This is a genomic window from Nocardia heshunensis, from assembly GCF_054782115.1.
The window spans coordinates 340123-396312 of sequence record NZ_BAAGTC010000020.1 but is presented as its reverse complement, the minus strand read 5'-3'; the positions used below and the strand labels follow the sequence as shown (position 1 = coordinate 396312).

54 protein-coding genes and 3 pseudogenes (2 of these 57 cut by a window edge) are annotated in these 56190 nt (G+C 66.5%); 33 read left to right on the top strand and 24 right to left on the bottom strand.

The features are described from left to right. The 4 genes and pseudogenes from ACYVN4_RS38105 to ACYVN4_RS38090 all read right to left on the bottom strand — a co-directional run. Positions 1 to 489, bottom strand: the 5' portion of a protein-coding gene (locus tag ACYVN4_RS38105; protein WP_460727851.1) for a hypothetical protein. Its footprint begins 294 nt before the window's first position; the window shows 489 of its 783 coding nt (coding positions 1-489); its start codon is at positions 487 to 489; the stop codon falls past the left edge of the window. Between the two features lie 360 nt (positions 490 to 849). Further along, positions 850 to 1305: pseudogene (rnhA, locus tag ACYVN4_RS38100) on the bottom strand (ribonuclease HI); the annotation flags it as partial. 37 nt (positions 1306 to 1342) lie between these two features. Beyond that, positions 1343 to 2848, bottom strand: a complete 1506-nt coding sequence (locus tag ACYVN4_RS38095; protein WP_460727848.1) for a sodium:solute symporter family protein — start codon at positions 2846 to 2848, stop codon at positions 1343 to 1345. Then, positions 2845 to 3234: a hypothetical protein gene (locus ACYVN4_RS38090; RefSeq protein ID WP_460727846.1), complete on the bottom strand. Its 390-nt coding sequence runs from the start codon at positions 3232 to 3234 to the stop codon at positions 2845 to 2847. Before ACYVN4_RS38090 ends, ACYVN4_RS38095 begins: the two co-directional genes overlap by 4 nt. Positions 3235 to 3701: 467 nt before the next feature. Between ACYVN4_RS38090 and ACYVN4_RS38085 the strand changes: the two genes are divergently transcribed. The 4 genes from ACYVN4_RS38085 to gcvT all read left to right on the top strand — a co-directional run bounded on the left by ACYVN4_RS38085 (position 3702) and on the right by gcvT (position 7746). Continuing rightward, on the top strand, positions 3702 to 4283 hold the full coding sequence (locus tag ACYVN4_RS38085) for a hypothetical protein (RefSeq protein ID WP_460727844.1): 582 nt from the start codon (positions 3702 to 3704) through the stop codon (positions 4281 to 4283). A 2-nt stretch (positions 4284 to 4285) separates the two neighbouring features. Further along, complete coding sequence (locus tag ACYVN4_RS38080) at positions 4286 to 5416, top strand: 3'-5' exonuclease (protein ID WP_460727842.1); 1131 nt, start codon at positions 4286 to 4288, stop codon at positions 5414 to 5416. A gap of 221 nt (positions 5417 to 5637) precedes the next feature. Further along, positions 5638 to 6570: an alpha/beta hydrolase gene (locus ACYVN4_RS38075; RefSeq protein WP_460727840.1), complete on the top strand. Its 933-nt coding sequence runs from the start codon at positions 5638 to 5640 to the stop codon at positions 6568 to 6570. Positions 6571 to 6645: 75 nt separating this feature from the next. Beyond that, positions 6646 to 7746 (top strand): glycine cleavage system aminomethyltransferase GcvT, encoded by a 1101-nt coding sequence (gene gcvT, locus ACYVN4_RS38070; protein WP_460727838.1) that lies wholly within the window; start codon positions 6646 to 6648, stop codon positions 7744 to 7746. Positions 7747 to 7817: 71 nt separating this feature from the next. Here gcvT and ACYVN4_RS38065 read toward each other — a convergent pair whose 3' ends face one another. Beyond that, positions 7818 to 8666 (bottom strand): hypothetical protein, encoded by an 849-nt coding sequence (locus tag ACYVN4_RS38065; protein ID WP_460727836.1) that lies wholly within the window; start codon positions 8664 to 8666, stop codon positions 7818 to 7820. 103 nt (positions 8667 to 8769) lie between these two features. On the opposite strand from ACYVN4_RS38065, the gene ACYVN4_RS38060 reads away from it, so the two are divergent. Beyond that, complete coding sequence (locus ACYVN4_RS38060) at positions 8770 to 9870, top strand: branched-chain amino acid aminotransferase (protein ID WP_460727834.1); 1101 nt, start codon at positions 8770 to 8772, stop codon at positions 9868 to 9870. 124 nt (positions 9871 to 9994) lie between these two features. Here the strand turns inward: ACYVN4_RS38060 and ACYVN4_RS38055 are convergent, their stop codons facing one another. The 3 genes from ACYVN4_RS38055 to ACYVN4_RS38045 form a co-directional block, all read right to left on the bottom strand. After that, entirely contained in the window at positions 9995 to 10708 is a 714-nt protein-coding gene (locus tag ACYVN4_RS38055) for an MBL fold metallo-hydrolase (RefSeq protein WP_379364009.1), read from the bottom strand. 139 nt (positions 10709 to 10847) lie between these two features. Beyond that, positions 10848 to 11819, bottom strand: a complete 972-nt coding sequence (locus ACYVN4_RS38050; RefSeq protein ID WP_460727832.1) for a carbohydrate kinase family protein — start codon at positions 11817 to 11819, stop codon at positions 10848 to 10850. Positions 11820 to 12064: 245 nt separating this feature from the next. Next, the gene (locus ACYVN4_RS38045) at positions 12065 to 12415 is read right to left on the bottom strand and encodes a HesB/IscA family protein (RefSeq protein ID WP_379364013.1); all 351 of its coding nucleotides are present in this window, start codon (positions 12413 to 12415) and stop codon (positions 12065 to 12067) included. 218 nt (positions 12416 to 12633) lie between these two features. On the opposite strand from ACYVN4_RS38045, the gene ACYVN4_RS38040 reads away from it, so the two are divergent. Beyond that, complete coding sequence (locus ACYVN4_RS38040) at positions 12634 to 13278, top strand: DUF3043 domain-containing protein (RefSeq protein ID WP_460727950.1); 645 nt, start codon at positions 12634 to 12636, stop codon at positions 13276 to 13278. A 63-nt stretch (positions 13279 to 13341) separates the two neighbouring features. Here ACYVN4_RS38040 and ACYVN4_RS38035 read toward each other — a convergent pair whose 3' ends face one another. After that, positions 13342 to 13572, bottom strand: a complete 231-nt coding sequence (locus ACYVN4_RS38035) for a hypothetical protein (RefSeq protein ID WP_460727830.1) — start codon at positions 13570 to 13572, stop codon at positions 13342 to 13344. Beyond that, positions 13569 to 13691, bottom strand: a complete 123-nt coding sequence (locus tag ACYVN4_RS38030) for a hypothetical protein (RefSeq protein WP_460727828.1) — start codon at positions 13689 to 13691, stop codon at positions 13569 to 13571. Before ACYVN4_RS38030 ends, ACYVN4_RS38035 begins: the two co-directional genes overlap by 4 nt. Before the next feature lie 86 nt (positions 13692 to 13777). Here ACYVN4_RS38030 and ACYVN4_RS38025 point away from each other — a divergent pair, with 86 nt between their 5' ends. The 9 genes from ACYVN4_RS38025 (at position 13778) to ACYVN4_RS37985 (ending at position 22543) form a co-directional block, all read left to right on the top strand. Then, positions 13778 to 14743, top strand: a complete 966-nt coding sequence (locus tag ACYVN4_RS38025) for a helix-turn-helix domain-containing protein (protein WP_460727826.1) — start codon at positions 13778 to 13780, stop codon at positions 14741 to 14743. An 18-nt stretch (positions 14744 to 14761) separates the two neighbouring features. Next, positions 14762 to 15034, top strand: coding sequence for a hypothetical protein (locus ACYVN4_RS38020; RefSeq protein ID WP_460727824.1), 273 nt, complete (start codon positions 14762 to 14764; stop codon positions 15032 to 15034). Positions 15035 to 15108: 74 nt separating this feature from the next. Beyond that, on the top strand, positions 15109 to 17178 hold the full coding sequence (gene cobT, locus ACYVN4_RS38015) for a nicotinate-nucleotide--dimethylbenzimidazole phosphoribosyltransferase (protein WP_460727822.1): 2070 nt from the start codon (positions 15109 to 15111) through the stop codon (positions 17176 to 17178). Positions 17179 to 17262: 84 nt separating this feature from the next. Further along, a complete protein-coding gene (locus ACYVN4_RS38010; protein ID WP_460727820.1) occupies positions 17263 to 18009 on the top strand; it encodes an adenosylcobinamide-GDP ribazoletransferase in 747 nt (248 codons plus the stop codon). 77 nt (positions 18010 to 18086) lie between these two features. After that, complete coding sequence (locus ACYVN4_RS38005; protein ID WP_460727818.1) at positions 18087 to 18611, top strand: hypothetical protein; 525 nt, start codon at positions 18087 to 18089, stop codon at positions 18609 to 18611. A gap of 45 nt (positions 18612 to 18656) precedes the next feature. Beyond that, entirely contained in the window at positions 18657 to 19184 is a 528-nt protein-coding gene (locus ACYVN4_RS38000; RefSeq protein ID WP_460727816.1) for an RNA polymerase sigma factor, read from the top strand. Continuing rightward, a complete protein-coding gene (locus tag ACYVN4_RS37995) occupies positions 19181 to 20557 on the top strand; it encodes a hypothetical protein (protein WP_460727814.1) in 1377 nt (458 codons plus the stop codon). Before ACYVN4_RS38000 ends, ACYVN4_RS37995 begins: the two co-directional genes overlap by 4 nt. Positions 20558 to 20689: 132 nt before the next feature. Further along, positions 20690 to 21493 carry a bestrophin-like domain gene (locus ACYVN4_RS37990; protein WP_460727812.1) on the top strand — a complete coding sequence of 268 codons (804 nt, stop codon included), beginning with the start codon at positions 20690 to 20692 and terminating at the stop codon, positions 21491 to 21493. Positions 21494 to 21529: 36 nt separating this feature from the next. Next, positions 21530 to 22543 (top strand): hypothetical protein, encoded by a 1014-nt coding sequence (locus tag ACYVN4_RS37985; protein WP_460727810.1) that lies wholly within the window; start codon positions 21530 to 21532, stop codon positions 22541 to 22543. 130 nt (positions 22544 to 22673) lie between these two features. Here ACYVN4_RS37985 and ACYVN4_RS37980 read toward each other — a convergent pair whose 3' ends face one another. Next, complete coding sequence (locus ACYVN4_RS37980) at positions 22674 to 23537, bottom strand: MetQ/NlpA family ABC transporter substrate-binding protein (protein ID WP_460727808.1); 864 nt, start codon at positions 23535 to 23537, stop codon at positions 22674 to 22676. A 141-nt stretch (positions 23538 to 23678) separates the two neighbouring features. On the opposite strand from ACYVN4_RS37980, the gene ACYVN4_RS37975 reads away from it, so the two are divergent. The 3 genes from ACYVN4_RS37975 to ACYVN4_RS37965 are packed head-to-tail and all read left to right on the top strand — an operon-like array spanning position 23679 to position 26259. Continuing rightward, the gene (locus ACYVN4_RS37975; protein WP_460727806.1) at positions 23679 to 24554 is read left to right on the top strand and encodes a MetQ/NlpA family ABC transporter substrate-binding protein; all 876 of its coding nucleotides are present in this window, start codon (positions 23679 to 23681) and stop codon (positions 24552 to 24554) included. Continuing rightward, positions 24551 to 25570, top strand: a complete 1020-nt coding sequence (locus ACYVN4_RS37970; RefSeq protein ID WP_460727804.1) for a methionine ABC transporter ATP-binding protein — start codon at positions 24551 to 24553, stop codon at positions 25568 to 25570. The genes ACYVN4_RS37975 and ACYVN4_RS37970 overlap by 4 nt, the downstream gene beginning before the upstream one ends. A 26-nt stretch (positions 25571 to 25596) precedes the next feature. Continuing rightward, positions 25597 to 26259 carry a methionine ABC transporter permease gene (locus tag ACYVN4_RS37965; RefSeq protein WP_460727948.1) on the top strand — a complete coding sequence of 221 codons (663 nt, stop codon included), beginning with the start codon at positions 25597 to 25599 and terminating at the stop codon, positions 26257 to 26259. Positions 26260 to 26376: 117 nt separating this feature from the next. Here ACYVN4_RS37965 and ACYVN4_RS37960 read toward each other — a convergent pair whose 3' ends face one another. Next, complete coding sequence (locus ACYVN4_RS37960) at positions 26377 to 27795, bottom strand: DUF1254 domain-containing protein (RefSeq protein ID WP_460727802.1); 1419 nt, start codon at positions 27793 to 27795, stop codon at positions 26377 to 26379. 179 nt (positions 27796 to 27974) lie between these two features. On the opposite strand from ACYVN4_RS37960, the gene ACYVN4_RS37955 reads away from it, so the two are divergent. From ACYVN4_RS37955 to ACYVN4_RS37935, 5 genes are all read left to right on the top strand, one after another. After that, the gene (locus ACYVN4_RS37955) at positions 27975 to 28622 is read left to right on the top strand and encodes an ABC transporter permease (protein ID WP_460727800.1); all 648 of its coding nucleotides are present in this window, start codon (positions 27975 to 27977) and stop codon (positions 28620 to 28622) included. After that, positions 28619 to 29983: an ABC transporter ATP-binding protein gene (locus tag ACYVN4_RS37950; protein ID WP_460727798.1), complete on the top strand. Its 1365-nt coding sequence runs from the start codon at positions 28619 to 28621 to the stop codon at positions 29981 to 29983. Before ACYVN4_RS37955 ends, ACYVN4_RS37950 begins: the two co-directional genes overlap by 4 nt. Next, positions 29980 to 30756, top strand: a complete 777-nt coding sequence (locus ACYVN4_RS37945) for an ABC transporter permease (protein WP_460727796.1) — start codon at positions 29980 to 29982, stop codon at positions 30754 to 30756. Before ACYVN4_RS37950 ends, ACYVN4_RS37945 begins: the two co-directional genes overlap by 4 nt. 14 nt (positions 30757 to 30770) lie before the next feature. Next, positions 30771 to 31730, top strand: a complete 960-nt coding sequence (locus ACYVN4_RS37940) for a glycine betaine ABC transporter substrate-binding protein (RefSeq protein WP_460727946.1) — start codon at positions 30771 to 30773, stop codon at positions 31728 to 31730. A 68-nt stretch (positions 31731 to 31798) separates the two neighbouring features. After that, on the top strand, positions 31799 to 32383 hold the full coding sequence (locus ACYVN4_RS37935) for an SUKH-4 family immunity protein (RefSeq protein ID WP_460727794.1): 585 nt from the start codon (positions 31799 to 31801) through the stop codon (positions 32381 to 32383). Positions 32384 to 32408: 25 nt separating this feature from the next. Here ACYVN4_RS37935 and ACYVN4_RS37930 read toward each other — a convergent pair whose 3' ends face one another. After that, the gene (locus ACYVN4_RS37930; protein WP_460727792.1) at positions 32409 to 33299 is read right to left on the bottom strand and encodes a LysR family transcriptional regulator; all 891 of its coding nucleotides are present in this window, start codon (positions 33297 to 33299) and stop codon (positions 32409 to 32411) included. Positions 33300 to 33418: 119 nt separating this feature from the next. Between ACYVN4_RS37930 and ACYVN4_RS37925 the strand changes: the two genes are divergently transcribed. Then, positions 33419 to 33796 carry a DoxX family protein gene (locus ACYVN4_RS37925; RefSeq protein ID WP_460727790.1) on the top strand — a complete coding sequence of 126 codons (378 nt, stop codon included), beginning with the start codon at positions 33419 to 33421 and terminating at the stop codon, positions 33794 to 33796. 38 nt (positions 33797 to 33834) lie between these two features. Here ACYVN4_RS37925 and ACYVN4_RS37920 read toward each other — a convergent pair whose 3' ends face one another. Both ACYVN4_RS37920 and asnB read right to left on the bottom strand, forming a co-directional pair. Then, a complete protein-coding gene (locus ACYVN4_RS37920) occupies positions 33835 to 34260 on the bottom strand; it encodes a response regulator (protein ID WP_460727788.1) in 426 nt (141 codons plus the stop codon). Positions 34261 to 34582: 322 nt separating this feature from the next. Continuing rightward, the gene (asnB, locus tag ACYVN4_RS37915) at positions 34583 to 36550 is read right to left on the bottom strand and encodes an asparagine synthase (glutamine-hydrolyzing) (RefSeq protein ID WP_460727786.1); all 1968 of its coding nucleotides are present in this window, start codon (positions 36548 to 36550) and stop codon (positions 34583 to 34585) included. Positions 36551 to 36866: 316 nt separating this feature from the next. Between asnB and ctaC the strand changes: the two genes are divergently transcribed. After that, positions 36867 to 37997 carry an aa3-type cytochrome oxidase subunit II gene (ctaC, locus tag ACYVN4_RS37910; protein WP_460727784.1) on the top strand — a complete coding sequence of 377 codons (1131 nt, stop codon included), beginning with the start codon at positions 36867 to 36869 and terminating at the stop codon, positions 37995 to 37997. Between the two features lie 12 nt (positions 37998 to 38009). Further along, a complete protein-coding gene (locus ACYVN4_RS37905) occupies positions 38010 to 38426 on the top strand; it encodes a cytochrome c oxidase subunit 4 (RefSeq protein WP_379364062.1) in 417 nt (138 codons plus the stop codon). Between the two features lie 2396 nt (positions 38427 to 40822). Here the strand turns inward: ACYVN4_RS37905 and ACYVN4_RS37900 are convergent. The 5 genes and pseudogenes from ACYVN4_RS37900 to cas7g form a co-directional block, all read right to left on the bottom strand. Then, positions 40823 to 41860, bottom strand: coding sequence for a hypothetical protein (locus ACYVN4_RS37900; RefSeq protein ID WP_460727782.1), 1038 nt, complete (start codon positions 41858 to 41860; stop codon positions 40823 to 40825). Further along, positions 41857 to 44499: a type I-G CRISPR-associated helicase/endonuclease Cas3g gene (cas3g, locus tag ACYVN4_RS37895; RefSeq protein WP_460727780.1), complete on the bottom strand. Its 2643-nt coding sequence runs from the start codon at positions 44497 to 44499 to the stop codon at positions 41857 to 41859. Before cas3g ends, ACYVN4_RS37900 begins: the two co-directional genes overlap by 4 nt. Continuing rightward, positions 44496 to 45374: pseudogene (gene csb2, locus ACYVN4_RS37890) on the bottom strand (type I-G CRISPR-associated protein Csb2); the annotation flags it as partial. The gene cas3g and the pseudogene csb2 (ACYVN4_RS37890), both read right to left, overlap by 4 nt. Positions 45375 to 45541: 167 nt before the next feature. Further along, positions 45542 to 46024 (bottom strand): annotated as a pseudogene (gene csb2, locus ACYVN4_RS37885) (type I-G CRISPR-associated protein Csb2); the annotation flags it as partial. 38 nt (positions 46025 to 46062) lie between these two features. Next, positions 46063 to 47259, bottom strand: coding sequence for a type I-G CRISPR-associated RAMP protein Csb1/Cas7g (gene cas7g, locus ACYVN4_RS37880; protein ID WP_460727778.1), 1197 nt, complete (start codon positions 47257 to 47259; stop codon positions 46063 to 46065). 234 nt (positions 47260 to 47493) lie between these two features. Between cas7g and ACYVN4_RS37875 the strand changes: the two genes are divergently transcribed. Next, positions 47494 to 48027: a PadR family transcriptional regulator gene (locus ACYVN4_RS37875; RefSeq protein WP_460727776.1), complete on the top strand. Its 534-nt coding sequence runs from the start codon at positions 47494 to 47496 to the stop codon at positions 48025 to 48027. After that, the gene (locus ACYVN4_RS37870) at positions 48027 to 49460 is read left to right on the top strand and encodes a DHA2 family efflux MFS transporter permease subunit (RefSeq protein WP_460727774.1); all 1434 of its coding nucleotides are present in this window, start codon (positions 48027 to 48029) and stop codon (positions 49458 to 49460) included. The genes ACYVN4_RS37875 and ACYVN4_RS37870 overlap by 1 nt, the downstream gene beginning before the upstream one ends. 154 nt (positions 49461 to 49614) lie before the next feature. On the opposite strand, the gene ACYVN4_RS37865 is transcribed toward ACYVN4_RS37870, so the two are convergent. Together ACYVN4_RS37865 and ACYVN4_RS37860 are read right to left on the bottom strand one after the other, a co-directional pair. Continuing rightward, a complete protein-coding gene (locus ACYVN4_RS37865) occupies positions 49615 to 50421 on the bottom strand; it encodes an SDR family NAD(P)-dependent oxidoreductase (protein ID WP_460727772.1) in 807 nt (268 codons plus the stop codon). 149 nt (positions 50422 to 50570) lie between these two features. Then, a complete protein-coding gene (locus tag ACYVN4_RS37860) occupies positions 50571 to 51830 on the bottom strand; it encodes an FAD-binding oxidoreductase (protein WP_460727770.1) in 1260 nt (419 codons plus the stop codon). Positions 51831 to 51995: 165 nt separating this feature from the next. Between ACYVN4_RS37860 and ACYVN4_RS37855 the strand changes: the two genes are divergently transcribed. The 3 genes from ACYVN4_RS37855 to ACYVN4_RS37845 all read left to right on the top strand — a co-directional run bounded on the left by ACYVN4_RS37855 (position 51996) and on the right by ACYVN4_RS37845 (position 54426). Then, positions 51996 to 53180, top strand: a complete 1185-nt coding sequence (locus ACYVN4_RS37855; protein ID WP_460727768.1) for a DUF1444 domain-containing protein — start codon at positions 51996 to 51998, stop codon at positions 53178 to 53180. A 107-nt stretch (positions 53181 to 53287) separates the two neighbouring features. Continuing rightward, positions 53288 to 53842: an NADAR family protein gene (locus ACYVN4_RS37850; RefSeq protein ID WP_460727766.1), complete on the top strand. Its 555-nt coding sequence runs from the start codon at positions 53288 to 53290 to the stop codon at positions 53840 to 53842. Positions 53843 to 53940: 98 nt separating this feature from the next. Then, a complete protein-coding gene (locus tag ACYVN4_RS37845; RefSeq protein ID WP_460727765.1) occupies positions 53941 to 54426 on the top strand; it encodes a DUF2231 domain-containing protein in 486 nt (161 codons plus the stop codon). Positions 54427 to 54509: 83 nt separating this feature from the next. Here ACYVN4_RS37845 and ACYVN4_RS37840 read toward each other — a convergent pair whose 3' ends face one another. After that, positions 54510 to 54767 carry a hypothetical protein gene (locus tag ACYVN4_RS37840; RefSeq protein WP_460727763.1) on the bottom strand — a complete coding sequence of 86 codons (258 nt, stop codon included), beginning with the start codon at positions 54765 to 54767 and terminating at the stop codon, positions 54510 to 54512. Positions 54768 to 54843: 76 nt separating this feature from the next. Between ACYVN4_RS37840 and ACYVN4_RS37835 the strand changes: the two genes are divergently transcribed. Then, positions 54844 to 55389, top strand: coding sequence for an NUDIX domain-containing protein (locus ACYVN4_RS37835; RefSeq protein WP_460727762.1), 546 nt, complete (start codon positions 54844 to 54846; stop codon positions 55387 to 55389). Here ACYVN4_RS37835 and ACYVN4_RS37830 read toward each other — a convergent pair. Further along, on the bottom strand, positions 55380 to 55799 hold the full coding sequence (locus ACYVN4_RS37830; RefSeq protein WP_460727760.1) for an SRPBCC family protein: 420 nt from the start codon (positions 55797 to 55799) through the stop codon (positions 55380 to 55382). The genes ACYVN4_RS37835 and ACYVN4_RS37830 overlap by 10 nt on opposite strands. Before the next feature lie 226 nt (positions 55800 to 56025). Here ACYVN4_RS37830 and ACYVN4_RS37825 point away from each other — a divergent pair, with 226 nt between their 5' ends. Next, positions 56026 to 56190: the start of a hypothetical protein gene (locus ACYVN4_RS37825; RefSeq protein WP_460727758.1), read on the top strand. It continues 219 nt past the right edge of the window; the window shows 165 of its 384 coding nt (coding positions 1-165); the start codon lies at positions 56026 to 56028; its stop codon lies off the right edge, out of view.

The window sequence follows — 56190 nt, the reverse complement described above, 5'->3', positions numbered from 1 at the left end:
TCGGCTGAAGCCGACATCGACGCCTTTGATCTTCAAGGTCTCGACCCACTTCAGAAATCCGGGGTTGTCGGCCTGCCTGGCGGCTTCCTCCATGATTTGACGGGTGACTTCGGTCTTTCTGCCGATGATCGTGGCAGCGGTGATGCCCGGCCAGTCCGGCGCCCAGAACGAAGCGGGATTCGTGGCGATCTGATCCGACATCGAGTTCGGATCCGCCTGTTTGATCTTCTGGATGGCCGCTTGGATCGCCTGGTATGCCGATGCTGGCGCCATCCGCGAGATCTCGCCGTTGGCATCGGCAATTGCCTTGCCCCACTTGGAATCCGCGGCAAGCAAGGTGCTGAGGAGACCTGATAGTCGGGCGAGCTGAACGCCGGCGTCGGATGCCGCGTCCTTTACTCCGGTCACCGTCCAGTTGTAATCGACAGCGACCGGTGGATGCACGTACAGCTGGAAGATGGTCTTGATCTCGGAAAGCGGAAAGTCCATGTCCCGGTGGGCATTCGAGCATGCGGTCGCAAGGTCGTCGTATGCGGTCGCAATCGCCCGCATATCCGTGCGCTCACGATCAGCCTTGCCCTCGGCGGAGTCCTTGGCCTTGGCGGATTAGTCCGGGATGCTGTAGTGGGATTTGCAGCGGCCGCCGCCGGTTGCGACGGTGCACGGCTCGCCTTTTCGGTTGATCGCGCCGCATTGCAGGGCGGGGTCGTGGACGTGGCAGAGGCCGGAATCACCAGCCGGCACCGAGCAGGGTTTGCCCGTCTTGGTCACTGCACCACAGGGTTTCGCGGGGGTGGCGGATTTGGTGGAGGCGTTCGACGGTTGGCGGGGAGCTCGCGGCGCACGCTCGCCGGGCTGTTTGGCTGAACCGCCGCCTTCCTCGACCATGCCCCGCACCGCGAGGCGGTCAGCGCGCTCGTTCTCCGGATGTCCGGCGTGGCCCTTCACCCATTCCCATTCGACCTGGTGCTCGGAACACAAGGCGTGCAGCTGTTTCCATAGGTCCTCGTTCTTGACCGGCTCCTTGTTCTGGGTGAGCCAGCCGTTGGCCTGCCACTTCTTCACCCATGAGGTGATCCCATTGCGGACGTAGGTGCTGTCGGTGAAGATCCGCACCTGCGAACGTCGTTTGAGGCATTCGAGCGCTTGGATCGGTGCGGTCAGCTCCATCCGATTGTTTGTTGTCGGGCCGGGATCGCCGCCGAGGATCTCGCGTTCGTGGTCGCCGTGGCGCAGTATCGCTCCCCAACCGCCAGGTCCGGGATTCGGGCTGCATGCGCCGTCGGTGTAGATCTGGACCTCCATACCGCTCCTGCCTTTCGCCCGGTCCTGGTCCGCACCATTACATCTCACCCGGATGAGTCGGTGTCGTGGTGGTTGCCGAGTTGGCGACTCCGACAGGGGTGCGCTGTGCGGGAGGATCGGTCTGAGTCACCGTGGATACGGCCATCGCGACGAGGAGGTTGGCGGCCAGAGCGAAGAGGCCGCCGTTCACGCCGAGCAGGGGATCGTGGCCGGTGGCGTGGAGCAGGAGGACGACTGCTCCTCCGGTGACCAGGCCCGTGCCGACACCGAGGGCGGTTAGGCGACGCCAGTACAGGCCGAGGATTACTGCGGAGACGAGTTGGGCGATGCCCTCGTAGGACAGGACTGACAGGTTGACCAAGAGTTTCGGGTAGAGGAGGGCTCCGCCCAAGGCGATGACACCAACCAGGAGGCCGATCAGTTGGGAGCTGCGGCGCTGGCGGGAATCGGAGGCTGCGCCGCCGCGGAGGCCGCCGCCGAGGATGGTTCGGCCGCACAGGGTTCCGATGGCGATCAGGAAGACGCTCATGGGGACGATGGCGGACAGGGCGCCTGCGATGCCGATGAGGGCCACGATGGGGGCGGGGAGGGAGTCGGTGACGAGGGTGAACAGGGCCAGGTCGGGGTTCTTCAGGGCTGGTGCGGCGAACAGGGCGGCTGCGCCGATCATGATGGGGACCAGCAGGAGGATCTGATACCACGGCAGCAGGATCGAGTTGCGGCGCAGGGCGTTTGGGGACTTGGCGGAGAGGTAGCCCGCGACGGTGGTGGGGAAGACGCAGATGGTGATCGCGTTGAGGAGGATTGTCGAGACGAACCAGGAGGCGCCGAAGGTGCCGCCGCCTGTGCCGGGGAAGGTCAGCCATTGGGGTTTGTCGGTGACCAGGCGGTTGAGGAGGTCGGAGGGGCCGTTGAAGTAGTGCCATGGGATGTACACGGCGAGAAGGGCTATCGACAGGACGGCCAGGCTGTCTTTCAGGACGCTGACCCAGGCTGAGCCGCGCAGGCCCGAGGTCAGGATGAAGGTTTCCGCTACTACGAAGGAGATGATCGCGGCAGTCTTCAGGTTGATCGCGCCATAGGACATGGCATTGACCACCACGCCCATACCCTGGATCTGCAGCTGCACGTACGGCACCAGGAAAATCGTGCAGATCAATGCGACCGCGATGCCCAAAGGCCTTGAGCGAAACCTATGTTCGGCGATATCGGCGATCGACACCAGATGATGCCGGGCGCAGTACGTCCAGAGCGCGGGAGCCACTAGATACGCCACCGCCAGGCCGGTGCTCAGATATGCGATCAGGTAGAAGATCGGGATCCCGTACCGGTAGGACCAACCGGCCGCACCGAGAAACGAGAAGCTCGTATAGCTCTCACCCGCCATCAGAACCAGAACGAAGATCGTGCCGAGCCCGCGCTCGGTGATCGACCACTCCGACATCGAGCGAACCCGGCCGCGAGCGGAGAGGATGCCGATCGCCACCGTTGCGAGCATGGCGACGGCGAACAGTGAAACCGCCACGGTAGCTTGGCCGGTCATCGCGGGTCCTCGGCTTCGCCGTCGGACGACCGTGTGGAGTGGCCGGGTGGTTCGGATTCATTGGACGGTGTGGTCGACGCGGCGGGCGGCCAGGTAAGGCTGCCGGATGCGCCCGAGTGATCGTCGGCGGGCACGAATTCCGCTGTGCCCGAACGGTAGGCGGGGTCGAGGCGGGCGACCAGCCAGATGAGGGGGCCGACGAGGATCGTGACCACGATCAGGTATCCCACCAGGAATGGGATGCCAAGGATGCGCGGCTCGGTGCGGTTGGCCACGACCGGGGCGAGGCAGTAGAGCAGCCCGGGGAGTGCGAGCAGTAGCAACGCAGGGCCACGCTGTCGGAGCGACGGCCCGACGGTGGGCGGCGCGGATTCCGAATCGGACACGGGTCCTCCGGGTGGTCGCGGATCGCTGTCCTTGCGAACTATTCCATGCGAGTTGAGCCGGGCCGGGGTGCGGCACGCGGCGGTCGGTGGCAGCCCGGACACCCGGTAGGTTGCCGTACCCATTCGGAGACAAGGCCCGTCGGTGACGGAACTTGACGGCCAGAAGATTCGGCGGCGTCGGGTGGTGGCGTCAAGATTGTTGCTCTGACTGGGAGCGGGAGGGCGTCGCTGAAGCTGAGGGTGCCGGGTTGCTCGTTACCCCGGCGTGTTCTCGGCTTGATTCCGAGAGAAGCGGCGATGCACTGCAAGGATGGGTCCTTGGCCGCATCGTGCCGTTTGAGCATGATCCGATCCCGGTCGGTCGGAACTGTTTGGGCGCGTTGGGGATTCGTGAGGGTTCGCGGGAAGGTTGTCGGTGGGATGCTCTAACGTAGCGCGGTAACTGTCCGTCACGTCCGTGGAGCGGTATGGCTGCCTCGTTCGATCTGCATTCCGTCGCGGTGCTTGGTAGGGCCGTGGACCAACTGGTCATTTGGCGCGTGAATGTTGGAGCGGCGTTGGGGTTGTCGCGGCTATCGGGCGCTTGGGTGCTGGAGAGTTCGCGTCAAGCTGAGATCGCGAGCCTTGCGTTTGGACTGCCGATCGTGTTGGCAGGCGAGGAACAGGCTGCGCTCACCGGAGGGAGAGAACTGACCGCGGTAATCCCGATGGGTGAAAGTGGCTCAGCAATCGTTGATGTCGATGCCACGGTTGAGATCGTCTGTGCGGAAATCGAATCCGCCGATGCGCGCTTCACCGAGCAGGATGCGGCCGGTGGGAAGTTCATTCGCCCGCAGTGGCCGGTGATCGTGCCGCCCGGCGAGGTGGTGCTGACCCAGTCTCAGGTGGATGTGGTGGATGACCATATTCGGCCGGTGCTCACCCTGGCGCGGGCGCTCGCGGATCTGGCGGATGCGTGGGCGGCGTTCGAGTCGTTGCGCGTGGCTCGGGCTTTCCTGGTCGACCTGGGTGGTCCTGTCGCGCGGCCGTTGCCGCTTGCGGTGCGGTGAGTATGGCGGGACTTTCGTTCGCTGCCATTGATGTTGAGACCGCCAATTCCGCGCGGGGGAGTATTTGCTCGGTTGGGGTGACGGTCGTCCGGGATGGGGAGCGGACGGCCAGTGAGTCGTGGCTGTGTCGGCCGCCGGAGGGGCTCGAATTCTTCGCTTGGCACAACATTCGAGTTCACGGGATCTCGGCGGGCATGGTGGCCGGGCAGCCCGCGTTCGCGGAGCGGTGGCCCGAGGTTCTCGGGCTCGTCGGAGAGCTGCCGGTTATCGCCCACAATGCCGGGTTCGACAGCGGTGCGATTCGAGAAGCTTGTGCGCGCAGTGGAATTCACGCGCCTGCGTGGGACTTCAGCTGCACCTTGGTATTGGCTCGGCGTCATCTGGATCTGGAGAGTTACAAGCTGCCGAATGTGGCTGCCGCGCTTGGGATCGAGTTCACCAATCACCATGACGCGGGGGCCGATGCTGCCGCGGCTGCCGAGATCGTGCTTGCGCTCGCCACCCGCACCGGTGCCGAATCGCTTGCGGCACTGGATCGGATGGCTGCCACGCCGCGCCGAAGGGCCGAACGTGCGGCGGGCGCGATGTTGCGCGCCGAGGCTGGCACATCGCTTCGCGGTGGTCGTCGGAGAGATGAGGTGCCGGGGGCACGGCCGGCACCTCGGTCGCGCACCTATGAGCCTCGGTCACCGCGTCACGTGTCTTCGCCTGGCTCGGCTGAAGCCCAGTCACCCGGGCGGGCGGCCTCGCATGACTCTGCGCCTCGTCGATCCTGGTTCGGCCGTGAGGAATTGGTGCTTCCGGAGGTCACCGGCGGCGATCCGTCCCATCCGCTCTTCGGTGAGATCGTCGTATTCACAGGTGATCTCGCGGCGATGAATCGGCAACAGGCGTGGGATGCCATCGCGGGAAACGGCGCTACGCCCGCACGGAACGTCACCAGGCGGACGACGAAACTGGTGATCGGTGATGGCTTCCTTGGGTGTGATCCCGCCGCGTTCACGACGAGCAAGGCGCGACGCGTTGCTGAACTGCAAGCGCGGGGTCAGCGGATCGAGGTGATGGATGAGGCGACGTTCCTCGCTTGCCTCGGCAGGTCGGGCGACAGTGGCGTGCCTGGCATACAGACCTGATCCGGTCGCAGGGGATCGGGACGACATGCCCGGGCCGGTTGGGCGTAGAGCGGCCGTGTGAGAAGCGCTTTATTGCGCGGCCATGATCGGCTCGGTAAAGAGGATGAGGGGGTTGTTCGGATGAGTTTGAGGCGGATATGACGAGTACGCGTGGTGCGCGCAGTTTGTTGGCAGCGGCAATTTCCCTGGTTGCGGCCACTTTCTGCGTGATACCCGGTCTCGTGTCCGCTGCGGAACCGTTGAATTCCGATGTGGCTGCGGCGGCGGACGGCTCGCATATCGACCGCGTGAATCCCCGTGACGACCGCAGGTCTACGGTCTCGGTGTATTCGGCGGCCATGAACCGGACCGTCCAGTTGTCCGTCATTCGAGCCGCCGACAATTCCGTGCCCCGCCCGACGCTGTATCTGCTCAACGGTGCCGAGGACGGGATCGACCAGAACGGCGGCGAGGTCTCCTGGGAGACCCGCACCGATGTGCTCGATTTCCTTGCCGACCAGAACGTGAATGTGGTGAACGTCCTCGACGGCCGCTACACGTATTACACCGACTGGCAGTCCGACGACCCGGTGCTCGGGCGCAACAAGTGGACCACCTTCCTGACCCAGGAACTGCCGCCCCTCATGGACCAGTCCATGAACGCCTCCAGCCGCAATGCCATTGTCGGCGTATCGATGTCGGCGACTTCCGCGCTGTCCCTCGCCGAATCCGCGCCCGGCCTCTACCAGAGCGTCGGCTCGTTCAGCGGCTGCGCTCAAACCAGTACCGACCCGGGCCGTCGCTATTTGCAAGCTGTAGTGCTCTCCGGTGGCGGCTTCCCCTGGAACATCTGGGGACCCGACGACTCCCCGGCCTGGACCGCCAACGACCCCTCCACCCCCGCCAACCTCGAAAAACTCCGAGGCACCGACCTCCACATCGCCGCCGGAACGCGCGCGAATCCGGCGGCGGCGGGCGGCGGTCAGGTCGGCGCTTCGAGCACGGCACTGGAATCCACCGTCGAAACCTGCACTCGTGCACTGCAATCCAGCCTTGAGGACCAGAACATCCCGGCCACGTTCGACTACCTCCCCGGCGGCGGCCACAACTGGCCCTCCTGGCAGAGCGACTTCCACGCCGCCTGGCCCGGGATCGCCCGCAGCCTCGGTCTCTGAGCGGGACCGTTCGGCATCCGCGCAGATAGGAGCGGCCGACCCGGTCGCCGAACGGGAACCGATAAGCTGCTTCGGGTGACCGACGAGAAGCTGCTGCAGGGACCTATTCACGCTGTGCATGTCGAGTTGGGGGCCACCTTCGCTCCGTTCGGGGGGTGGGAGATGCCGGTTTCGTACGCCGGCACCGTGGGTGAGCACACGGCTGTGCGCACGACCGTCGGGCTGTTCGACGTCAGCCACCTCGGCAAGGCGACGGTCAAGGGCGCGGGCGCCGCGGCCTTCGTGAACTCGGCGCTCACCAACGATCTGAACCGGATTCGCCCCGGCAAGGCCCAGTACACGCTGTGCTGCACGCCCGAAGGCGGGGTCATCGACGACCTCATCGCCTACTACGTGAATGACGACGAGATCTTCCTCGTGCCGAACGCCGCGAACACCGCGACCGTGGTGGCCGAGCTGCAGAAGGTCGCCCCGGAGGGCATCATCATCACCGACGAGCATCGCGGCTACGCGGTCTTCGCCGTGCAGGGCCCGCGCTCGGCCGAGGTGCTCGCCAAGCTCGGTCTGCCGACCGACATGGAGTACATGGCCTACGAGGACGCCGAGTGGGACGGCCGCCCGGTTCGCGTGTGCCGCACCGGATACACCGGCGAGCACGGCTACGAATTGCTGCCCCGCTGGGACGATGCCGAAGCTGTCTTCCGCGCCCTGGTGACCGAGGTCCAGGCCGCCGGAGGCCAGCCCGCCGGTCTCGGCGCGCGCGACACCCTGCGCACCGAAATGGGCTACCCCCTGCACGGACACGAACTGTCCCTGGACATTTCGCCGCTGCAGGCCCGCACCGGCTGGGCCGTCGGCTGGAAGAAGCCCGAGTTCTGGGGCAAGTCGGCACTCGAAGCCGAGAAGGCCGCCGGTCCGCGCCGACTCCTGTTGGGCCTCAAGGCAATCGACAAGGGTGTCCTGCGTCAGGGCCAAACCGTCATGCGCGGTGACACCCCGGTCGGCGAAACCACCTCGGGCACCTTCTCGCCCAGCCTCAAGGTCGGCATCGCCCTCGCGCTCCTCGACACCTCCGCAGGCATCGAGCCCGGCGACGAGGTCGAGGTAGACGTCCGCGGCCGCCGCCTCCGCTGCGAGGTCATCAAGCCCCCCTTCGTCGAGACCCGCACTGCCTGAGGGTTATACGAGGCGTCAGGATCCACGAACACTGCCGACGAGCCACCGTGCTCGTCGGCAGCGTTCGTCGTTCAGCCGCACCAGGTGCCGACGACCGGGTTGTCCTGCTTGCAGGATGCGAGGTCGAGACCGGCGGGGCGCAGGGTGTTGTACATCTTGCTGAGTGTGTCGGAGGTCGGGGCTCCGTCGACGTCCTTGTCGGCGAAGATGACCATGACCACGAATTGACCGGCGTTGCCAGGGACCGCGACCGCGTGGACGATCGTGGTCGCGGGGTGGGAGCAGTCGTTGGGGCCTGGGGTGGACATCGTCGCGGTCACATGTGCGGCGGGTTTGCCCTGGACTGTGAGGGTTTCGACGCTGCTCAGCGTGAAGGTGGAATTGGGGCGGTCGTCACTGAGGCCGCCGACGGTCGCCCAGTTGGTGGCGACGTCCTTGGCCGCGGCGGCTGCGTCAGCCAGTTTGGAGCCGGTTACGCCTGCCATGGCTTTGGAGTGGTGGCCGTCGCAGGACTTGGGCTGGAGTTCGGCTGCGCCGCTCATCACCACGCGCTGGTTGCCGCTTTCGAAGCCGATGATGGTGGTGGGCGTCGGTATCGTCCAGTCCGTCGGGACGTCGTAGACCGCGTTGCGGGAGATGGAATACGCGGTCTGCCAGCCCGGCGTCACAGCGGCGATGTCGGATTTCGGTGCGGCGGTGGTCGTCGTGGTGGTCGGCGGGGGAGTGGTGCGGGTCGCCGTGTCCTGGAACCCGTATTGGTCCGCGGGCAGCGCGGTTCCGCTCACCGTGCGCGCGGGCATCATCGCCGCGACCACCAGGATCGCGACCAGACCCAGCACCACCACGGCGATCAGCGTGATCACCAGGGGCCGGGTGGAGCGAGGCTTCGGCGCAGCGTCTTGCGGATACACATCGCTCACCCTATCCAGGGGAGTGAACAGCGGCCGCTAGCGCATCGCGTGACCCGGGCGACAGGGGGATCCCGCACCCGCGTGTCGAGGGCGGCGAATTAGACTCCAGGTCATGACACTTGCCGCGCAGTTCACCCGTGTCCCGCATCCCGCGCCCGTAGCGGCGCAGCGGCGACAGGAGATTCTGGCGGAGCCCGGGTTCGGGCGCTTCTTCACCGATCACATGGTGTCGATGGACTACGTGGACGGACAGTGGACCAACGGCCGGGTCGAACCCTACGCGCCGCTGTCCATGGATCCGGCGACCATGGTCTTCCACTACGGCCAGGCCATCTTCGAGGGCCTGAAGGCGTACCGCCAGGCCGACGGCAGCATCGCCACCTTCCGGGTGGATGCCAACGCGGCGCGCTTCCAGCGGTCCGCGGCGCGCATGGCGATGGCGCAGCTACCCGAGGAACTGTTCATCGAATCCATTCGCCAGCTGCTCGAGGTGGACGCCGACTGGGTGCCCGCCGCCGGCGGTGAGGACGCGCTCTACCTGCGGCCCTTCATGTTCTCCACCGAGGTCGGCCTGGGCGTGAAGCCCGCCGCCGCCTACAAGTACCTGCTCCTCGGCGGCCCCGCGGGCGCGTATTTCCCGCGCGGGCTGAAGCCGGTCAAGGTGTGGCTGTCCACCGAGTTCGTGCGTGCGGCCCCCGGCGGCACCGGCGAGGCAAAGGTGGCGGGCAACTACGCCGCCTCCCTGCTCGCCCAGCAGCAGGCCTCGGAAAAGGGCTGCGACCAGGTCGTCTGGCTGGATGCCTGCGAGCACCGCTACGTCGAGGAGATGGGCACCAACAATCTCTTCTTCGTCTTCGGTAGCGGCTCCGACGCCCGCCTGGTGACGCCCGAACTGTCCGGTTCGCTGCTGCCGGGCATCACCCGCGACTCCCTCATCACCCTGGCCGCGGACGCCGGCTACAAGGTCGAGGAGCGCAAGATCTCCGTCGACGAATGGCGCAAGGGTGTCGAAACCGGTGAGATCACCGAGGTTTTCGGCTGCGGCACCGCCGCCGTCGTCATCCCCGTCGGCTCGGTCCGCTCGGCCGACGGCGAATTCACCATCGGCACCGGCGAACCCGGCGAGGTCACCATGGCCCTGCGCGACACCCTCACGGGCATCCAGCGCGGCACCTTCGGCGACAACCACGGCTGGCTGCGCACCCTGGCCTGACCGATCGCCACACGAACAACGCCCGCCCCCAACGTCTTCCGGGGGCGGGCGTTTTCGTATCCATCGAGTGGCACATGCTGGAGGGAGATTCGATGAATCGCCTCCAGGGTGTGCCACTCGACGATCAGCTGGGCATGAACATGTGCCACTGGTCGAGCGTTTGGGGGCGCATGACGTAGTTGTGGTCCTTGATGTGGGACAGCGTCGCGCTGGGCTCTTCCGAGTACCAGTGGCCCGGATAGACCGTCGGGTTGGACTTCAATTCCGCCAGATACCGCAGGCTGCGGAACATGGCGTCGGAGTCGCCGCCGGGGAAGTCGGTGCGGCCACAGCCGTCGACGAACAACGTGTCACCCGCGATCAGGCGGTCCTCGAACAGGAAGCACTGGCTGCCGGGGGTGTGGCCGGGGGTGTGCAGGAGCTCGATTTCGAAACTGCCGACCGCGACCTTGTCGCCGTGGGCGTGGCCGGTCAGCTCGCTGGGGGCGATGCCGGTGACGTTCGCGACCCACGGCAGTTCCTCGGCATTGACATGCACCGCGACATCGGTCTTTTCGAGCAGTTCTTTCACGCCGCGCAGCGTGAATCCCATCATGGTTCCGCCCACGTGATCGGGGTGGTGATGGGTGGCCAGGACTCCGGTCAGCCGCATCCCATCGGCCTCGGCCAGGTCGACGAGCTGCCCCGCCTCATACGCCGGGTCGACAACCACGCACTCGCCACTGTCCCGATCTCCGATCAGGTAGGCGAAGTTGCGCATCTGCGTGGCGATCGGATCGCCCACGGCCCAGTCGCGCCCGGCGAGCAACTGGCGGAAGTACAAACGGTCGGAGGCCATACCTCTCAGCGTATTGCGCACGATGCATTCGGTCGCAACCGGCAGGCCCATCGAGTGGTACGGCGATACGAAAAGTCCGCCCACCGAATCGAATCGGTGGGCGGCCGGAACCTTCAACTCAGCTGCGCCGAGTGACTGCTCAGCGCTTGGTGAGCAGCGGCTCGATTTCGGCGGTGGCTTCCGGGCCGTAGGCGTCGCGGAGGCGCTTGAGGGCGGTGTCGTGGTCGAGGGTCCAGTCTTGCGGGCCAACGGATTCCAGAACCAGGACGGCGATCAGCGAGCCCAGTTGGGCGGAACGCTCCAGCGACAGGCCCGCGGACTGGCCGGTGAGGAAGCCCGCGCGGAAGCCGTCGCCGACGCCGGTGGGGTCGAGCTTGGCGATGTCGGGGACCACGTCGACGTGCAGCTCGGTGCCGTCGCGGTCGACGATCTTCGCGCCCTTGGAGCCGAGGGTGGTGACGCGAATGCCCACGCGCTCACCGATTTCCGCCTCGGATAGGCCGGTCTTCTGGAGCAGGATGCCCCACTCGTACTCGTTGGAGAACAGGTAGTCCGCGCCGTCGATGAGGCGCAGGGCCGTTTCGCCGTCGATGAACGCCAGCTGCTGCGACGGGTCGGCGGCGAAGGGGATACCCGCGGTGCGGCACTGGTCGGTGTGGCGCAGCATCGCTTCGGGGTCGTCCGCGCCGATCAGTACCAACTCCAGCTCGCGATCGAGCTTGGTGATGTCGATGTCGCGGGCCTCGGCCATCGCGCCGGGATAGAAGGACGCGATCTGCGCCATGGTCTCGTCGGTGGTGCAGACGAAGCGGGCGGTGTGCAGATCGGTGGAGACGCGCACGGCCGAGCAGTCGACGCCGTTGTCCTCCAACCACTTCCGGTAGTCGCCGAAGTCCTGGCCGACCGCACCGACCAGCAGCGGATCGCGGCCCAGCACACCCATGGCGTAGCTGATGTTGCCAGCCACGCCGCCCTTGCGGATGACCAGATCATCGACGAGGAAGCTGAGCGAGACGTGATGCAACTGGTCGGCCAGCAGCACATCGGAGAACTTGCCCGGAAAACGCATGAGGTGATCGGTCGCGATGGACGCGGACACGGCGATGGTCACGGAATTCGATCCTTAGGTGACGAGCGCAGCGCACACCCATTGCGGGACGCCAACGCGGGGCCGGTGGTTAGGAGCGGCGAGCCGAAAAGGGCTCGCACTAAAGAAAATAACACCGTCCGATACGGATTAACCCGACTCACGAGTGCTTTCGAGCGTTGATCCGCCGAAAACTCTTCGCTGGACAGTGTCGGACACACGACAGCGCGGAACATCCGAGCGGATGTTCCGCGCTGCCGAGCGTTATCTCAGTTGAAGCTGTCGCCGCAGGCGCAGGAGCCGGTGGCGTTCGGGTTGTCGATGGTGAAGCCCTGCTTCTCGATGGTGTCGACGAAGTCGATCGAGGCACCCTGGATGTACGGGGCGCTCATGCGGTCGACGGCGAGCTTGACGCCGTTGAACTCCACGACCAGGTCGCCGTCGAGGCTGCGGTCGTCGAAGAAGAGCTGGTAGCGGAGGCCGGCACAGCCACCGGGCTGGACGGCGATGCGAAGGGCGAGATCGTCGCGGCCTTCCTGGTCCAGCAGCGCCTTGGCCTTGAGGGCGGCGGCTTCGGTCAGAGTCGCACCGTGAGTGGTGGTCTCGTTCTCAACAGTCATGAACTCTCCTAAGGGACCTGTTTTCAACCCGTGAAGGCGCACGGCTCGAAGCCTGTCAACACCTGTTCCCGGGAGACTATTCCCTATCTTACGCGGCGGGTATCCGCTGGAACGCCGAGGTATTGCGGTCGCTGGCAGATTGCTGGTGAGGTGTCCGACACAACAAACGGGCGGACCAGGATTTTCCGGCAGGTGTGTCATCGAATAGCCTGGTCGGCGTGAAGTTCCTGCGCCGTGGCGAGTCCACCCCCTCCGACAGCTCCAGCGTCGATACCGATGCCGCGGTGGCGGACAAGACCGTCACCCTCGGTAAGGGCCGACCGACCCCGAAGCGACGTGAGGCCGAGAGCCGCAAACGCGGTCCGGTCGCGCCCGCGCCGAAGACCGCCAAGGAGGCTCGCGCCCGCCGCAAGGCGATCCGCGGGACCCGGGCGGACCGCAAGGCGGATTCGGCCGAGCGTCGCGCCTCCGCGCAGGACCGCCGCGCTCGCATGCTCGCCGGTGAGGAGCAGTACCTGCTCCCGCGCGACAAGGGTCCGGTCAAGGGATACGTGCGTGACATCGTGGATGCGCGCCGCAATCTGCTGGGCCTGTTCATGCCGCTGGCGCTGGTGCTGATCGTCAGCATGATCCTCTCGCCCGCGCTGCAGGCGCTGGTGACGCTGGCCATGCTGGTGATGATGCTGTTCATGATCATCGAAGGCGTGGTGCTGGGCCGCATGGTGAACAAGCGGGTCCGGGAGCGTTACCCGGACACCGCGGATTCCTCGTTCTCGCTGGGCTGGTACGCCTTCGTGCGCGCCTCGCAGGTGCGCCGGATGCGTGCGCCGAAGCCGCGGGTGAGCGCGGGCGACGCGGTCTGACCGGTAGGGCCGTCCACGCTGACGGCCGGATGATTTTCTCTGAGGGGCGGCTTCGGCCGCCCCTCAGTTGTGTTCACGGTAGGTCGACATCGCGCGGATCTCGAGGGCGATGCGATCGCGGTCGCGGTCGATGCCATTGCTGGAACCGGCCAGGCCCCAGCTGTCCTCGCGGTGGAACGGGATGGCCCGGCCGGCCGCGGCGAGCAGGGCGGTGAATCGACGGAACATGGTGACTGCTTCGTGGGTGCCGGTCGCGGTGTGGAAGTGGCCGTGTCCGGAGGTGATGGCGGTCATGCGTGGGCCTCGCCCTCATCGATGGAATCGGTGGTGTCCCCGGCCATGAAGCCGAAGGTCAAAGTGCCGAGCGCCGCCATGGCGGATCCGGCTGCGACGATTGCGGAGAGTGCTTGCATGGCAGTAAGTTTTCTATAGAGAACATACCGCCAACAGTGGCAGTTCTGACATAGTTCGCAAATATTCGGCCAGATGGGATCGGAACATGCTCTCGAAGGTCGCCGTGGTCCTCAACGACCACCTCGCCATGTTCGAATTCGGCGTCGTCTGCGAGGTTTTCGGCCTCGACCGGACCGCCGACGGCTTGCCCGGCTTCGACTTCCGGGTCTGCGGAATCGAACCCGGGAAACCGCTGATCTCCAGCTCACCGGGCATCCAGGTGACACCGCAGTACGGGCTCGAGGAGCTGCGGGACGCGGATCTGGTTGCGGTACCGGCCTTTCCGATCTTCGCCGAGAACGCCATCGACCAGCGGATGATCGATGCGGTGCGGGACGCCTCCGATCGCGGGGCGACCGTGCTCACGGTGTGTTCGGGCGCGTTTCTCGCGGGGGAGGCCGGGCTGCTCGACGGGCGCAAGTGCACCACGCACTGGCGGTATGTCGATCTGCTGGCCGAGAAGTTCCCGCAGGCCACCGTCGACCCGGACGTGCTGTTCGTGGACGCGGGCAACCTCATCACCAGCGCGGGCACCGCGGCCGGGATCGACGCCTCGCTGCATCTGGTGCGGCGTGAGCTCGGCAGCTCCGTGGCCAATGCCATCGCGCGGCGCATGGTGGTGCCGCCGCAGCGCGACGGCGGGCAGCGGCAGTTCATCGAACGGCCCGTGGTGGATTGCGATTCCGACAGCCTCAGCGAAACTTTGCACTGGATGGGCGAACACCTGGAGATGCCGCACACGGTCGAATCGCTGGCCGCACGTTCGGCCATGTCGACTCGCACCTTCGCGCGCCGCTTCGCCGCGGAAACCGGGACGACGCCGGTGAAGTGGCTGACCGGGCAGCGGGTTCTGCTGGCCAAACAGCTGCTCGAGGACACCGATCTGGATCTCGAATCACTGGCGCACCGTTGTGGATTCGGCTCCGGAGCGTTGTTGCGGCATCACTTCCAGCGGCTGGTCGGCATCGCGCCCGTGGAATACCGTCGCCGGTTCGGGGTCAAGGTTTCCTGACCCGTACGATTCGCTGCCATGCGGTGGGGAGTGATGATCGCGGCGGTGCCGCTGGTGCTGCTGGTGGCCGGGACGACGGCCGGATGCAAGGATCCGCGCACTGCGGACGGGCGGTGCATCGTGGGCGGTGCGACGACGAATCACGACAAGGTTGTGGACTGTTCGAAGCAGCACGACGGGAAGATCGTGGCGAGCGTGAACCACGAATCGGACTGTCCGCAGGGCACGGACTGGTCGTTCACGTCCAGGGATCTGAAGGTTCAGTGCGTGCACAACGAGAAGAACTACTGACTTACGCCGCCCGGCGGTGCTCGATCGCCGTGCCTACTCGGCCGGAGCACAGGTGCAATTGATACCGTGCTGACGTGTCGCACACTGCTCAGACAACCGATCGGCCGTTGCGGACCCTGGTGCTCGGTGGCGCCCGGTCCGGGAAGTCGGCTTTCGCGGAACAGCTGGTCGCGTCGGAGGCGGTGCGATACATCGCCACCGCGATCGCCGACCCCGCCGATACCGACTTCGCCGAACGCATTGCGGCGCACCGGGCCCGGCGACCCGCGGACTGGACGATCGTGGAGGGCGACCCCGTCGCCGCCCTCGCCGAGACCGCGAATTCGGCTACCGCGCCCGCGAGCTCTGACACCGCACCCGCCGCTTCGGGCACCACGCCCGCGACCCTCGTCGACGACCTCGGCACCTGGCTGACCGCCCGCCTGGATGCCCGCGCCGCCTGGGAATCCCCGCGCGGCACCGTCACCCCCGACATCGAAGCTCTGGTCTCGGCTGTGTCGGGCTACGGGCACCGCCTGATCCTGGTCAGCCCCGAGGTCGGCCTGGGAGTCATCCCGGCCACCGTCTCCGGCCGCCTGTTCCGCGACGAGATCGGCACCCTCAACCAGCGCCTCGCTGCCGTCTGCGACGAGGTCTTCCTGGTCATCGCGGGCCAGGCCGTCCGCGTCAAGCCGGACCGCGCAACCGCTTCGGCCGCCGCCCTCTCCGATGCCGCGGCTACGACCACTTCGGCAGCTGCTGCGGATCAGGCTGCGGTTCAAGCGACTTCGGTGAGCGCTACGGGTGCCGCCGCCGGTAGCACGGCGGCCGCGGGTGGTGCCGTTGCCCTCGACGGCGTTGCGGATGCGACGGCCGGTGCGGCGACGACTGCCAACTCGGACGCGGTTGGCGATGCCAGCCGTATCGGAGCCCCTGCGGGCGTTGCGGATTCGGCGGCAGGGGCGGGAACAGCTGCGGCCGCCGCCAGCGTGAGCGTGGTGGCCGAGCAGGTTGAATCGGACGCGGCGGAATCGGCTGCTGTTGCGGGTGCTGCGGATTCGGCAGACGCCGGTGTGGCGGAGAAGCCGTTGTTGACGAAGCCTGCGCGGATTTCGTTCGGGACGGTGCCGGGGCCGGATGCGGTGGTGCGGGCCGCGGCTGAGGCTCGGCAGTTGCAGTTGACCAAGCCTGGTGGGGCGTTGGGGCGGTTGGAGAAGTTGGCCAACTGGGTGGCGGCCTGTCAGGGGGTGTGTCCGCCTAAGCAGTTCGAGCGGGCTCGGGTGGTGGTGTTCGCCGGTGATCATGGTGTTGCGCAGCATGGGGTTTCGGCGTATCCGAGTGAGGTGACCGGGCAGATGGTCGCCAACTTCCTGCACGGTGGCGCGGCGGTGAATGTGCTGGCGCGGCTTGCGGATGCGACCGTGCGGGTGGAGGACATCGCGGTGGCGGGGGATACCTCGCCGGAGATCTCGCGGCACAAGGTGCGGCGGTCCAGCGGGTCCATCGATCGCGAGGATGCGCTCAGTGAGGCCGAGGTGCAGGCGGCACTGACCGCCGGAGCCACCATCGCCGACGAGGAAATCGATTCCGGCGCAGACCTTCTCATCGCCGGTGACATGGGCATCGGCAATACGACGCCCGCCACGGTCCTGATCGCGGCCATCACGGACACCGAGCCGGTGATCGCGGTCGGCCGCGGCACCGGCGTCGACGACGCGGGCTGGATCCGCAAGACCGCCGCCATCCGCGACGCCATGTGGCGCGCCCGCCCCGTCGTCAAGGACCCGGTTGCCTTGCTGCGCACCGCATCCGGCGCAGACTTCGCCGCCATGGCAGGCTTCCTGGCCCGCGCCGCCGCTCGCCGCACCCCCGTCATCCTCGACGGCGTCGTGGTCACCGCCGCCGCCCTCGTCGCCGACCAACTCTCCCCGGGCGCCCGCGCCTGGTGGGTCGCGGGCCACCGCTCCAGCGAGCCCTCCCACACCATCGCCCTGCAACGACTCGACCTGGAACCGCTCGTCGACATGGGCATGCGCCTGGGCGAAGGTTCCGGCGCAGTCACCGCCCTCCCCCTCCTCCGGGCAGCGGTGGCCACCCTCGCAGAAATGGCCACCTTCGCCGAAGCCGGAGTCAGCACCGCCGACGCCGAAACCCCCGGTGCCTGACCTGCCGCCGATCGCGCCATCACACCTCGCAGTGCGAGATGTGATGGCGCGCTGCCATGTCGAGCAGTCTCAGCGGGACGCCGCATGAACGGGGTGCGGCTGGCGGTTTCGTGGCTGACGGTGTTGCCGGTGCGGGGACCGGATGAGGTGGATCGGGGGGTGGCCGGGCGGGCGATCGCGTGGGCACCACTCGTTGGCGTGCTGCTCGGGGGCGGGGCCGCCGGATTGATGTGGGGGCTCGGGGAATTGGGGGCCTCGGGGCTGCTGGCTGGGTTCGTTGCCGTGGCTGGGTTGGCGTTGATTACGCGGGGGATGCATATCGACGGGCTTGCGGACACGATGGATGGGCTTGGGAGTTATGGGCCGCCGGAGCGGGCTCGGGAGATTATGAAGAGTGGTGGGGCGGGGCCGTTCGGGGTGGCGGCGCTGGTTTTCGCCATTGCGGTACAGGCGGTTTCGTTTGCCGCGCTCGCCGGAGCGGGTCGGTGGGCGGCGGTGGTTCTTGCGGTGGCAGTGGGGCGGGTCGCGGTGGTGGGGGCCTGTCGACGGGGGATCGAGGCCGCGCCGGGAGCCGGATTCGGTGCGCTGGTGGCAGGCACCCAGGGGAATGCCGTTGCGCTGGTCTGGGCCGTGATCGCCGGTGTGGCTTCGGTATTCGTGACGGGGAACGTCTGGCAGGGTCCGGTGGCGGTGGTCCTGGCGCTGGCCGCGTCGATGCTGATGGTCCGGCACTGCGTGCGACGGTTCGGCGGGCTGAACGGCGATGTGCTCGGTGCCGTACTGGAATTGAGCGTCACGATCGCCGCGGTCGTGCTGTCGCTGGCACGCTGAGCGGCTGTCACCGGATCGGCTTGCGTCGGTCGAGGGGCGTGGATGCGTCGTCGACCCGGGGTGGGTGGAGGTGGCCGGTGACCACCCGCCCTGGCGTGTGGCATGGATCACTCGATCCGGTGGAAACGGCGGGGCGGGTGGCGGCCAGAAGGAGGGAGAGGCGCGAGTGCGTCGTGCCGCCGCTGTCGAAGGAGAACATCGTGGGTCGGATGCGAACGGGTGTTGTGATGGCCGGGATCGCCGGATCGATCATCGCTGGTACGGCTGTGGCATCGGCGGATGCGCCTGCGCCGGATACCACTCTCATCGTCATACCTGGCGGGCCGCAGGTGCGGCCGTCGACGATCTATCTGACGCCCGCGGACGCCGGGGATATCGTCACCGGGATCAAGTGGCTGTACTGGGGTACGGACAATGCTGTCGGGTACGGCACCGAGACGGTCAAGACCTGTGAGCCCAGCTGTGCGGCCGGTGGGTCGAACAGCATGCCGGTGGTGATCACGCTGAGCGATCCGAAGATTTTCTGGGGTCGCGGCGGGCGGTCGTTCACGCGGGCGACGGTCTATGGTTTCACCGGTAGCCACAGTGTTGCGCTCAGATAGGCGCGAGCACACCGGTACTCAGGATCCCCGAGCCAGGAGGCGCAGGTGCATGTTCCGGAATCGGAGCATGACTTCTTCGCGGCGGTGTTCGACGCCCACTATCGGCGCATCTCGGCTTATGCCCGCCGCCGGGTCGAGCCGGCGGTGGCCGATGACATTGCCGCGGAGACGTTTCTGCGCGTCTGGCGCAAGCTCGACGAGGTGCCGCGCGACGACTTCCCGGCCGGAGCCCTGCCCTGGATCTACGGCGTCGCACGGCACGTGCTGCTGGAATCCGCGCGTGGTGACCGTCGCCGGGATGCCCTCGCGGATCGGGTCGCCGCCGTGGATCCGCCACGCGCCGTGCACAATCCGGCCAGCGAGGATGCCATCGTGGTGGGCCGCGCTCTGCGCGAGCTGCCGCCGCTCGACCAGGAGATCCTGCGCCTGCACGCCTGGGAGGATCTCGACGCCGCCGCCATCGCCGCGGTCCTGGGCTGCGCCGTGACCACCGCCCGCGTCCGCCTGCACCGCGCACGCAAACGCCTCGCCGAGCAGTTGCGCGAGTCCGACCGGTTGAAGGAGACATCGTGACCGACCCCGAACACGACGCCCTCGACCGCCTCCGCCGCGCCAACCCCCTCGCCGCCACCAACCGGGACGGCATCGCCGATCGAAACATCGACGCCGATCGTGACGCCGGGGGCGACCGCAGCACTGGGAGCGAGTGGGATGACGAGGCCGACCGCGAACGTGCCGCAGCGGTTTTCGCGCGCATCGTCGCGGAGCCTCGTGGAGATACGACCTCGGGCGGCGATGAGCTCGCCCGGCGTCGGGGATTGCGGTCGCCCCGGGTGCTCGGGCTGGCGGCGGCTGCCGTTGTGGTGATAGCGGTGGCGTCGGCGCTGTTGGTGGTGCCGAATCTGTTCCGGGACAACACCGCGACCGCGTCGGCGGCCGAGTTGTTGCGGGGAGCGGCGTCTGCGGCTGTCAGCAATCCCGCTGGCTTTCAGCACATTCCGGCGCAGGCTTCGGCGTTTCAGCAGGTGTTGCATCGGACGACCTACAGCGGGCCCGGGTACAGCTACAGCATTGATACGACCGTGCGGACTCAGGTGCGGGCCGGGGGGCAGGCGTCGGTTGAAACGGCTACGGGAGCACCGCAGTTCGCTGATGAGGCGGGGCGGCAGGCGTGGGAGCGGGCGGGGAGTCCGGCGTTAACCGGGCCTACGCGGGGGATGTATGCGGTGGCTCAGCCGTTGGTTTATCACCTTGGTGGGCAGAACTTGACTTGGACGCAGGTGGAGGCGTTGCCGGAGGACACTGCCGCGCTTGCGGCCGCAATCACCGCCGCGGCACCGCATCAGTCGGTGTATCGGTCTGCGGTGCAGCTGTTGCAGGCCCCGGCGGTACCTGCCGGATTGCAAGCCGCGTTGTATCGGGTGCTCGCCGAACGGCCCGATCTCACCGCCACGGAAAATGCTGGGGCGGTGAGTATTTCCCGGGCGGGTGAGCCGACCTTCACCTTTGATCGCGCCACCGGTCAGCTGCTGCGCGTCGATCGCACGGCTCCCAGTGATCCGAGCACCGTCATCCAATCGGCGGGCCTGACTCCTTGCGTGGCACCGCCGTCCGCTCCCGCACCCGACGAGATCTATATCGGGTGTGCCACCGGCGCATACATTCTCGACAAACTGAAGTGGACGGGCTGGGGTGAGGATCAAGCCACTGCCACTGGCACCGCGGGTGTGCGTGACTGCACGCCCAATTGCGCGGCGGGGCCGACCACCGTCACTCCCGTGGACGTGACCGTGAGTCAACCGCAGGTCTGCGGATACAACCTGCGCATCTACACCCGCGTGGACATGCGCTACCCGCAGCCGGTGAAGGGTTTGGTCAACGGCGGCACGGGGCCGGATCACTCCGGTACCGCCGACTGGTGGAACCTGGCCTGTCCCAAGGGCTGACGCTCCGACCCGGCATGTCTCCGGCGGCGCGCCGTGGCCGTAGCAGAATGGTTGCCGACGCAAATCCGACCGACCAGTGGTTGCGAATACCTCATGATCGCCTCTGCCCTGGCCCGGAAATGGAGTCGCGCAATGCTCGGAGTTCTGTCGCAGCTGGGTGTGCTCGTGCTGTTCGCGGTGGTCGCGGTGGGGGTGTTCCTGATCGGGGATCGGTTGCGGCCGAAATCCTGGCAGCACGGGGACGATTCGGGGGCCGGGCACATGATGCTCGACATGGTCAATATGTTCTTCGCGGCCATCGTGGCGTTCGTGGTGGTGATCCTGTGGCAGCAGTACGACACCTCCCACGACCACACGGTGTCGGAGGGCAAGGCGCTGGTGAGCGTCTACGAGACCGCCAATGACATGCCCGCGCAGAACCGGACGCAGATCCAGGGGCTGGTGAAGGACTACACCAAGCAGGTCATCGGCGAGGAATGGCAGGTGATGGACAAGCAGCGGCACCTCAGCTCCGACACCCAGGCCACCCTCGACGAGCTGCGCGAGGCGGTATCGGCGGCCCCGACCGCCGACGCGGATGCCAAAGCGACCCAGGACAAGGCGATGACCGGGGTCGACGCCGTCACCGAGGCGCGGTACGACCGCGGCCTGGACGCGGGCTACCGGCTGCCCAGCTTCCTCTACATCGCGCTGTGGTTCGCCACCGTGATGCTGTTGTTCGGCACCGTGTTCTCGGGCGTCGTGGTGAGCAAGAAGAGCGTCGTCATGACCGGCCTGTTCGGGGTGGTGCTGGGCGCGGTGATCGTCGCCATCTATCAACTGGATCAACCGTTCTCGGGCGGCAACCACGTCTCCAAGGACGCCTACGAGCTGGCCCTGTCACGGTTCGAGCACATCACCACCGCCGAACCGGCGACCGGCGCCAACCCGCGCTGAGCGATCGACCATCCGCACACGGCCTTCGGAGGCAGCATGAACCGGACTCGCAGGGCGGCACGGGGATTCGCGGTGGTCACGGCGGTGCCGCTGGCCGCCGCCCTGCTCACCGTGCGACCGGAGGTGGCGCAGGCCGATCCGGGACTACCCGGGTTGCCGCCCATCGGTGAAATCCTCAGCGGCAGTGCCGGATCCAACCCGGCCGGGCCGATCGACGCGCCCACCGGCAGCGGGCTCGGGCTGGGCACCGGGAGTAGCTACAGCGGATCCGGAGCGGGCGGCGGCGTGTCCTCGGGCAGCGCGCTCGGGATGCCCCACAACCCGGCGGCCGGTCCGCCTGCCGGGGGTGTGCTGAGCACCGGCAGTGCGGCGACGGGCAGCGCCGCGATCGGCAGCGGGGGCACGGCGGGTACGACGGGCTTGATGCTGCCGAATCGCAATTCCCGTATCGCACCGGAACACTCGGTTTCGGAGCGGCCGGTCCAGGCGGCCGCCGCACCGAACACCCTCGGCGGGCTCGCCGGATTGGACTCCGGCAGCGTCGCGACCGCCTGCGCGGGCAGCGCCGTGGTCGGCAGTGCCGCACTGGGTTTGGGAATTCTCACCGGGAGCGGAATGGGGTCCGGGCTTATCGGCCCCGGCTTCATCCCCGGCTCTAGCGGGCTGGTCGGACCCGGGTCCGCGGGGGCGGGCAGCGTGGTGGTGGGCAGTGCGGTGACCGGGAGCGCGCTGCTCACCTGCCTACTGCTCCTGCCGATCCCGGTGCAGGAACCGTTTGTGCCCCTGGCGATCCCGCATCCTCCGGCCGCCGTGCCGGCCGCGGCACCCGTCCCGGCCCCGGTCCCTGCTCCCGAGGTGATTCCGCCCGCGCCACATCCGGTAACGCCTCCGCCCCCACCGGTCGCCTATGTCGCGCCGGTGCCGCCGCCCAAGCCGGTCACCTGGACGGCATTGCAGGTGATGACCGTCCTCGTCATCACGATCATCGCCGGTGCCCGCGCCAGGATGGCTCGGGCGCACGCCGGCGGCGGAGGTGGCGCGGCTGAGTGAGCGTTGGATTCCGGCCAAGAGCACGCCGGAATGACGAGGGATTGCAGTCGGAATGACGAGGGATTGCAGTCGGAATGACGAGGGATTGCAGCCGGAATGACGAAGGATTGCGCGGCTGGGTGTCCGGGGACTACTTGCGGAACTTGGCTTCCAGGTCGGTGGCGGTGGTCTGGAGGTCGGTCGGGGTGTTGGTTTTGAAGATGCCCTGGAAGCCTGCTTCGGCCTTGATCGCCGCTTCGACCTCGGGGTCGTGGTAGATCTCGGTGAGGCGCAGCAGCTTCGGGTTGTCCTTGTCGGCGGCGCGGGCGGCGAAGATGTTGATGTACTGCTTCAGGTCCGGGCGGGCGGGGTCGTCGGTGTAGATGATCTGGTCGTTGGTGAGTCCGGCTTGGCGGGCCCAGGTGTCGTCGACGTAGGCGGCGTCCACGCTGTCCAAGGAAGCGGCGGTGAGGGTGGGGTCGATGGTGGTGAGCCGCACCTTGGAGGCGGACTTGTCGACGTCCTCGAGTTTCGAATCCCAGGAACCGCCGTTGCGGAGCACGATGAGTCCGGCCGCGGCCAGGTTCAGCAGTGGCCGCACCTGATTCGCGGGGTTGTTGCTCAGGGTGATCTCCCCGCCCTGGGGGATTTCAGCGACGGCCTTGTGCTTCTTCGAGTACAGCCCGAGCGGGTAGATCTCTGTCGCCCCGATCGGCACCAGGGTGTCGTTGTTGCGGGCGTTGTAATTGGCCAGGTACCGGATGTGCTGGAACTTGTTGAGATCGATGCGGCCCTGCGAGAGCGCCGGGTTGGGCTGGTTGTAGTCGGTGAAATTGGTGAACTCGACCGTGATGCCCACCTCGGCGGCCTTGCGCTTGAACACGTCCCAGTGCGGTTGTGCGAGGTCATTCACACCGATGCGCACCACGTCGCCGTGGTGTTCCTCGCCACAGGCGGCCGTCAGGGCCAGTGCCAGCAGGACCGGAAACACCAGTAAACGGCGCAATTTTCGCATTTCACGCACCGTAGGGGAGGGTTCGCGCGCACCGGAACGGTTTGGCTCCCCCGGATCGCAATCATTGCCCGCCGATTGCCCACACGGTTGCATGGCCGGGTTCGATTTCCATCCGACACACAGCAGCATGCGGGAGCACGAGTGAAATTCCATCGGGTACTGGCGATCCCGGTCCTGGTAGCAGCCGTCGCGAGCCTCACCCTCACGGCCTGCGGCAGCAGCGGCGACTCCACCGGCAATACCGTGCGCATCGGCACCACCGAATCCGATCCGCACTGGGACGTCTTCAAGGACGAGGCCAAGAAGCAGGGCATCAACCTCGACATCGTCCACTACTCGGACTACTCGCAGCCGAATACGGCGCTGGCGCAGAAACAGGTCGACGTGAATCTGTTTCAGCACCTGCAGTTCCTGGGCCAGTACAACGTGGCCAACAACCAGGATCTGACGCCGATCGGGTCGACCTACATCGTGCCGCTGGGGCTGTACTCCAAGAAGCACAAGTCGGTCGCGGAGATCCCACAGGGCGGGGAGATCGCGATCCCGAACGATCCGACGAATCAGGCGCGGGCGTTGTTCGTGCTGCAGGCGGCCGGGCTGTTGAAGCTCGCGGGTGACAAGGCACAGCCGACGCCCGCCGATATCGACAAGGGTGCGTCCAAGGTGAAGGTGACGCCCGTCGATGCCGCGCAGACTGCGCTGTCGCTGGTGTCGGTGGACGGCTCCATCGTCAACAACACCTACCTGGCGAAGGCCGACATCGACCCGAACAGTGCGCTGTACAAGGATGATCCGAGCAATCCCGGTGCCGCGCCGTACATCAACGCGCTGGTCACCCGAGCCGCGGACAAGGACAATGCGACGTATCTGAAGCTGGTGGACATTTTCCACAGCCCAGAGGTGCAGAAGGCCGAGAACGAGGATTCCAAGGGCACCGCGGTCGAGGTGAAGAAGAGCGGTCCGGAGCTGGAGCAGATCCTGCAGCGGGTGCAGCAGACCATCCGCGACAACAAGTGAGCGACAACGGCACTGCCGCCGCCGTCGAATTCCGTTCGGTCACCAAGGTTTTCCGGACCGGCAAGCAGGACCACACCGCGCTCGACGATATCGACCTGCGTATCGAGCAGGGCGAAATCTTCGGTGTGATCGGCTATTCCGGCGCGGGCAAGTCCACGCTGGTCCGGCTGATCAACGCGCTCGAGAAGCCGACCGACGGCACCATCCTGATCTCCGGCGACCCCATCACCGGGGTCCCGGAGTCCCGGGTCCGGCACCTGCGCCGCGATATCGGCATGATCTTCCAGCAGTTCAACCTGTTCCGCTCGCGCACCGCCGCGGGCAATATCGAATACCCGCTCAAGGTGGCAGGCTGGCCCCGCGCCCGCCGCAAGGCGCGCGTGGCCGAACTGCTGGAGTTCGTCGGCCTTTCCGACAAGGCCCGCAGCTACCCCGACCAACTCTCGGGCGGCCAGAAACAACGCGTCGGCATCGCCCGCGCCTTGGCCACCTCACCCTCCCTGCTACTCGCCGACGAGGCCACTTCCGCCCTGGACCCGGAAACCACCGGCGAGGTCCTCCGCCTACTGCGCAAGATCAACCGCGAACTCGGCGTCACCATCGTGGTCATCACCCACGAAATGGACGTCATCCGCGCGGTCGCCGACCGCGTCGCGGTCCTCGCGGAGGGCCGAATCGTGGAGCTGGCCAGCACTTTCGACGTCTTCGCCGCGCCGACCGCTGCCCCGACCCGATCCTTCGTCGAGACGGTGCTGCACAACCGCCCGACCGCCGATGAACTGGAGCAGTTGCGGAAGCGGCATTCCGGTCGGCTGGTCATCGTCGAGATCGACGACGAGCGCGGCGTCGGTGACGCCTTGGCGGTCGCCGTCCATGGCGGCGTGCGATTCGAGATCGTCCACGGCGGCGTGAGTTCGTTGCAGGACAAGACATTCGGCAGCCTCACACTGGCTCTCGACGGTCCCGAGGATGCGGTCGACAAGGTGGCCGACGAGCTCGAAAGGCGGAGCGCGTAATGGGCACCGTGAGCAATCTGGCTGCCGTGCATACGGATTGGGATCGGTTGCGGCCGGTGCTGAGTGAGGCCGTGGGGACGACGATCTATTTGGTGCTGTTGACCTTTGTGGTGGGCGGGACTATTGGGTTGGCTCTCGGGACGTTGTTGTACACCACGCGCAAGGGTGGGTTGCTGGCCAATGGGCCGGTGAATCTGGTGCTGAATGTGCTGGTGAATGTGGTGCGGCCGATTCCGTTCATTATTTTGCTGGCGGCGTTGGGGCCGGTGACGTTGAAGGTGATCGGGACGACGATCGGGACGGATGCGGCGGCGTTCGTGATGATCGTGGCGGCGTCGTTCGGGATCGCGCGGATCGTCGAACAGAATCTGGTGACCGTGGATCCGGGGGTGATCGAGGCGGCGCGGTCGATGGGGGCGGGGCCGTTGCGGATCATTCTGACGCTGCTGATTCCGGAAGCGTTGGGGCCCTTGGTGCTCGGGTACACGTTCGTGGTGATCGCCATCGTGGACATGTCGGCGATGGCGGGGACGGTCGGCGGCGGCGGGCTGGGGGATTTCGCGCTCGTGTACGGGTATCAGCGCTTCGACTGGCAGGTCACGCTGGTGGCGACGTTGATCATCATCGCCGGGGTGCAGGGCATCCAGTTCCTGGGGAACTTCCTGGCCCGGCGGGTGCTGCGTCGATAGTCCGCGAGCGGTGTGCCGATAGCTCGCGAGTGGTGCATCGGTAGCCCGCGGATGGCGCGCCGATAACCCGCCGGGTGCTGTGCCGATGAGGGGCGCAGCGGCTCGGCGGGTCGTCGGTCAGTTCACCTGCTCCAGCTTCGGCACCTGCCACTTGCCGTTCAGCACAGTGTCTTTCGGCGCGTACAGCCGCAACGTGAGGGAGAAGTCGCCGGATTCCGGGATCGGCAGCCAGTGCCCGGCGGGCACGTCCGGCCCGGGATCGGCGCTCTGCGCGACGATTTCGATGGTGCCGTCGGCGGCCGGGGTGAGCGGCACCAGGTGCCCGACGGAGTAGATGCGCGCTGGGTTCTGGATCAAATAGCTCTGCGCGTCATAGGCGGTGATCGACCAGAAGGCGTCGACGGGCGGTAGTTGACCGCTCGGGAAGGTGATCTGGAATCGGTTGCCGCTCTCGGCTTTCGCGTTGATGGTCGGGTACACCGCGTCCCGGGGCAGGTTCGCGCCCAGCCCGACCGCGGCGACCTGGGCGCGCAACGGGTAGTCGGTGCCGTAGGTGCCGACATTGAGGTCGAAGGTCCACCCGTTGGAGTTCTGGGCCTTCGGATCGCGGTAGGCGGCGATCTGTTTGCGGCCCGCCGCGATCCCGGCGTTGAGCATGTCCGTGGCCGTGGCGTTCATGGTCGCACCCGAGGTGATACCGATGGTGGCGAAGCGCTTCATGGCGTCGACGTCGTCGGGCGCGGCCGGATTGCGCGCCAGCACCGCGTACATGCGGTTGAAGAAGGTCGGCCCGTCCATCTGCGCCACCGTCTGCGCGGGTGAACCACTGCCGGCGGGCTGCGCGCCCGGCCCGCCGTGGACCGCGTTCGGGTCGGCGTTCCAGACGCTGAGCGGGGCCAGTTTCAGCTGCTGCTGCAGGGCGCGCACGTTCTCGATGTCGTTGTCGCCCTTGTATTCGATGCGACCCAGCAGCCACGTGGTGCCGGTCGGCATGGCGAGCCGGGTCATGCCCGCGGGCACCGTGCCGTTCCAGCCGGGCCCGGTGATCAGGTAGGTGTAGGGCGGCTGTGCGCCGTTCGCGGTGATGCGCGGGTTGGTGCTGCTCGGATCGTGCGCGGTATTGGTCCACGCGTCCATGAACTGCATGAGCCAGTACCGGCCCTCGATCACGGGCACCTGCACCACCATCGGTTCGGCACGCAGATCCAGCCAGGCCTGCGAGTACAGGGTGTCCAGGTTGAGCCGCACGACCTGCTTCTCTTCGGGCGTGGGCGGGTTCTGATGCACGAATTGGTTTGCCGGGCCGCCGGTTTCGCGGGTGACGTCCATGAGGACCAGCGGGTAGCCGAAGACGTAGGCGTCGGCGGCGATTTCGTGTGGATCGGTGGAGGCGGGGCTGGTGCTGGTGGTGCTCGAACCGCTGCTCGACTTGCCGCACGCGGTCAGCCCGAGGGCGGCCACCGCCGCGACCCCGAGTCCGATTGCCATGCGGCGATTGACGCGCGGGGCGTCACCGGCATTGGACGGAAGATCCATGGATACCACCTCAGGCTCGTGTTATTGCAGTGTCGCTGCAAGTATAGTGGCTAACCTTTGGCTACCGTACTGCCGGGGTGGCGGCAAACCGCGCATCCGAGCCGGTCGATCTCGTTCCCGCGTGGGGGAGCCGGGACCGGGATAGTCTCCGAGACAGCGGGATCCGGGAGGTGGGGCTTATGGACGCGCTGTGGAGGTTCCTCGTCACACGGCGGCATCAGCTGCTCGTCGACTCGTATCTGCACGTGTCGGCCGTGGTGCAGTCGCTGATCATCGCCACCGTGGTGGCGGTGAGCATCGCGGTGCTGGTGTACCGCAGCCCGCTGGGCTCCTCGGCGGCCACGGCGGCGGCCAGCGCGGTGTTGACCGTGCCGTCGTTCGCGCTGCTCGGGCTGCTGATTCCGGTGCTCGGGCTCGGCGTCGCGCCGACCGTCACGGCGCTGGTGATCTATGCGCTGCTGCCGATCCTGCGCAACGCCATCATCGGCCTGTCCTCGGTGGATCCGGCCGTGGTGGATGCCGCGCGTGGGGTCGGGATGAACCGGTGGCGGGTGCTGGCGGTCATCGAACTGCCGCTGGCCTGGCCCGCGATCCTCACCGGCATGCGGGTGAGCACGCAATTGATCATGGGCATTCTGGCGCTGGCCGCCTACGCCAAGGGACCGGGGCTGGGCAATGTCATCCTCTCCGGGCTCTCGCGGCTCGGCAGTCCGAATGCGGTGCCGCAGGCGCTGACCGGGACGGTGCTCGTGGTCGTGCTCGCCCTGCTGCTCGACGGGGCGTTCCTGCTCATCGGACGTTTCACCACCTCGAAGGGGCTGCGATGACCGCCACCGTGTCCGGAGTCGGGATCGTCCTCGATTCGGTCTCCAAATTTTATGCGGGGCAACCCGATCCGGCCGTCGACGCGGTCTCCATGACCATTCCGGCGGGCGAGATCGTGGTGCTGGTCGGGCCGTCCGGCTGCGGCAAGACCACCACGCTGCGCATGATCAACCGGCTGATCGAGCCGAGCGCGGGCACCATCTCGATCGGCGGGCGTGACGCTGCGAGCATGAACCCGGACGAATTGCGGCGCGGCATCGGGTATTCCATTCAGCAGGCCGGGTTGTTCCCGCATCTGACCGTTGCCAAGAATGTCGCCACGGTGCCGGGGTTGCTCGGCTGGGATCGCAAGCGGACGGCCGCGCGGGTGGACGAGATGCTGGCGCTGGTCGGACTGGACCCGGACACGTATCGACGCCGGTACCCACGCCAACTGTCGGGCGGGCAGCAGCAGCGGGTCGGCGTGGCCCGCGCGCTGGCCGCCGATCCGCCGGTGCTGCTGATGGACGAGCCGTTCGGCGCGGTCGATCCGATCACCCGCGGGCTGCTGCAAGACGAATTGCTGCGCCTGCAAGGCGAATTGGGCAAGACGATCGTGTTCGTCACCCACGATTTCAGCGAAGCGGTCAAACTCGGCGATCGAATCGCCGTGCTGGGCAACCAATCCCGCATCCTGCAGTACGACACCCCGGCCGCGATCCTGGCCCGCCCGGCGGACGAGACGGTGGCCGGATTCGTCGGCGGGGACGCCTCGCTCAAACAGTTGACCCTCACCCGGATCGCGGATGTGGAGCTCGGGAACTGTCCGGTCGCCACCGAGGACGAGCCCGCCTCGGTGCTGCGCGCCGCGCTCGCCGGACTGGACTGGCCGTGGGCGCTGATCCTCGACGACAATCGGCGGCCGCTGCGGTGGGTGTCGGCGGAGCAGTTGGCCGGGGCTGAATCCCTGCGGAATGTCGGTGTCGCGGTGGCGGAGTCGCTGTCGCTGCGATCCACGCTGCAGGCCGCGCTGGAGGCGCTGCTCGTCCAGCAGAACGCGACCGCCGTGATCGCGGGTCCGCGTGGTGAATACGCGGGCCTCATCACCATCGACACCTTGGTCGCGCACCTGTCGGCGCTGCGTGCCGCACAGGCAGAGGTGGCGGCCGGGCACGCGGAAATGGCTGCGGCACACGAGAAGATGGCCGCCGGGCACGTGGAGGGGGCGGCCGGGCAGGTGGAGGCAGCCGCCGAGAAGGTGGAGGCAGCCGCCGGGCATGTGGCAGCGGCCGCCGGGCAGGCGGAGGCGAGTGGCGGGCAGGTGGAGGCGGGGGCCGGGCCGTCGGGAGCGGCCGGTGCGCCGGGGGAGGAGTCGCGGCCATGACTGCGAGCACTGTTGCCGGACCGGCGAGCACCGCGACTGCGCGTCGCGCCGAACGTCTGCGGCTGCTCGTTCAGCCGCTGTTCGTCATCGTGCTGACTGCAGGTGTGCTGGTTTGGGCCTTCAGTCGGACGCTGACCGTCACACAGCGGGCGAGTATGAACGCGGACAACATTGTGACCGTTACTCGGCAGCATCTGGCGATCACGGTCGCGGTGGTGGTGATCGTGCTTGCGGTGGCGGTGCCGTTGGGGACGCTGGTTACCCGGCCGGGGTTTCGGCGTCTCGCACCGGTTTTCATCGGGATCGCCAATATCGGGGCCGCCGCGCCCGCGATCGGGTTGATCGTGTTGTTCTATCTCGCCACTCGCACCACCGGGTTCTGGATCGGGGTGCTGCCGATCGCGTTCTATTCGCTGCTTCCGGTGCTGCGCAATACGATTCTCGGCTACCAGCAGGTGGATCCGACCGTAGTGGATGCCGGGCGCGGGCAGGGGATGTCCGCGGCAACGGTGTTGCGGCGCATCGAGTTTCCGCTGGCGGTGCCGTACATCCTGGCGGGACTGCGGACTTCGCTGGTGCTGGCCGTCGGCACCGCGACGCTGTCGTTCCTGGTGAGCGCCGGTGGGCTCGGGATTCTCATCGACACCGGCTACAAGCTGCGCGACAACGTCACCCTGGTTGTCGGAGCGGTGCTCGCGGTGGCGCTGGCGCTGCTCGTCGACTGGCTCGGGGCGCTGGCGGAACGCTTCCTCGGGCCGAGGGGGCTGCGGTGAGATTCGGAAAAAGACTGGGCTGCTTGCTGATCGGACTGCTCTTGGCACTGACCGGCTGCGGGCTGGAGTCCGGCAGCGCGGTGCCGTTGCGGGTGGGGCCGGGCAGTATTCGCCCGGTGGCCGCACTGCACGGGGTGACGGTCACGGTCGGGTCGAAGGATTTCACCGAGCAGAACATCCTCGGCTACCTCATCGAATTCGCACTCTCCGCGGCCGGCGCGAATGTGCGCGATCTGACGAATATCCAAGGCTCCAACAGTCTTCGGGACGCGCAGTTGCACGGGCAGATCGACGTGGCCTTCGACTACACCGGCACCGGGTGGGTGAACTATCTCGGCAAGGAGAAGCCGGTCCCGGACGAGCTCGGGCAGTTCGAGCAGGTACGCGACGCCGACCTCGCCGCCCACGGCATGGTGTGGGCCGATATGGCGCCCATGAACAACACCTACGCGATGGTGACCAGCGCGCACACCGCGCAGGAGACCGGCGTCGCCACCCTCTCCGACTATGCCGCCCTGATCGCGAAGGATCCGTCCGCGGCCGGAACCTGTGTCGGCACCGAATTCAATGTCCGCCCGGACGGATTCCCCGGCATGGCAGCCAAGTACGGCATCGACACCGGCAAGGTGCACAAGCAGATCGTCCAGGACGCCCTCGTCTATCAGGCCACCGCCGACGCCCGCCAATGCCGCTTCGGCTCCGTCGCTGCGACCGACGGCCGCATCCCCGCCCTCGACCTGGTGCTGTTGAAGGACGACCGCTCCTTCTTCCCGAAATACAATGCGGCCCTGGTGCTTCGCGCCGACTTCAACCGCGCCCACCCCGACATCGCCACCCTGATGGCCCCGATCTCGGCTCTGCTCACCAACCCGGTCATCACCGACCTCAACCGCCAGGTCGATGTCGACGGCCGCGAACCCGCCGATGTGGCTCGCGACTGGATGATCGCCAAAGGCTTCGTCACCGCAGGGTGACCGGGCAGGCTCGTGGATCCGCTCCGACCACGACGGTGAATGATGGACACCGAGGTGAGGAGTGGGGCATGAGCAGACTGGTCGACCGGGCGATGCTCGAGACGGTATTCCCGCCGGGCGAGCTGATCACGTTGCCGCAGAACGCACTCGGCGTCATCACCGATCCGGCGGCACGCTCGATCCTGCGGGAGATCGGACTCCCCGCGACCGACTGGCTGGACGTCACCGACGAGCTGCGCGCGGGCCTGGTGAGCCTCTCCGGCGACGACCTCGTCGAGGAATACGCCGAATTCGGCTTCGACGTCACCCGCTGGCTCTGCCTCGGCACCATCTCCAGCGACGTGGTGTACCTCGACATCGCGGACGGCACGGTCTTCAGCATCCCCGACGGCGGCATCCCTGCCCGCCTCAACAGCAACCTCGAGACCTTCCTCTACTTCCTCTACCTGCTCGAAACCGAGCGCCCCAACTACGACTTCGAACACCTGGGTCCAGACGCCACGTTCCGCCCAGGAGCCGAAGATCGCCTACGGCACTTGATGATCACCGCCGACCCCACAGGTTTCGCCCCACCGGACCCGAACTCGGAATGGGAGCCCGGCGAGCCGACCTGGCAACTGGCCCTCCGCTTCGTCGCCGAAAAGCTCCAGTAACCCGGACGCCGCTCAGCACCGGGTATCAGAGCTGAATCGGTCCGCATTCCATGGCTGTGCCCGCCAGCGCGCGAAGAGCGGAATTGTCGGGGGTGGTGCGCCAGACCAACGCCCAGTGCAGGAGGGGTGCGTCCGGCATCGGGAGGAAGGCGATGCCGGGAGGGCTGTTGTAGCGGGCCGCGATCTCGCCCAACGGGTGTACGCACTGACCGCTCGCGACCAGCGACAGGATTTCGTGGAAGGTCCGCGCGATCGGTCCCCGTGGAATCCGCCGACCCAGCGGCGTGTGGGTGGGGACCATGGCCGCGACCCAGTACTCCGGCGCGTCGGGACCGAAGTCGACGACCCGATTGTCGGCGAGATCCTCGAGGCTCGCGCTGCCGCGTTCGGCCAGTGGATGATTCGTGGACACGGCCAGCACCCGCCGCCCGGTGAGCACGGTCGGTCCGACCGTGAGATCCGGTTCGCGGACCGGCAGCCACAGCACGTTGGCGTCGCTGCCGCCGCCGCGCAGTGAGCCGAAGGGATCGCTGCCGTTGATCTCGGTGAACTGCACGTCCACGCCGGGGTGGCGGGCATCGTAGGCGTCCAGCAGCGGCCGTAACTCGTGTCCGGCATGCCCGAACACGCCCAGTCGCAGCGTCTTTCCGGCACCGACGCCCGCTGCCTCGGCGCGGGCCAGAGCCTCGCCCAGCAGGTCGTGAACCTGCTGAAGGTCCTCGCGTAAGCGTCGTCCGACCGGGGTCAGCCGCACACTCCGGCTGGTGCGTTCGAACAGCGCCACCCCGAGTCGGCGCTCCTGCTTCCGAACAGCCTGACTGACCCGCGCCTGCGAAACATGCAGTCGTTCCGCGGTACGCCCGAAGTGCAACTCCTCGGCGAGGGTCAGAAAGATCTCGATGTCCCGCAACTCCACTGATAACTCCAGCATTATCGATCAACCCACGAACCTTACCTTGTTCGTGCCCTGACCAGCCACGATGCTGAATACATCACCGCGGCAACGACTTCGGAACAACCCCATCGGAGAATCTCGTGAACCTCACCCTGTGGATCGTCACCGGCCTGCTCGCCACCGTCGCCCTGGCGGGAGGCATCACCAAAACCTTTGTGCCCAAGCCGAAATTGGCCGCCGCCCACGGCGGCGAATGGACTGCCGACGCCACCCCGGGTTTCATCAAAATCCTCGGCATCACCGAACTCCTGGCCGCCGCCGGCCTGATCCTCCCCGCCGCCCTCCACATCGCTCCGGTCATGGTCACCGTCACCGCGGCCGCCTGGATCCTCCTGATGTTCGGCGCCATGCGCACCCACGCCCGCCTCCACCAACCCAATCTCGTTGCGGTGAACGCGATCTACCTCGCCCTGGCCCTCTTCATCGTCATAGGCCGCCTCACCCTGCACCCCTTCTGACCCGCCGGTCGATCGGTGTCGTCAACGGTCGGGGCCGGTCACCGGCCGAGGCGGGCCTGGATGCGGGTCATCAGTTCGGCGGTGCGGAAGGGCTTGGGGAGGTAGTCGCAGGCGCCGGCGGTCAAGGCGAGATCGATGATGGTGGAGTCGGTTTCGGCGGAGATGATCATGACCGGGGCCGGGGATGCCTGACACAGGCTCAGGCAGACGTCGATGCCGGATCGGTCGGGGAGCAGGATGTCCAGCAGGATCAGGTCGGGATGCCACTGCGCGGTGAGGGTCAGCGCCTGGGCGCCGGAGCAGGCGTGCAGGGCGTCGTATCCGGCGGCGGTCAGGACGAGCAGCGCCATCTCGGCGTTCGTGGCGTGCTGCTCGACCACGAGCACCCGGCTGGTCGGCGCGGGCCGGGACGGCGGGATCGGCGGGTGCGGCGCACGAGTGATCGAGAGCTGATGAGTGTTCATGGGTTACCCCTATCGACCGGATCCCCCGACCCGCCGTGTGGTCCCGCTACCAGTGCCGCCTGCGGATCCATCAAAGGACCAACTGGTCGGTGTTCTGAAACCGGGCCTCGAGGCTAAACCGACAGCAATCGCTCGGCAATCAGAATGTTGGAATTGTCCCGCACGTGTCGGACGTTGTTCACCGGTCGGAGACCGTTCCGAGACCGAATCTCCTCGACGTGACCGCACCGCGATCAGACCGCTACGGAACGGCTCACCGTCCTCGCCGTAATTCGTTCCCTCCCGGGGACGTGTTGGGGCACGTCCCCGGGAGGGTGACAGGTCAGAGGTTGACGGGGTACGTCGGTTCCTGGATCTCCGGCTTGATGCGGTTCTCGACGAAGATGCCGTGCCAGATCATGAAGATCAGCAGGGTCCACAGGCGGCGGCTGTGGTCGACCGGGCCGGTGCGGTGGGCGTCCAGCATGGTCAGGATGGCCTGCTTGTTGAGCAAGTGGTCGGTGCCGGAATCGGTGATCTGGGCGCGAGCCCAGTCGTAGAGTTCCGGGCCGCGCAGCCAGTGGCGCAGGGGGACCGGGAAGCCGAGCTTGGCGCGGTTGAGGACGTGCGGGGGCACGATGTCCGTCAACGCCTGGCGCAGGGCGTATTTGGTGGTGTCCTTGGTGATCTTCTGGTCGAACGGGATCTTCTCCGCGACCTTGAAGACCTCGGCGTCCAGGAACGGGACGCGCAACTCCAGGGAGTTGGCCATGGTCACCTTGTCGGCCTTGACCAGGATGTCGCCGCGCAGCCAGGTGAACAGGTCCAGGTGCTGCATGCGGGCGACCGGATCCCAGTGGTTGCCTTGCATGGCGTAGATGGGGCCGGTCACGTCTTGATGAGTCCACTCGGGCCGGAATTCCCGCAGCACCGAACGCAATTGGGCGTCGTTGAAGCTGCGGGCATTGCCGTAGTAGCGCTCCTCGAGGGTGAGCGAGCCGCGGTGCAGCAGGCTCTTGCCCCGGGTGCCCTCCGGGATCCGGTCCGCCAGCTTGCCCGCCAGCTTGCGCACGCCCTTGGGCAGGTACTCGAACGGCTTGAGCGACAACGGTTCCCGGTAGATGGTGTAACCGCCGAACAGCTCGTCGGCGCCCTCACCCGAGAGCACCACCTTGACGTGCTTGCGGGCCTCCTTGGCCACGAAGTACAGCGGCACCAGCGCCGGGTCGGCGACGGGTTCGTCGAGGTACCAGACGATCTCGGGGATCGCCGCGGCGTATTCCTCGGGGGAGACCATGCGCACGTAATGCTTCGCGCCGATGGCCGCGGCGGTCTCGGCGGCGACGTCGGCCTCCGAGTAGCCGTGCCGCTCGAACGCCGAGGTGAAGGTCAGCAGGTTCGGGTTGTGCCGGATGGCCAGCGCCGCGGTCGCGGTCGAGTCGATGCCGCCCGACAGGAACGCGCCGACGGTCACATCCGCGCGCATGTGCTTGGCGACGGAGTCCTCGAGCGCCTCGGCGATCTCCTTGTAGCGCTTGGCCTCCGACCCGGCCGTGAACTTCTGCACCCGGAACTGCGGGTTGAAGTAGCGGGTCACGCGCGGGGCCTCGCCGGGCTCGACCCAGGCGTAGCAACCGGATTCGAGGCGGCGCACGTTCTTGTGCAGGGTCTCGGCCTCGGGCACGTACTGCAGCACCGTGTAGTGCTCCAGAGCCCGCGGATCCAGCTCGTCGGAAAGCTCCAGCGCGGGAAGCAGTCCCAGCAGGCTCTTCTTCTCGCTGGAGAAGGCGGTGCCGCCGTCGCCGGTGGCGATGAACAGCGGCTTGATGCCGAACGGGTCGCGCGCCAGGAACAGCTTGTTCAGCTCGGTATCCCAGATGGCGAAGGCGAACATGCCGCGCAACCGGCTGGGAGCCTTGGTGCCCCAGTAATGGAAGGCCGCGACGATCGCTTCACCGTCACCCTCGGTACGGAACATCGGCTGATCGCCGAACTCGGCCTCGTGCGCCTCCTTCAGTTCGGCGCGCAACTCGAGGTAGTTGTAGATCTCGCCGTTGAACGTCATGGCGTAGCGCTCGGGGTTCTCCGGCGGACCCCAGCGCAGCGGCTGGTGCGAGTGCTCGATATCGATGATCGACAGGCGGTTGAAGCCGAAGATCATGCGCTCGTCGGTCCAGGTGCCGCGCTCGTCGGGGCCGCGGTGGCGCTGACAGTGCAGCGCCTCGTAAACCTGTGCCGCCGTGGTTTCGACCGTCCGCCCGTCAGCGGTGGTAGCCGTGCCAGCTGTCAGAAATCCGAGCAGTCCACACACTGCGGCAGCAACCTCTTTCCGGAATCAAAAGATTTGGGGGCGTACCCGCACGGGCACGCACGACGCGAAACCTACTGCCCGAGTATGCCGTACCCGGTCGGATCCCGCCGCTAGAGCCCGTATCCACTGCTTATGAGGTTTCCGGAGTGTCGAACCGGACCCCGTCACAACGAGGGCGGTTTCTTGGTCTACGCTGCGTAGTACTTGGGAAACTCTCAGGGTCGGTTGCGCGTTCACGCGTATCCTCCTCGAGGCCCCAAACTGTGCTGAAATGTGTCGCCCGGGCGGAAGGGAGCCTGGGCGGCGCGTTGTCGGAATGACGACCAGGAAGGCGTTGAGCGTGGCGCACAAGGCGAGCGAGGCGATTGGGGCACGACCCGCCCAGGGTCGGCGGGGCCGCATCCTTCGGCGGGCCGGGCTGGCGGTGTCCTTGGGGATGACCGCGATGCTCGTCTCCGGCTGCTCGATCGACAACCCGTGGCTTCGATTCGGCTGGCCCTCGGGCATCACGCCGCAGGCCACCAAGATGCGCGAGCTGTGGACCTGGTCCGTGCTCGCCGCGCTGGCGATGGGTGTGCTGGTCTGGGGTCTGACCTTCTGGACCGTGATCTTCCACCGCAAGAAGCCGAACTCCCCGGAGTTCCCGCGGCAGACCGGTTACAACGTGCCGCTGGAGCTGAGCTACACCGCGATCCCGTTCGTGATCATCGCGGTGCTGTTCTACTTCACCGTGGTCGTGCAGAACTACGTGCACGAGAAGGTCGCCAACCCGGATGTCACCGTGGACGTGACCGCGTTCCAGTGGAACTGGAAGTTCGGCTACCAGCACGTGGACATGGCCGTCGACGGCCAGCCTCGGTACACCTTCGACGGTGTCGACACCGAGCGCCAGGACATGAACACGGACATCAAGGATCGCTACAAGGAAGCGACCAAGGATGGCCACCCGCAGCCCGGCCCGAACAACGGCCTGCCTGCCAACGACATCTCCTACCTGCACTACGACAAGGTCGAGACCACCGGTACCTCCAACGAGGTTCCCGTGCTGGTCCTGCCGTCGGGTCGCAACATCGAGTTCCAGCTCGCCGCCGCGGACGTCATCCACTCCTTCTGGGTGCCGGAGTTCCTCTTCAAGCGCGACGTGATGCCGAACCCGAAGCAGAACAACTCGGACAACGTCTTCCAGATCACCAAGATCGAGAAGGAAGGCGCGTTCGTCGGCCGTTGCGCCGAGATGTGCGGCACCTTCCACTCGATGATGAACTTCGAGATCCGCGTGGTGTCCCCCGAGAAGTTCGCGCAGTACATGGACTTCCGGACCAAGAACCCGCTCAAGACCAATGGCGAGGCGCTCGCCAGCATCGGCGAATCGCCCGTGGCCACTTCCACCAAGCCGTTCAACACCGACCGCAAGGCGCGCGGTAACGAACTCGCCGACGCCAAGTGAGGATGAACTGACATGAAGGTCGAAGCTCGCATCTTCGAACTGATCACGGTCTTCTTCGTGATCGTGGCCGTGGTCTACGGCTACTTCACGGGCCGCTCCCGTACCGGTGTCGAGTGGGCGGGTACCACCGCCATCGTGCTGTCGGCGGGCCTGGCGCTGATCGTGGCCACCTACTTCCGCTTCGTGGCTCGCCGCCTCGACCTCCGCCCGGAGGACTACGAGGAGGCGGAGATCGTCGACGGCGCCGGCGACCTGGGCTTCTTCTCGCCCGGTTCGTTCTGGCCCATCCTGCTCGCGGGCGCGGGTTCCATCACCGCGCTGGGCTTCGCGTTCTTCCAGTACTGGCTGATCGCGATCGGCGTCATCTGCATCCTGGCCGCCGCGGCCGGTCTGGTGTTCGAGTACCACCTCGGCCCGGAAAAGCACTGAGCTAGAGCATTACCCGAAGCGCCCCATCCGGATTCGGATGGGGCGCTTTGCCGCTGAAAGAGGGCCGAGCTTTTCGAAAAGTGCCCCTCGATTAAGAGCAGCTCACGAACGAGCTGCGCCGATGGCGCGTTCCAGATTGCAAACCTTGGCCCGTACCAGCCTCGATGAAGAGCAGCTCACGGAGGAGCTGCAGCGGTGCCGACATGGGCTGCTACCGCCGCCAGTACGTACCTCGATGAAGGACAGCTCGCAAGTTGCGACATGTAGGACTGGGCAGGCGATCTAATGCCTTGATGAAGAGCAGCTGCGGAGAGCTGCGGCGTCGTAGGGATATGCAACGCGAATCCTAATGCCGTTGCCTCGATGAAAGTACTTGCGGACGAGCTACAGTGACCCGCGCAGAAAGAACCAGTCCACCTGATTGAACGTGCCTCGATGAAGGACAGCGCCCGGAGGAGCTGCGGCGGAAGGTGGCAGGATAAGTCGCGATCCCGTCGTCGTTGCCTCGATGAAGATTGGCGTGGACAAGCTAACCTTCGCGGACGCAGAAGTGCCAGCCCGTTGTCCCGACGTGGCCTCGATGAAGAGCTACTGCCGACAATTTTCACGGGTCACGTTCGCGGCCACGATACCTCGATGAAATGCAGCTCACGAATGAGCTGCGACGTGGGTGTGGGGATTCAGGTCCCCGGGTGCGGTTGTCGCCTCGATGAAAGGTGGGTCGTGTAGGAGCTACTACACCTGACTCGATGAAGAATAGCTCGTGTGGGATGTCGAGATTGATCAGCGCAGGGGCGCGGCGCCCGTGATCGGGGGTTCGACGATCGCCGCGGCGGCGAGTGCAATGATTCCGAACTTGTTGCACAACATGCGCTTTCCTTATTCAGGTCTTCCTCGCCGAATGTTTCCGGCTGTCCGGCGCGCGCCCTCGCCTCTCGCTCCTCCGTCAGATCGAAACCAGGACGGAAGATCTGGAAGGCCTCGCGATAATCCTTGCCGTCGGCGATCGTCGCACCGAAGACGCTGACGAACGTATGCCGGGGTACACCAAGCCAATCCGCCCACGTCCCGTACTCGCGAGTCTCATCCACCAGCGTTTCTCCAACGTCGAATACGACAGCGCCGATCATGGCCACACGCTACCGCGCTGGGCGGATTCACGCGGACGGGGTGCTGTGCTGCGCAAGATGACCGAACTTTTCGAACGGCGGGCCGCCTTCCTCTGTGGGTTTAACAGGGTTCGCGGCGGGCTGGATCGAGGGCCTCGTGTCAGCACGAGACCCGAAGCGTCCCAACCAAATCCGGTGGGGTACGCGATCGCCGCAACGCTCTTGATTCAGGAGATCTCGCCGCCCGCATCGGTGAGGCACCAATTACCCGCGCGATTGGTACGACGATGCACGAGCCTCGATGAAGGGCAGCTCGCGAACGAGCTGCGGCTTCGAACCCCCTCTACACGGCGACCTGCATACTTCTAGAGCCTCAATGAAGAGCAGTTTGGTGTACAAGAGGCCGCTTTATGGGCATCGTGTACGGGTTGACCATCAGCGCGCGACGGCCTCCATGAAGGCTGCTCGTGGAAGAGCAGCAGCAACCAGCACAAACTGTTGGCAGGTGACGGGTACATGCCTTGATGAAGAGCGGCGGCTCGTGGACAAGCTGCGGCACCGGCAGCAGAAGCCGATCCATAAACGTCGATTCCTTGCCTAGATGAAGAGCAGCTCATGGCGGACCTCCGGCACCGAACTCTATCGCGCTCGCTCCTCGAAGGCAGCGCGATGAAAGACATCTATTTGGCGAGCTGCGGCCACTCGTGCCATAGGTATACAAACGCCTCGTCGCCGCCTCGATGAAGGACAGCTCGCGGATGAGCTGCGGCGTTCTGGGCTTGTGGGTCGCCGCTGAGGGGGCGGTGCCTCTATGAAGGGACCGCTCGTGCAGGAGCTGGGTCATTCGGCCTCGGGATGGTTGGGCAACGATCTGGGGCGTACCAGGATGAAGAGCGGCCCATGGATGAGCTGCAGCTACGAACGATGCTCGGGTGTGAGGTGAACCGCGAATTTCCTCGATGTAGAGCAGCTCGCGGACGAGCTGCGATGTCGCCACTACTTACGCGGTGACGAACGCGATCATGCCTCAATGAAGGGCAGTTTGCTTGAGAACTGCTGCCGCGGTGCGCGAGAACGCGATTCCACGCTTCTTGTCGATGCCTCGATGTAAGAGCAGCTTGTGGGACGAGCTGCGGCTCGCCATAGGAGTCGACGGGTACACAGGCAAGAACGAGCCTCGATGAAGGGCAGCTTCCGGAGGAGCTGCGGCACCAGAGAATCAGCTCCGTTGACTGTGGGTAACGGCGGCCTCGATGAAGAACAGCTCGTGGGCTAAGAGGGCGGTGGTCATTGCCCAGACCCGAGCGTAAGCGGGAGGGTTTCGATTCGGCCTGTCAGGATGAGGCGCTGGGGGGCGCTGTCGCTGCCTACTTTCTGAATGGGGAACAGGATGACTGCGTTGATTTGCCGCGCCTGGAGCCATTTTCCGGCTGCCTCCGCTGACGTGGCGTCAGGTGAGGTGGCACCTGGTTGTCGGGTGAAGGATTGGGCGAGAGTGTCGAGGTGCTGGCAGATGAGGATGGTTCGCAATCTCGCGGGTGTAATCGGGGCGGTGATGATTGGTAGCGCCAGCGTTGTGGGGTGGAGTACGCGTCCGGGGAAAGCGGATGGAGTGCGTGAGATACGTGAAATGTGTTGAGCAATAGGGAAATTAGAGATTCCCCAGAGGGAGCACCAGGCTAAGGCGCAATCTGTGGGGGCGGGGCGGGTGAACCCTGTGGAGGTTTGGGAATCTGGTTTTCCGCCGCCGAGTTCGTCGGTGAGAGTGGTGCCAAGTAGTCCGGTGAGGATCGTGTCGGGGGTTCGGGCGGCTACGGCTTCGGCCATGGGGAGGAGGCGGTGGGTGACGAATTCTTGGCCTTTGTTGCGGGCCTTCATTTCCCATCGGCTGGCACCGTGGTCGGGGCGGCGTTCTTTTCGGTCGAAACGCCAGTAGGCGGGTTCGCCGAGGCTGCCGATCATAGCGAGGTCGAGGGGGCGGTCCTTGTCGAGGAGGGTGTCGAGGTAGGAGTGGCGGAGATGTTGTAGGGCTCGCCAATCGTCGTCGGTGCTGGGGGCCTTGATGCGGGGGCTGAAGGCAGCGGGGCCGTTGGGGGTGAGTTGTGCACGCAACCAGGAGGTTTCAGATGCGCAGCGGGTGGCGTGAATGTGGACGGCTTGGGCGATGTCGATGCCGTCGGTGTTCAGTTCGGCGGTGCGGGTTTTCGGGTTCCAGTTCAGGAGGACTGGGTGGCCGGTTTCGGATTCGATGATGTTGGCCAGGCCGTAGAGCGCGAAGTGGGTGAGTGCGCTGGTATCCGGGCCGGCCAGAGGGAATGTGATCATGATCCTTCCCGGGAGCATTGAGCGTCGGCCGAGCGGAGCAGGGCTTCGAGGTAGCAGGCGCCCCAGACACCCCATTCGGTGTTTGTGTGTTCGATCAGACTGTCCCATTTGCCGGTGTCGAATAGGGTGCGGGCCAATGGGTCGGTGTTGCCGAGGGCGAGATCGTATGCGGCGTGCGGGAATCCGGGTCGGCCGCGCCCGTGGCTGGTTCCGACGAGGCGGAGCACTAGATCGCGGAGGCCGAGATCGGCGTTGTCGATGGCGTCGAGGGCATGGGCGGCGTCGATTACGGATTGTTGTTCGTGACGCCAGCCGGTGGGCATGCTGGTGATGGCACGGGCGCGCTTGGCCTGGAATTCGGTGTGCCTGCGGCTTTTTGCCAGCGGCGGGTCGTCGGTGTGGCGGCCCAGCAGGCGTTGGAACCAGTCTGCTTGTTTGCCGAGGTCGTGGTAGAGGCCAGCGAGGCGCAGGGCTTCGGGGAGAGGTTCGGCTAGTCCGACCTGCCGGGCGACGCGGTCCGCGCGGGTAGCGACGGCTTTTGAGTGCGCATCCAGAGTGACTGGTCCTTTAGAGGTCCACTCCTGCTGGATCTCTTCGTCGATGCGGCTTCGCTTGGGTTCGCGGATGACGATCCACGACAGAGCTGGACGAGCCGAGGCCGGGTCCAGGGGACCGGGCATGAGTTGCCCGGTGCCGCCGCCTTCCTCGAAGGCGAGTTGCATCTCCTCGTCGGACAACCCGGCGAGTTCGGTGAGGGAGTCGCCCGAGTACTCGATCGCGAGGACACCTGGCAGCCGTTCGACCGGCACCGCATCGGCGCGGTCGGTCGGGGGATCGACGATGACTCCCTCGGTGTGCACGAGATGGCAGTCGTCGATGACGATTGCGTCGCCGGGACGGAGTTTGCTGTCGGGGTCGTCGAGGAATCGGTCTTCGCGCCACACGAACACCCGCGGTCGATTCGAATCCGTGCGGACACGATCAATCAGAGCTGCCGCGTCGGTGAGTGTGCAGGGGAACGCCTCGAGGTCTACCGGTCGGACGGCGTTCAGCAGCGCGAGTGCCAATGTGTCGTCGTCGGGCAAGTCGGCGCGGACTACAACCGCGGCCATGGCACGTTCGGGTTCGAGGTCGTCGCGCAGCCACAGTTCGAGGTCAGGCTGGTCGAACAGGTCGTCGTTGGTGCGGGCCAATAGTTGAGCGTCGTAGGGCTCCAGGCGTTGCCAGAGAGTGCGTGAGGGCCGTGATCCAGGTGCCGGATACCTGCGGATCGCTTCTGGGGCAAGGCCATTGGGGTCATCCGCCCGAGTCTGAATCCAGTGGTAGGCGGCCGTCAGTTCGTCAGCGGTGTAGGGCGGAAAGTCGGCGAAATCCTCGGGGTCGGTCGGGCCGACGACGACGATCTCGGTGTGCTCGGACTTGCCAGCGCGGTTTACCCGGCCGGCTCGCTGGCTGAGTGCTGAGCCGGGCGCAAGTTCGGTGACCATCGCGGCCAAGTCGATGTCGACGCCGACCTCGACGGTTTGGGTGGCAATCAGAACGTCCGTGTTGTCGTCACCAGTCGAGGTGAGCAGCCCCGGCTTGTCCGAGAGCAGCTTTTCAAGGTCGTAGGGTCGCATACGACCGACCTTCACCTCGACTCGCAGACCTTCCTTTCGCAGCTGTGCGGCGAGCTTGACTGCAGTGTCGACCCGGTTGACGACGCAGCCGACTGTCCGGCCATCTGGAGCGCCTCGGCCGAAGGTGCAGTGATGAGTTTGGACTAGCGCGGCAAGTTCGTCCAGGTACCGGGTGTTCGGTGCACGGCCGCTCCAACTCTCGGCACTGTGCCATCTGACCGGTTTGGGTATGCAGAGACGTTGCGCCAGAGTCGGTTCGTCCTCTAGATCGCTGTCGCGGATACCTGCGGTATTTGGATCGATGCTGGGCTCTGCTGGGGTCGCGGTGGTTTCGACTGTTTGCAACGCTGTTACGCCGATGCCGCCTGCGATCGGTGCAGCCAGGTGCCCGACGCGTCGGGCGGTGAGCAGCAGTTGTCGGTTGAGATGAGCCTCGTCGATGACTAGTACCGAGTCGTAGGCGAGCAGTCCGGCCTCGCGGGGCCGGGCGTATCGGGACGATCCATAGCCGCGCATCAACAACCGGCTGCCCCACATATCTGGGGTGGCGCAGAGGATTGTGCAGCACCCAGCGTCGTCCAGCCACCGGCGGTCGGTTGGGATCCCACCGCGCAGCATGGCAAGTTCGAATGGTGCGGCGTCGTCAATCTCGTCTGCAGTGCGCAGGGACCGCAGCGCCTCCGCGATCTGAGCGTCGAGCGTGCCCACCTCAGCGGTGCTGAGCTGGGTTGAGAGCCTGCGGGCATGGATCGCGTGCTGGTCAACCAGGCCACGACGGTTCACAACTACCGATAGCCGTCGTGGCACCCGTGCCCCGCCACCTGCGGCATGCAGCGCGTTGGCGAACAAATGAATGTCGACGACGCTGGACTTTCCTGCACCTGTGGGGGCTGCAATTCGATCTGGCCAGCGTCCGGTTTGGCACAACTGCTCTGCCAGGCGGGTTTGCCATGCGAAGGGCTTCTTTCCGTCGTGGGCGTGAGCGAAGAAGTCCTCGAAGTCGCTGAACTGCAGGGTCATCGCGTCGCCTCGAACATCAACTCGGCCGCATCGGTCGGGATGTCCAGCGGGACCAGTAACCCGCCGCCGAGATGGCGGGTCTGCCCGATCGCGACCATCGTCCGGTCACCGACTAGTGCGCCGAGGTCGAGAGTTGTCCGGTAAGGCTGGACGGCAACGCCTTCGGGCATTTTGTGCGCGTACTTCGCCGTGTTGCGTGTCACGAGAGTCGGTGAGAAGACCTGGACGCCACGCGATTCGACCGCCTTTACGAGCCCACGATAGTCTCGCGCGTCCACGTCCGTGAACTCGCTGCGCCATACAAACCCGGTCGACAGCAGCGCCGCATCCACAAGCGACCACGGCCGCTCACCGCGCCGTTGCCGCCGTGTCTCCGGCATCACTGCCGGGTGGGTTCGCCACAGCCGCCGGTACCCCGGTGGCGGAGCTGGCCAGAACGAGGTGGCTTCGACAGTTCGGCCAGAGGACGACAACAGCATCCTGCCGTGTGCGGATCTAATCTCCTTCAGATCGCGCAGTGCACCACCGAGCGACAGAAGGTCTTGCACCGCAGCATCATCAGGCAGCATCAATGAGAAGGCCAGACCTTCCAATCCATGCGCGGCGGTTGCGGACGGATCGAGTAGCTGGATCGCCATCCGGTTCACTGGAGGCCGAATGCCCTTCTCGTACTTACCAGTGATCAGTGGCGGAGCGCCGAATCCGATCCGGGCGATAAGTGCCCGATGCAGTGCGACGCACCACATCAGGCGATCCTCGGGTGCCACGGTGCGGCCGCACTGCTCCTGATCGCGTTGCGCCTCGACCAGCAAGACATGCCGCCATGGGGCGGCCGGTGGCACGACAACCCGTGGCGCGTAACGGAGTTCGGTGAGTCCCTTGAGCGGAACCGGGGCCGGTGCGGGACTGTCGGTACTCGTGTGGCGGTCGCTGGCCTGGCTCGGTTTTTGGTGGGTCGTGCCGCATCGTGTGCGCGGGTCAGTGCGTCACTGCGACCCGTCGCTGCTGTCCGCACTCGGCGTCCGCCGGCCTGATATGGACTCAGGTCGTGTCGCAGCAGTTCGGTGGGTTCCACCTCGCCGATCTCCAAGACAACCGGACTGGTTGCCTCTCCCAAGCAAGAGACGTCAGCGGCCAGATCCGCCAGCGTCGTCGCGACTATCGCCGGTACGTCCACACCATCCCAGGACCACCCAAATTCGCCGCCGAGCGCGACCCCGTCAGAGAAAGCCCGCTGCGTCTTCTTGTCGACCCAACGACCCCCCTCCTTACGTACGACACCTTCGGCGCGATATGCGATCACCGGTCGCGGTGCTACTGGTGTCATCTGCGGGAACCTGATGCCCGTGGGCGGATTGTCCTCCAGCCAGGCCAACGCCACCGCCGCGGCGTCGCTGGGCCGCATCTGCTCTCCGTCGACCGTCGCGGTCGAGCCTTGCCCGGCTGCGTTCATCAAAGCGGCATGCAGCCGGGCGGGATCGGGAAAAGGGTCCTGGGTCCCGTCGGACCGATGCCCGATATACACACCCAATGGGAATCGAGCGCGAATGCCGAACCGTCCAGTCACTCTTCCGACTCCTCGACCGCACCCCGCAATACCACCGGATTGCCGACGACTTCGAAAACTTGCCCTTCCCAACGAATCCCAGCCGTCTCGGCGGCCTGCTCGATCGCGGACTCCAGCAGCGCATCGGCTTCGGTAACCGTGAGCGGCTCCAACTCCACACTCTTGCCATACCGCTGGTCCAACAGCACCGTTGCCGGACCCAGCTCAACGAGATCGCAGTTTGCGCGAAGGCTCAACTCGGCGTCCGAACGTGCGAGCCCGTTCAAGGCCAGCGCTGCCAGCAACGCCCGGCATGCGGCATTCCCGTCCCCGCTGGCACCGAACCGCAACTGGCGCAACGCACTGAAACTCAGCACGTGTGTTCGAGTGATCCGTCGGCACGCAACCGCGCCCAGCGCGTTAAGCGTCGGTGGGATGCCGCCGAGTCCCAGCGGCGATGCCGACAGTGGCTTGGTCTTGGATTTCTTGATGTCCTCGCGGATGCCCTTGATGTTCTTGAGGCTGAGCTCGGGCTCCTGAGCCTGCACGAGCTTCTCCATGTTGGAACCCGACAGCTGCACACTCATTGCCACCGGATCGACACGCGCGCCGCCACGCAGCGGAGGTACCTTCGCCTCAGGCCCTTGATCCGCCAGCACCCCGATAATCTCGCCAACCAGTGCGCTGCGGTAGCGCCCCTGATGAGTGCGCCGCGACGAATCCCATGCTCCGAGAACAAGACTCACCGGGCTCATTTCGAGTAGTGCCCGCGCATTGCTCGGCGAAGCATCCCGTGCTGCTCGGTACGCTTCGTGTTCGGTCACCGGATTGCCATCAACAGAACCTGCCCGGATATGTCCGTCATAGCAGCGGTGGGGCAGCTCGACATCTGTATAACTATCGTCGCCATAGGAGACGCAGATCCGAGGCACGCGGCTCAGAACCGGGTGACCGTCCGCCACCGCGATTGAGAGCGGCTGCTCGACCCGATTGAGCTGTGATGTTTTGGAGTCGATGACCACGGCCACAAGCGGCTCATTGTCGATATATCTTGTCTCATAAGCAAATACGGCGTTCGTCCCCACTACGAACTTCGCCGGTGCCACTGCGGCATGAGCACCGCCTGCCGGTGCCAACTCTGTCACCGATGTGAGGACCGACGCCCCGCCAGGCGAACACGCTTCGAGCAGATCGGGAAGGGCCAGCTTTGTCACGAAATCTCCTCTAGTGCAACTAGTAACACTTTCGGTACTTCATTCAGCGTTAGATGCGTCACCATACTGACTGCCACCGACAAGTAGTTTCGAGTACCACCTCGGCCCGGAAATGCGTTGACATGAGGCTCGTCAGAGCGCTGGCGTAAGGACTCAAGCGCCCTATCCGGTTTCGGTTGGGGCGCTTCTTTTTGGGGCTGCAAGTCCAGTTGAACCTAGGTTACGCTGGACTACATGTCCTATGTGGAAGTCCTGATCCTCAGGCATCTGATGCGTGCCCCTGCTCACGGCTATGAGCTGCGCAAACACGTCGAGGAGAACACCGGCGTGACCCTGAACAACAATGCGCTGTACCCGGCGCTGCGGCGTTTCGAGGAAGCCGGGGCCGTCGACAAGACCGCCGAAGAACAGCAGGGCCGACCGGCCCGGCACGTGTACACGCTGACCGCCGTCGGGCGTGAGCTGCTACAGGACATGCTCACCGAGCTGACGCCGGGGCAGGCCGGGGACGAAACCGAATTCCTCGCCCGGGTAGCGCAATTCGCGATGCTGACCCCCGAGGAACGCACCCGTGTCCTGGACGCCCGGGAGGGTGCAGTCCGGGCCCGGCTGGATCGGCTGCGCGCGCTGAGCGCCCGGACCGGCCACGAACTCTGGGGACCGCAGATCACCGGCGAGCTGATCGATCGCTGCGAGCGCGAAATCGAATGGTTGGGTGCACTAGGCGCACTCGCCGCGACGGCACCGGTGACGCCGCAGGGGGAATGATGGACCTCGCGTCCGAACGGCCGACCCGCCTCGGCCCGGTCGTCCAGTACGCACTACTGGCCGGACCGCTACTCTCCATGCTGGATTCGAGCATCGTGAACGTGGCGGTAACGCCCATCGCCCACGGCCTGCACGCCGAATTGAGCGCGGTCAGCTGGACGGTCAGCGGCTACCTCCTCGCCATGGGAACCGGCCTTTCCGCCGTCTCCTACCTGGCCCGCCGATTCGGAACGCTACCGGTCTACCGGACCGCCCTGGCCGCATTCACGCTCGCCTCGCTGGCCTGCGCCCTCGCCCCCACAGCGGACGTACTGGTGGGAGCACGTGTGTGCCAGGGGCTTTCGGGCGCGCCCCTGGTCCCCCTGGCCATGAGCATGCTGCTCGGTGGCGGTGATAGTCGCGGTGGCGGTGACGGGCGTGGCGGCGGTGACGGCGGTGCTGCGCGGGTGATGTCGCCGGTTGCCGGGGTGCTGTTGTTTCTGGGGCCTGCGTTGGGGCCGAGTTTGGGTGGGGCGTTGATTGCGGGGGCGGGGTGGCGGGCGATTTTCCTGATCAATGTTCCAGTTGGGGTGTTGGCGGTTTTGGCGGCGCGGTGGATTCCGGAGCGGATGGCACCGGGCGGAGTGGGCGGTGTCCGTTTTGATCCGGTCGGGATGGGGCTGTTGGCCGGCGGGTTGACGTTGTCGCTGTTCGGGATCGGGCGGGCGGGAGGGGCGGGGTGGGCCGCTGCGGCCACATGGGGTCCTCTGGTGAGTGGTCTGGCGCTGCTCGTGGCCTATGCCGGATGGGCTGCGCGCCATGAGCATCCGGCGTTGGATCTGGGGCTCGCCCGGCAGCGGACCTCGCGGCTGGCGTTGGTGTTGTGTGCGTTGGCCTCGGTCATTACCTTCGCAGCCGTGTTTCTGCTGCCGGTCTTCCTGCAGACCGTGCAAGGGCATTCGGCCTTCGCGGCGGGGGTGACGTTGTTGCCGCAGGGGATTGTCACCGGGTTGGCCACTGCTCTCGGGCCTCGGCTGTTGACCCGGATCTCGGTGCGTACCACGGTGATCGGTGGATTCGCGGTGCTGGCAGGGGCGAGTGTGGCGTTGCTCGCCATCGATGCCGGTACTCCGATCGTGGTGACGGCGGGTCTGCTCGCGCTGCGCGCTGCGGCTATCGGGCTGGTGATCACACCGCTGCTCGGTGTGATGCTGGAATCGGTGCGGTCCGATCGGCTGGCCGACGCGAATACGCTGTTCAGCATCGTGCAGCGCGTTGCCGCGTCGTTCGGCGTTGGAGCGTTGGCCAGTTGGTACGCAACGGTTGCCGTTCACCACGGATCCGTCGAGGCGCTGCATCGTGCCGCGCTGGTGCTCATGGGGCTGGCCGCGGCGGCCGCGGTGGCGGCGCTCGCGCTACCGGCCGCCCGGAACTCGGCGCTCGTCGACCGCTGAGCCGCGGCACTTGTGGACCGTTGAGCTGCGGTGATGCGCGCGCGGGAATAGAGCTGTGGGGGAAAGGGTTTCGAAAGGCGGGCCGTCGGCTACGTCCTCCCGGCGGCCCGCCCTCCCCTCATATGGGTGGTGCGGGACTGGGGGTTGAGGGCGTTCAGATGCCCAGGGCGTGCTTCAGGCGGGTGGTGCGCGGCGACATGGAGGCCAGGCCGAGCAGGGCGCGGGGGAAGCGCGGTTGCAGCTGGGGTTGCCGGGTGCGGATGGCGGTTTCGATCCAGCGGGCAGCTTCGGCGGGGTCCTGGGCGGTCGAATCCGGGCCGTGGGTGGTGATGGCGGGGGCCGGGTATTGGACCGAGGTGACGTGGATGCCGCGCGGGGAGAGTTCGGCGTCGGCGCACTGGCCGAAGGTGGTCCAGGCCGCCTGGGCGCTGGCGTAGGAGGAGAAGTTCGGGGCCGCACCGGTTTCGGGGCTCCAGGGGCCGACGTTCACGACGTGGCCGGAGCCGCCCGCGAGCATGGCGGGCAGCAGGCCGAGCGTCAGCCGCAGCGGCCCGAAGTAATAGGCGGCCATCATGCGCTGGTAGTCGCGGAAGCGGTCCAGCGATTGCAGGACCGGGCGGCGGGTGGGGCGGCCGGTGTTGTTGACCAGCACGTCGACGGTGTCGAACTCGGTGAGCAGCCACTCCACGAGATGGTCCACATCGCCCAGTGCCGAGGTGTCACAGCGGAACCAGTGGGCTTGGCCGCCGGCCTGGATGATGGTGGCGCACTCGTCGACCAGTTGAGAGCCGTTGCGCGCCACCAGGATTACCTCGGCACCGTGAAACCCGAGTAATCGTGCGGTCTCTCGGCCGATATCGGAGGTGGCGTCGGTGACGACAATGCGTTTGCCGTCGATGGGTAGTTCGCCCGCGAGCGAACCGGCGGAGCGGGGGCGGCGGGCAGCACGGAATTCGATCATGGGACAGGCAACCTTCATCTGAGGATTGAGCATGAACCATGCACCGGCGCCCCGCCGACAGCGCCGATACCGCCACCCCGCTGTGCTGTTCAGCCGAATCCCGAAGGAGTGGCTGCTAACCGATTGCTGGCGGTGTGGCGGAACACATTCTATTCGGTCGGGTCATAACGGCGGGCGCGTTCGGAGACACAGATATCGTCGATTCCGGAGACGATGTCCCGCAACAGTTCCGAGGGCAGCGCGGCCGGGCGCAACCGGCAGGTGAAGGTGATGAAGGCGTGGTCCTCATTGTCGAGTTCGCGCAGGTAGCGGGAGCGCACGCCATAGGTCATGGCCGACATGACGGTGAAGCAGCCGGTCTTCTCGCGGTGCCCGGCGAACAGGTCGTGCAGGCGGTGGAAGACCCGCGCGTAGCTCGACATGGGCGCGAAAACCGAGACGCGGTAGGCCGGTCCGCGCTCCGAGGAGGAGATGACGGTGTCGGCCAGATACTCCGCATCGCGCAGCGTCAGCACCTTCGGAGCGAACATCAGCGCACCGGCCGCGGCATTACGCACCGGCATACCGGCGCGGCCGCCCGCCGACGCGGCGATGGCGCCCAGCGACTTTCGGGCCCGCGCACCGACCTCACGCCGGGCGCGCAGCGACAGGTTGGGGGTGGTGGGGTGCAGGCTCGACCACTGGCCGAAGCGCACGGTACCGAGCTGCACGGTGCCGGTGCCGACCGGCCGCGCCATCTTCAGCGGCTGGGTGTCGATCCAACGGCCCACCTGCAGCATGGAATCGCCCGGCGACTGGATCTCCCGGAAGGAGTGCTCCACCCAGGTGTCGAAGTCCAGGAAGCGGTGCGCGTCGGTGGTGAGCCAGGTGCGGTCCTTGTCCACATCGGTCACCTCGAGGGTGAGCGCCGTGATGATCCCGGTGCGCCCGCCGCCGCCCAGGATGCGACGGAACCGCTCGGAGTGGTGGGTGCGCCCGCAGGTGCCGAAACGGCCGTCCTGATCGACGTATTCGAGCTCGGCCACATTGTCGCTGAACATGCCGAAGCGATGCGAGGCCGCCGACAGCCCGCCCACCGCCGCGAATCCGCCCGCCGTGATGTCCCGATGGTCGCCGACGATCGGCAGCCCCAGTCCGTGTGCGCCGAGGGTGCGATCGATGTCCGAGAGCCGGGCCCCGGCCTGCACCCGCACCGTTCTGGCATCGGCGTCCACCACCTGCACCCGGTTCATCTTGCGCAGGCTCAGCACGGTGCCGTGATCGGGCAGCCCGAGGTCCTCGTCCGGCCGTTCCCCACCCCGGATGATCAGCGGTTTCGTGGAACGTCGCGAATCCCGAACGGTCCGAACCACATCCGCGGTGTCGCGGGGCAGATATTCGTCGGGGTGGGTGGAGACGGGCGTGCTCATGGCGCTACAGCTAACCATAGTCACGCGCATTGTGCTCGTAGTTGGACAGGCGTCTCAATGAGCACCGCGGAGACAGGGTGTGAACAGCGCGTTTTCGGTTGTGGCACACGGGTTCCCTGGGTGTTTGCCAGGGCGCCGGTCACCATCCGCGCGTAACATCGCGCCATGGGTTTCCTGGGCGGAATGTTCGGTTCGGGGCGAAATCGGTTCGGCAAGAAGGTGTTGGAGCGGGTGCTGGCGTACGACGCCGTCGAGTCCGCGCAGTTCGACACTCAGGCGTACGAGATCGCGTATCGGCTGAAGAACGGATATGCCGCGAAAATCGAACTGGACACCCTGTATCGCCGTTTCGACGGACGAATCACCGCGGCGCTGTTCGATGCGGTCGACACGCTGATCCTGCCGCCGCAGGCACCGCCGGACTGGGACGGGGTGGCGCCCAAGCTGCGGCCGGTGCTGCGCCGCGCGGGCTACGGCGCGACGCGGGACGGGCGCAATCCGGTGCTGGCCCGGCCCCGGCTGCCGTTTCTATCGGAACTGGTGGTCATCGACCTGCCGACCACCGTGCAATTCGTTACCGAGCAGGATCTTTCGCGCTGGGGCGTGGACGCCGACGAGGTCTACACGGTCGCGCACACCAACCTCACCGAGCCCGCGATGAACGCGCTGGCCACCTTCGAACCGGATCCGGGGGTGCGGGTCTTCGAATTCGCGGACGAGGGCGGCGAGAGCTATGTCGGTTCGCTACCGCTGGTCGCGGGCTGGCTGGCCGGGGTGCAGGCGCGAACCGGTACGCGGCCACTGCTTTTCCTCCCCGCGCACGTGGGCATGTTCGTCGCGCTCGGCGCGACACCCGAAACCCTGCTGCGCCTGCAGGAGCTGGCCCAGGAACGGCTCGACATCGCGCCGCGCCCGCTGTCCACCGTGCCGTACACCATCGACGACGAGGGCGAACTGATCCCACTGCCGGTCGGACCCGAGCACCCCGCCTTCGCTGCCGTCCGCCATGCCGCAATCACCCTCGCGGTCAGCGCCTATCGCGCGCAGACCGAGCGACTACGAGCGCACCGCAACAATGCGGCAGGTATCGCCGAACTGCTGCACCTGCACGAACCCGACGGCACCGAAACCACCATGACCTCCTGGCCCGACGGCCTCCCCAACCTCCTCCCGAAGGCCGATCACATCTGCTTCGTAGCCCGCGACGCCGAGGTCTTCCGAGTCGCCTGGGACGACGTCGCCAGCCTGGTCGCCCTCGACCCCGCCGACGGCTACGACCCGCCCCGCTACCTCGTCGACGCTCATCCCCCCGCCGAAATCATGACCCGCCTGCGTGCCCTGGCCCGCTGACCTCCGGGGTGCGAAGTTCGGCCGGGGTGGCGGTGTTTCGCGGCGCGTTGGGCGGCGTGGCGGGATAAGCGGACGACCGTGTCATCCAGGTCCGCTAGGGTCGCGGCGTGGACAGGGCGCAGCTGACAGCTGAGATGGCGGACGGGGCTAGACCGGAATTTCTGTTCTTCTGGGGGCACACCCGGACCCCGGGGCACGAGGTGGGGAAGTGGGTGCTCAGCCAGTGGTGGCCGGTCGAATTCACCGTCGACGGTCAAAGCTATGGCAGCGCCGAGCATTTCATGATGGCCGAGAAGGCGCGGCTGTTCGGTGACGAGCCCATGCGTAGCCGCATCCTCGCCAGCGAGACCCCCGCCGACGCGAAAAGGCTGGGCCGCGCCATCTCCGGGTTCGATCAGGACACCTGGGAAGCCCACCGGTTCGACATCGTGCTGCGCGGCTCCATCGCCAAATTCGGCCAGCACGACATCCTGCGCGACTTCCTGCTCGCCACCGCGGACAAGGTCCTCGTCGAAGCCGCACCGCGCGACACCATCTGGGGTATCGGCCTGGGCGCGGAGAACCCCGCCGCCGCCGAGCCTGCTCAGTGGCGCGGCGACAACCTGCTCGGCTTCGCCCTCATGGACGCCCGTACCGCCTTGGCTCCCGCCCGCCACCTCTGATCGGCGTAGGTCCCAGCGGGTTCGGGCGGACTGCTCAGCGTGTTCACAGTGATTGTGTGGAAGGTTGGGCGCTGACGTTCGTTCGAGAGAAGGTGCCGATGTCGGTCGTCTCTGGGCTGCCCGCCCATGTTCTGCTGGTTCATCTGATCGTGGTGCTGGTGCCGTTGACCGCGGTGCTGGCGGTGCTGTGCGCGGTGTGGGCGCCCGCCCGGCGCCGACTGGTGTGGCTGGTGCTCGCGCTGGCCGTGGTGGTCGTGGTCATGACGCCGATCACGACCGACGCGGGGGAGTGGCTGGAGAAGCGGGTGCCGCGAACGGCGGAGCTGCACAACCACACTCACCTCGGCGACACCATGATCTTCTTCGCGCTGCCGCTGCTCGTCGTCGCGGGGCTGCTGGCGTTCGTCCACTACCGCGAGTCCAACGGCCGCTCCCTGTCCCGCCTGCTGGTCGGCGGGCTCGCCGTCCTCACCATCGCGGCGAGCGCCGCCGCGACCGTACAGGTCTACCGCATCGGCGAATCCGGCGCGCAGTCCTCCTGGAACGGCGTCGCCGCCCGGCCTCCCATCACCCACGCGAAGTAGCAAACAAGATCAGGGAGCTGTCACCGCGGGGAATTCGGGCGAATTCCTCGATGACAGCTCCCTGATCTTGTTGTGGCGCTGGGTCACGCGGCGTCGAGGGCGGCGTTGATCTTGCGGACCATCTCCTCGGTGGCGGGGGTCGGGTCGGGGGTGGTGACGGCGATCAGCACGGTGCTGCGGAAGTTGCCCGCCTCGGCGGGGCTCTGCTGGGTCAGCAGGCTCATGGCGGCGGTCAGTGCGGGCAGCACCTGGTCGGCGAGCTGGGCGGTGTTCTTGCCCTGCAGCTTGATGTCCTTGGTCTTGGCGGCCAGCACGTGGCCGACCTCGCCGGTCGCCGACATCAGCGCCAGGGAACCGGTGGTGGCGTCGCGGTTGGGCTTGCGGCCCCGCGGCGGCGGGGTGCGGGAGGATCGGGGGATGGAGACGCTTGACAGTCGCGAGGTCTACTCGAATCGGTGGATCACGGTGCGCGAGGACCGGGTTCGGCAGGCGGACGGGGCGGAGGCCGTCTACGCGTTCATCGAGAAGGCGTGTTTCGCTATCGTGATTCCCTGGGACGGGGAGCGGTTGCAGCTGGTGGAGCAGTACCGGTATCCGCTGCGGCGGCGGTGCTGGGAGTTTCCGGGCGGTTCGGTGGCGGGGCCGGAATTCGATCCGATCGCGGTGGCGCGGCAGGAATTACGCGAGGAGACCGGGCTGCGGGCCGAGCGTCTGACGCTGCTGGGCAAGGTCGCGCCCGCACCGGCGACCAGCACCCACTACGGGTATGTCGTGCTGGCCACCGAGCTCACGGCCGGAGCGCACGAGCGGGAACCCTCGGAGGCGGACATGGAATCGGCCTGGTTCACGCGCGCGGAGGTCGAGGACATGATCTGCGCGGGCGTGATCGCCGACGCGCAGACCGTTGCCGCGTATTCGCTGTTGCTCCTGCGGGAAAGTCGGGGTGAGCTGGGTCAGTCCTGACCGGCGTGCTCGATGAGGCCCGCCACCACCTCGGGGAAGTCGGCGGTGATCTGCGGGCCGATCTCGGGGCCGAGGGTGTCGGCGGCCGGGCCGGTGATCTCGGTGCGGTAGACGACGCGGGTTGCGCCAGAAGGCAGCGGCACCAGGCGGTGCTGGGTGAGTACCTCGAGGCCTTCACCCAGGAAGACGTCGCTCCACAGCTCACCGTCGACGATCTCGACGAAGCGCAGCTCCACCGTGTCACCCTCCGGCGAGGTCATGCGGAAGGTGGTGCCCGGCTCGAAAGGCCCGTCCAGCTCGAAGGTTTCGATGCCGGGATTCCATTCCGGCCAGCGGTTCGGGTCGGACCAGCTGCGCCACAGCGCCTCCCGGGCCACGGTGGTCTCGGCGCTGTGCTCGTACTCCCACATGATCTTGTCTCCCGATGCGATCCGATGCGTCTGCGCGCACCCTAGCAAGGGGACTGTCCAGGAGGATGGACAGTTGAATGTGTTGAAAACCTGAAGATCTACCGGAATGCCCTTGTCTCGTGACGCGAACGGCGTTCAATAGGCGTCGCGGTCCACGCATCGGAAGGGCCGGGGGAATCGATCATGGATCGTATTGGTGCACAATGCGATACGAAGAGTGAACCGTATGATCGCAAGACTCGGGCCCGCGCTCGTCGCGGCGGCCCTGATCACCGTCCCGTTCGCGACGGGACTCACCGCGGCCCAGGCCGCCCCGCCCACCCCGATCGTCCTCGCCGATCACCATGGCGGAGACCAGGATCAAGGCCAGGACCCGGGGCAGGATCAAGGC

Excerpts from the sequence above, each read along its gene's own strand:
- ACYVN4_RS38025 (WP_460727826.1), top strand. The coding sequence starts at position 13,778 with ATGCTCTCGAAGGTCGCCGTGGTCCTCAACGACCACCTCGCCATGTTC.
- ACYVN4_RS38030 (WP_460727828.1), bottom strand. The coding sequence starts at position 13,691 with ATGCAAGCACTCTCCGCAATCGTCGCAGCCGGATCCGCCATGGCGGCG.
- ACYVN4_RS37835 (WP_460727762.1), top strand. The coding sequence starts at position 54,844 with ATGGAGACGCTTGACAGTCGCGAGGTCTACTCGAATCGGTGGATCACG.
- ACYVN4_RS38095 (WP_460727848.1), bottom strand. The coding sequence starts at position 2,848 with ATGACCGGCCAAGCTACCGTGGCGGTTTCACTGTTCGCCGTCGCCATG.
- ACYVN4_RS38055 (WP_379364009.1), bottom strand. The coding sequence starts at position 10,708 with ATGGCCTCCGACCGTTTGTACTTCCGCCAGTTGCTCGCCGGGCGCGAC.
- ACYVN4_RS37985 (WP_460727810.1), top strand. The coding sequence starts at position 21,530 with ATGAACCGGACTCGCAGGGCGGCACGGGGATTCGCGGTGGTCACGGCG.
- ACYVN4_RS38010 (WP_460727820.1), top strand. The coding sequence starts at position 17,263 with ATGAACGGGGTGCGGCTGGCGGTTTCGTGGCTGACGGTGTTGCCGGTG.
- ACYVN4_RS37945 (WP_460727796.1), top strand. The coding sequence starts at position 29,980 with ATGACTGCGAGCACTGTTGCCGGACCGGCGAGCACCGCGACTGCGCGT.
- ACYVN4_RS37830 (WP_460727760.1), bottom strand. The coding sequence starts at position 55,799 with ATGTGGGAGTACGAGCACAGCGCCGAGACCACCGTGGCCCGGGAGGCG.
- ACYVN4_RS37875 (WP_460727776.1), top strand. The coding sequence starts at position 47,494 with ATGTCCTATGTGGAAGTCCTGATCCTCAGGCATCTGATGCGTGCCCCT.
- ACYVN4_RS37935 (WP_460727794.1), top strand. The coding sequence starts at position 31,799 with ATGAGCAGACTGGTCGACCGGGCGATGCTCGAGACGGTATTCCCGCCG.
- ACYVN4_RS37990 (WP_460727812.1), top strand. The coding sequence starts at position 20,690 with ATGCTCGGAGTTCTGTCGCAGCTGGGTGTGCTCGTGCTGTTCGCGGTG.
- ACYVN4_RS37980 (WP_460727808.1), bottom strand. The coding sequence starts at position 23,537 with ATGCGAAAATTGCGCCGTTTACTGGTGTTTCCGGTCCTGCTGGCACTG.
- ctaC (WP_460727784.1), top strand. The coding sequence starts at position 36,867 with ATGACGACCAGGAAGGCGTTGAGCGTGGCGCACAAGGCGAGCGAGGCG.
- ACYVN4_RS38035 (WP_460727830.1), bottom strand. The coding sequence starts at position 13,572 with ATGACCGCCATCACCTCCGGACACGGCCACTTCCACACCGCGACCGGC.
- ACYVN4_RS37845 (WP_460727765.1), top strand. The coding sequence starts at position 53,941 with ATGTCGGTCGTCTCTGGGCTGCCCGCCCATGTTCTGCTGGTTCATCTG.
- ACYVN4_RS38045 (WP_379364013.1), bottom strand. The coding sequence starts at position 12,415 with ATGACTGTTGAGAACGAGACCACCACTCACGGTGCGACTCTGACCGAA.
- ACYVN4_RS38020 (WP_460727824.1), top strand. The coding sequence starts at position 14,762 with ATGCGGTGGGGAGTGATGATCGCGGCGGTGCCGCTGGTGCTGCTGGTG.
- ACYVN4_RS37855 (WP_460727768.1), top strand. The coding sequence starts at position 51,996 with ATGGGTTTCCTGGGCGGAATGTTCGGTTCGGGGCGAAATCGGTTCGGC.
- ACYVN4_RS37955 (WP_460727800.1), top strand. The coding sequence starts at position 27,975 with ATGGACGCGCTGTGGAGGTTCCTCGTCACACGGCGGCATCAGCTGCTC.
- ACYVN4_RS37950 (WP_460727798.1), top strand. The coding sequence starts at position 28,619 with ATGACCGCCACCGTGTCCGGAGTCGGGATCGTCCTCGATTCGGTCTCC.
- cas3g (WP_460727780.1), bottom strand. The coding sequence starts at position 44,499 with ATGACCCTGCAGTTCAGCGACTTCGAGGACTTCTTCGCTCACGCCCAC.
- ACYVN4_RS37920 (WP_460727788.1), bottom strand. The coding sequence starts at position 34,260 with ATGAACACTCATCAGCTCTCGATCACTCGTGCGCCGCACCCGCCGATC.
- ACYVN4_RS38080 (WP_460727842.1), top strand. The coding sequence starts at position 4,286 with ATGGCGGGACTTTCGTTCGCTGCCATTGATGTTGAGACCGCCAATTCC.
- ACYVN4_RS38085 (WP_460727844.1), top strand. The coding sequence starts at position 3,702 with ATGGCTGCCTCGTTCGATCTGCATTCCGTCGCGGTGCTTGGTAGGGCC.
- ACYVN4_RS37840 (WP_460727763.1), bottom strand. The coding sequence starts at position 54,767 with ATGTCGGCGACCGGCGAGGTCGGCCACGTGCTGGCCGCCAAGACCAAG.
- ACYVN4_RS37905 (WP_379364062.1), top strand. The coding sequence starts at position 38,010 with ATGAAGGTCGAAGCTCGCATCTTCGAACTGATCACGGTCTTCTTCGTG.
- ACYVN4_RS37865 (WP_460727772.1), bottom strand. The coding sequence starts at position 50,421 with ATGATCGAATTCCGTGCTGCCCGCCGCCCCCGCTCCGCCGGTTCGCTC.
- ACYVN4_RS37870 (WP_460727774.1), top strand. The coding sequence starts at position 48,027 with ATGGACCTCGCGTCCGAACGGCCGACCCGCCTCGGCCCGGTCGTCCAG.
- ACYVN4_RS37960 (WP_460727802.1), bottom strand. The coding sequence starts at position 27,795 with ATGGATCTTCCGTCCAATGCCGGTGACGCCCCGCGCGTCAATCGCCGC.
- ACYVN4_RS38060 (WP_460727834.1), top strand. The coding sequence starts at position 8,770 with ATGACACTTGCCGCGCAGTTCACCCGTGTCCCGCATCCCGCGCCCGTA.
- ACYVN4_RS37900 (WP_460727782.1), bottom strand. The coding sequence starts at position 41,860 with ATGATCACATTCCCTCTGGCCGGCCCGGATACCAGCGCACTCACCCAC.
- ACYVN4_RS37860 (WP_460727770.1), bottom strand. The coding sequence starts at position 51,830 with ATGAGCACGCCCGTCTCCACCCACCCCGACGAATATCTGCCCCGCGAC.